General features: G+C 39.8%; 40 protein-coding genes and 6 pseudogenes. 6 read left to right on the top strand and 40 right to left on the bottom strand.

Going from position 1 to position 49,185, the window contains the following annotated elements; genetic code table 11:
* The 13 genes and pseudogenes from PCY12_RS06690 to PCY12_RS06635 form a co-directional block, all read right to left on the bottom strand.
* On the bottom strand, positions 1-370 hold a 370-nt coding region (locus PCY12_RS06690; RefSeq protein ID WP_301352160.1), incomplete at its 3' end, for a transposase.
* A gap of 416 nt (positions 371-786) precedes the next feature.
* Positions 787-1,437: pseudogene (locus PCY12_RS06685) on the bottom strand (transposase); the annotation flags it as partial.
* A pseudogene (locus PCY12_RS10330) lies at positions 1,437-1,829 on the bottom strand (hypothetical protein); the annotation flags it as partial. The pseudogenes PCY12_RS06685 and PCY12_RS10330, both read right to left, overlap by 1 nt.
* Before the next feature lie 488 nt (positions 1,830-2,317).
* Positions 2,318-3,007 carry a 50S ribosomal protein L1 gene (gene rplA, locus PCY12_RS06680; protein ID WP_001085675.1) on the bottom strand — a complete coding sequence of 230 codons (690 nt, stop codon included), beginning with the start codon at positions 3,005-3,007 and terminating at the stop codon, positions 2,318-2,320.
* A gap of 206 nt (positions 3,008-3,213) precedes the next feature.
* On the bottom strand, positions 3,214-3,639 hold the full coding sequence (gene rplK, locus PCY12_RS06675; RefSeq protein WP_001085807.1) for a 50S ribosomal protein L11: 426 nt from the start codon (positions 3,637-3,639) through the stop codon (positions 3,214-3,216).
* A 122-nt stretch (positions 3,640-3,761) separates the two neighbouring features.
* Entirely contained in the window at positions 3,762-4,478 is a 717-nt protein-coding gene (gene ldcB / locus PCY12_RS06670; protein ID WP_301352158.1) for an LD-carboxypeptidase LdcB/DacB, read from the bottom strand.
* Positions 4,479-4,480: 2 nt separating this feature from the next.
* The gene (locus PCY12_RS06665; protein WP_301352157.1) at positions 4,481-4,951 is read right to left on the bottom strand and encodes an HIT family protein; all 471 of its coding nucleotides are present in this window, start codon (positions 4,949-4,951) and stop codon (positions 4,481-4,483) included.
* Between the two features lies 1 nt (position 4,952).
* Positions 4,953-5,990 carry a M42 family metallopeptidase gene (locus PCY12_RS06660; RefSeq protein WP_301352155.1) on the bottom strand — a complete coding sequence of 346 codons (1,038 nt, stop codon included), beginning with the start codon at positions 5,988-5,990 and terminating at the stop codon, positions 4,953-4,955.
* Positions 5,991-6,087: 97 nt separating this feature from the next.
* Positions 6,088-7,413, bottom strand: coding sequence for a branched-chain amino acid transport system II carrier protein (brnQ, locus tag PCY12_RS06655; RefSeq protein ID WP_033685412.1), 1,326 nt, complete (start codon positions 7,411-7,413; stop codon positions 6,088-6,090).
* Between the two features lie 275 nt (positions 7,414-7,688).
* Positions 7,689-7,976: a rhodanese-like domain-containing protein gene (locus PCY12_RS06650; RefSeq protein ID WP_023943660.1), complete on the bottom strand. Its 288-nt coding sequence runs from the start codon at positions 7,974-7,976 to the stop codon at positions 7,689-7,691.
* Positions 7,973-8,563 carry a uracil-DNA glycosylase family protein gene (locus tag PCY12_RS06645; RefSeq protein ID WP_301352154.1) on the bottom strand — a complete coding sequence of 197 codons (591 nt, stop codon included), beginning with the start codon at positions 8,561-8,563 and terminating at the stop codon, positions 7,973-7,975. The genes PCY12_RS06650 and PCY12_RS06645 overlap by 4 nt, the downstream gene beginning before the upstream one ends.
* A 53-nt stretch (positions 8,564-8,616) precedes the next feature.
* On the bottom strand, positions 8,617-10,017 hold the full coding sequence (pepV, locus tag PCY12_RS06640; RefSeq protein WP_301352153.1) for a dipeptidase PepV: 1,401 nt from the start codon (positions 10,015-10,017) through the stop codon (positions 8,617-8,619).
* Between the two features lie 13 nt (positions 10,018-10,030).
* The gene (locus tag PCY12_RS06635) at positions 10,031-10,636 is read right to left on the bottom strand and encodes a nitroreductase family protein (RefSeq protein ID WP_173253511.1); all 606 of its coding nucleotides are present in this window, start codon (positions 10,634-10,636) and stop codon (positions 10,031-10,033) included.
* Positions 10,637-10,806: 170 nt separating this feature from the next.
* On the opposite strand from PCY12_RS06635, the gene PCY12_RS06630 reads away from it, so the two are divergent.
* Positions 10,807-11,607: an amino acid ABC transporter substrate-binding protein gene (locus tag PCY12_RS06630; protein WP_173253510.1), complete on the top strand. Its 801-nt coding sequence runs from the start codon at positions 10,807-10,809 to the stop codon at positions 11,605-11,607.
* Positions 11,608-11,672: 65 nt separating this feature from the next.
* Here the strand turns inward: PCY12_RS06630 and PCY12_RS06625 are convergent, their stop codons facing one another.
* The 8 genes and pseudogenes from PCY12_RS06625 to recJ form a co-directional block, all read right to left on the bottom strand.
* A complete protein-coding gene (locus PCY12_RS06625; RefSeq protein WP_301352152.1) occupies positions 11,673-12,506 on the bottom strand; it encodes a metallophosphoesterase family protein in 834 nt (277 codons plus the stop codon).
* The gene (gene uvrC / locus PCY12_RS06620; RefSeq protein ID WP_301352149.1) at positions 12,496-14,343 is read right to left on the bottom strand and encodes an excinuclease ABC subunit UvrC; all 1,848 of its coding nucleotides are present in this window, start codon (positions 14,341-14,343) and stop codon (positions 12,496-12,498) included. Before uvrC ends, PCY12_RS06625 begins: the two co-directional genes overlap by 11 nt.
* Before the next feature lie 38 nt (positions 14,344-14,381).
* A pseudogene (locus tag PCY12_RS06615) lies at positions 14,382-15,083 on the bottom strand (M57 family metalloprotease).
* Between the two features lie 78 nt (positions 15,084-15,161).
* Positions 15,162-16,394 (bottom strand): peptidoglycan bridge formation alanyltransferase MurN, encoded by a 1,233-nt coding sequence (gene murN / locus PCY12_RS06610; protein WP_301352147.1) that lies wholly within the window; start codon positions 16,392-16,394, stop codon positions 15,162-15,164.
* A gap of 4 nt (positions 16,395-16,398) precedes the next feature.
* A complete protein-coding gene (locus PCY12_RS06605; RefSeq protein ID WP_301352146.1) occupies positions 16,399-17,625 on the bottom strand; it encodes an aminoacyltransferase in 1,227 nt (408 codons plus the stop codon).
* 326 nt (positions 17,626-17,951) lie between these two features.
* Positions 17,952-18,731, bottom strand: coding sequence for an alpha/beta hydrolase family protein (locus tag PCY12_RS06600; RefSeq protein WP_301352144.1), 780 nt, complete (start codon positions 18,729-18,731; stop codon positions 17,952-17,954).
* 66 nt (positions 18,732-18,797) lie between these two features.
* On the bottom strand, positions 18,798-20,459 hold the full coding sequence (locus PCY12_RS06595) for a ribonuclease J (RefSeq protein ID WP_000065626.1): 1,662 nt from the start codon (positions 20,457-20,459) through the stop codon (positions 18,798-18,800).
* Positions 20,460-20,784: 325 nt separating this feature from the next.
* Positions 20,785-23,007 (bottom strand): single-stranded-DNA-specific exonuclease RecJ, encoded by a 2,223-nt coding sequence (gene recJ, locus PCY12_RS06590; protein WP_301352142.1) that lies wholly within the window; start codon positions 23,005-23,007, stop codon positions 20,785-20,787.
* A 176-nt stretch (positions 23,008-23,183) separates the two neighbouring features.
* Here recJ and PCY12_RS06585 point away from each other — a divergent pair, with 176 nt between their 5' ends.
* The 5 genes from PCY12_RS06585 (at position 23,184) to PCY12_RS06565 (ending at position 27,439) form a co-directional block, all read left to right on the top strand.
* Positions 23,184-23,942 carry an amino acid ABC transporter ATP-binding protein gene (locus tag PCY12_RS06585; RefSeq protein WP_301352140.1) on the top strand — a complete coding sequence of 253 codons (759 nt, stop codon included), beginning with the start codon at positions 23,184-23,186 and terminating at the stop codon, positions 23,940-23,942.
* A 10-nt stretch (positions 23,943-23,952) separates the two neighbouring features.
* A complete protein-coding gene (locus tag PCY12_RS06580) occupies positions 23,953-24,747 on the top strand; it encodes a transporter substrate-binding domain-containing protein (RefSeq protein ID WP_301352139.1) in 795 nt (264 codons plus the stop codon).
* A 12-nt stretch (positions 24,748-24,759) separates the two neighbouring features.
* A complete protein-coding gene (locus PCY12_RS06575) occupies positions 24,760-25,437 on the top strand; it encodes an amino acid ABC transporter permease (protein ID WP_057518587.1) in 678 nt (225 codons plus the stop codon).
* Positions 25,438-25,446: 9 nt separating this feature from the next.
* A complete protein-coding gene (locus PCY12_RS06570; protein ID WP_301352137.1) occupies positions 25,447-26,106 on the top strand; it encodes an amino acid ABC transporter permease in 660 nt (219 codons plus the stop codon).
* A 142-nt stretch (positions 26,107-26,248) separates the two neighbouring features.
* Entirely contained in the window at positions 26,249-27,439 is a 1,191-nt protein-coding gene (locus tag PCY12_RS06565) for an oxidoreductase (protein WP_301352135.1), read from the top strand.
* A 95-nt stretch (positions 27,440-27,534) separates the two neighbouring features.
* Here the strand turns inward: PCY12_RS06565 and PCY12_RS06560 are convergent, their stop codons facing one another.
* The 19 genes and pseudogenes from PCY12_RS06560 to PCY12_RS06470 form a co-directional block, all read right to left on the bottom strand.
* A complete protein-coding gene (locus PCY12_RS06560) occupies positions 27,535-28,665 on the bottom strand; it encodes an ABC transporter ATP-binding protein (protein ID WP_033686510.1) in 1,131 nt (376 codons plus the stop codon).
* 112 nt (positions 28,666-28,777) lie between these two features.
* Complete coding sequence (locus PCY12_RS06555) at positions 28,778-29,647, bottom strand: PucR family transcriptional regulator (protein WP_301352133.1); 870 nt, start codon at positions 29,645-29,647, stop codon at positions 28,778-28,780.
* Positions 29,648-29,650: 3 nt separating this feature from the next.
* Positions 29,651-30,037 (bottom strand): Mini-ribonuclease 3, encoded by a 387-nt coding sequence (locus PCY12_RS06550; protein ID WP_301352131.1) that lies wholly within the window; start codon positions 30,035-30,037, stop codon positions 29,651-29,653.
* Entirely contained in the window at positions 30,030-31,373 is a 1,344-nt protein-coding gene (gene cysS / locus PCY12_RS06545) for a cysteine--tRNA ligase (RefSeq protein ID WP_301352129.1), read from the bottom strand. Before cysS ends, PCY12_RS06550 begins: the two co-directional genes overlap by 8 nt.
* Before the next feature lie 82 nt (positions 31,374-31,455).
* Positions 31,456-32,340 (bottom strand): GNAT family N-acetyltransferase, encoded by an 885-nt coding sequence (locus PCY12_RS06540; RefSeq protein WP_262079314.1) that lies wholly within the window; start codon positions 32,338-32,340, stop codon positions 31,456-31,458.
* 11 nt (positions 32,341-32,351) lie between these two features.
* Complete coding sequence (cysE, locus tag PCY12_RS06535) at positions 32,352-32,969, bottom strand: serine O-acetyltransferase (protein WP_172931214.1); 618 nt, start codon at positions 32,967-32,969, stop codon at positions 32,352-32,354.
* A gap of 15 nt (positions 32,970-32,984) precedes the next feature.
* Positions 32,985-35,198, bottom strand: a complete 2,214-nt coding sequence (gene pnp, locus PCY12_RS06530) for a polyribonucleotide nucleotidyltransferase (RefSeq protein WP_262079319.1) — start codon at positions 35,196-35,198, stop codon at positions 32,985-32,987.
* A gap of 950 nt (positions 35,199-36,148) precedes the next feature.
* On the bottom strand, positions 36,149-37,015 hold the full coding sequence (metF, locus tag PCY12_RS06525; RefSeq protein WP_262079321.1) for a methylenetetrahydrofolate reductase [NAD(P)H]: 867 nt from the start codon (positions 37,013-37,015) through the stop codon (positions 36,149-36,151).
* A 103-nt stretch (positions 37,016-37,118) separates the two neighbouring features.
* Positions 37,119-39,368, bottom strand: coding sequence for a 5-methyltetrahydropteroyltriglutamate--homocysteine S-methyltransferase (metE, locus tag PCY12_RS06520; RefSeq protein ID WP_262079323.1), 2,250 nt, complete (start codon positions 39,366-39,368; stop codon positions 37,119-37,121).
* Between the two features lie 292 nt (positions 39,369-39,660).
* Positions 39,661-39,975: a TIGR02328 family protein gene (locus PCY12_RS06515; protein ID WP_301352127.1), complete on the bottom strand. Its 315-nt coding sequence runs from the start codon at positions 39,973-39,975 to the stop codon at positions 39,661-39,663.
* Complete coding sequence (locus tag PCY12_RS06510; RefSeq protein WP_301352126.1) at positions 39,959-40,363, bottom strand: YbgA family protein; 405 nt, start codon at positions 40,361-40,363, stop codon at positions 39,959-39,961. The genes PCY12_RS06515 and PCY12_RS06510 overlap by 17 nt, the downstream gene beginning before the upstream one ends.
* Before the next feature lie 92 nt (positions 40,364-40,455).
* Positions 40,456-42,057, bottom strand: a complete 1,602-nt coding sequence (locus PCY12_RS06505; protein ID WP_301352125.1) for a type I restriction-modification system subunit M — start codon at positions 42,055-42,057, stop codon at positions 40,456-40,458.
* 53 nt (positions 42,058-42,110) lie between these two features.
* Positions 42,111-42,221, bottom strand: a pseudogene (locus PCY12_RS06500) (restriction endonuclease subunit S); the annotation flags it as partial.
* A gap of 1 nt (position 42,222) precedes the next feature.
* A pseudogene (locus PCY12_RS06495) lies at positions 42,223-42,303 on the bottom strand (type II toxin-antitoxin system RelE/ParE family toxin); the annotation flags it as partial.
* Between the two features lie 72 nt (positions 42,304-42,375).
* A complete protein-coding gene (locus tag PCY12_RS06490) occupies positions 42,376-43,806 on the bottom strand; it encodes a nucleotidyltransferase (RefSeq protein WP_301352124.1) in 1,431 nt (476 codons plus the stop codon).
* A gap of 18 nt (positions 43,807-43,824) precedes the next feature.
* Complete coding sequence (locus tag PCY12_RS06485) at positions 43,825-44,526, bottom strand: hypothetical protein (protein WP_301352123.1); 702 nt, start codon at positions 44,524-44,526, stop codon at positions 43,825-43,827.
* A 20-nt stretch (positions 44,527-44,546) separates the two neighbouring features.
* Positions 44,547-45,800 (bottom strand): restriction endonuclease subunit S, encoded by a 1,254-nt coding sequence (locus PCY12_RS06480; RefSeq protein WP_301352121.1) that lies wholly within the window; start codon positions 45,798-45,800, stop codon positions 44,547-44,549.
* A gap of 26 nt (positions 45,801-45,826) precedes the next feature.
* Positions 45,827-48,559 carry an ATP-dependent RecD-like DNA helicase gene (locus tag PCY12_RS06475; protein WP_301352119.1) on the bottom strand — a complete coding sequence of 911 codons (2,733 nt, stop codon included), beginning with the start codon at positions 48,557-48,559 and terminating at the stop codon, positions 45,827-45,829.
* Between the two features lie 129 nt (positions 48,560-48,688).
* Positions 48,689-49,183: pseudogene (locus tag PCY12_RS06470) on the bottom strand (DUF6261 family protein).
* Between the last annotated feature and the right edge of the window lie 2 nt (positions 49,184-49,185).

Raw genomic sequence — 49,185 nt, 5'->3', positions numbered from 1 at the left:
CAGGGATATAGGAAGGTTCAATTAGTCCGCAACGGCCGAGTTGAGCAATCCATTCGGCATCTTTCATGTCTGTTTTTCGACCAGGCACATTCTTGATATGTTGAGGATTGGCAAGTACCAAGACGAGATTAGAATCTGAAAAGATATTAAAGAGAGGGAGCCAATATTGCCCAGTACTTTCAAAAAAGACATGTGTGACATGGTTTTCCACCAACCAATCTAAGGCATTGTGAAGAGCTACAGTAGTTGTCCCAAATTTCTTCTGAATTTTCTTTGGCTTATTAGTATCTAGTGGACCATCTAGAATACAACAAACAATGGATTTTTGGTGGACATCAATACCACAACACGTTTCAATCATGACTTCCATTATAAAAACCTCCTGTTAACTATTTGAACAATAGAACAAGAGGCTACTAGTAATTTTATTTTCATGCTCAAGGCATATTCGAGTTATCTCATGACTCTTGTTCATCCAGTTTTTTTAACAGGCTAGGAAAAGCCCTATTAGACACCACGGATTTGTATTGTTCATCTTCATTATAAGCTAAACTTCTTTTTCTGTCATGAGTTAGCAGGCTCTGCCTGCTTAGAGTTTTTTTAGCGAAAATAGCGATATCATAAATTTTGAAAACAAAAATCTATTTCAGAAATAAAAGAATCTATTTTAAAATGTAAATTTTCTTTTCATTTTTAGACGTAATTATTCAATGACAACCTCAGTTCCTAAAAAAGGGCAGACCATCCCCCTTGAAATTTCGTCATTTTTTTAAATGGGACAACTATTTAAGCAACCCAACTACTCAAATGCTTTGTTTCTTGTTTTTTTACTTTTGAATAAGCAAATCCTAATGTACATAAACAAGCCATTGAGACATATAAAGTTACTTTTTCTAACCCTCTTATCGTATGATTCTTAAACATAAAGTCTCTATCTAACCGACCATTAATTCTTTCTATGGCACTTCTCTTATTGTAAAGTCTCTCAAATTTATGTGATTGTTGTGATACTTTAGGGAAGATGCGAATATCTTCTGAACGATTAATTCTAAAAATTTGATTATTATATTTTGGATGGAATCCGTAACGCAATGAATCTGTCGATTGATCATAACCTTTGTACACTAATTCAATCATTTCATAATCTTCTGTTCGATAGAAGACTTGCCCATCTTGATTATAATAAAGGGCTGTATCTTTATATTGGCGGCTTTCTTCATCTTTCCACATATGTCTTGGAGGGATAATCGCAATCAATCCTTGTTCTTCGATGAATTTTCAAAATTCAACACTATCATGCCCTTTATCTGCCATCACTGCCTTTGTATCCTTCAATAGTAATTCTGATTCTGTAAGAATTTCTTCAGCGACTTCACGTTCTCCTTTACTTGCTGGAGTCACTTTAAAAGCTATCAGTAGTTCATAATTTACATCTGCTAATAAATGAACTCAGAAACCAAAATAATACTTCGTAGTTTTAGTTCCGTTATTTGAATAATAATTTTTTGCGGTCGTATCAGCCTGCGTTTCTCTTCTGCCATCTGGTTCTTTAGTAGATACTTTATTGGCGTAGCTTTGAATAATTTTCCCATTAACGGATACTTCTTTTCTAAAATCACCATCATCTCTGTCAAGTCTTCTTGATGTTCCTTTAATTTTTTTATAAAACGAGACATCGCAGCAGAACTTGGTACTATACAAACATGACTATTAGTATGATTCATAGAAATATAGTGAGATTTAAGTCCACATAATTGTCTTAATTGGCTATTTCTTCGACATTCTCGTAATAAACTTTCAATCGTTGTATGTTGGAAAACATTTTTTGCAAGAAGTAATCGCTACATACAACTGGATAATCATTTCTACCATTTGCTCGCTCTTCATCTAATTTTTTTAATAACTTTTCTGCTGGTAATACTGATATTATTTGTACTAATTTTTCTAATTCTCCTAAATTTCTTCTTCACTAAAAAGGCTCGTTTGTGTTACAATTTTCATGTGGAAATCCCTCCTTGAATATTTTTTTAAAACAACTATATTATACAGGAATTTCCACTATTTTTTAGCCGTAAAATTACAAAATAAACAAAATCGACACCAAAAAATCCTTATTTCATGGGACTTCATGGTGGCGATTTTTATTTTAGCACTATCCCTAAAGTATTGGTTTCATTGGGTTGCTTGGGCACGAAAATAATTCGTATTTCATTTGCTACTCACCCTATAAGCCAAATAAGATGACCATTTTATAGAGACTATAACTTACATACAAAAACGAGCACTTTCGTACTCGTCCTCTTTTATAAACTACTGATTAAAGTGAGTTTACGTCAACTTTGATACCAACACCTTGAGTAGTTGTGATAGTCAAGTTTGTTACGTAAGTTCCTTTAGCTGTAGCTGGTTTTGCTTTTTGGATTGTTTCGTTGAAAGCTTTGAAGTTTTCAACCAATTTTTCAGCTTCAAATGATACTTTACCGATGATAGCTTGAACGTTACCTGCACGGTCAGCACGGTAAGTGATTTTACCACCTTTAGACTCTTCAACTGCTTTAGCAACATCCATTGTCACAGTACCAGTTTTAGGGTTTGGCATCAAGTTACGTGGTCCAAGGACACGTCCAAGACGTCCAACAAGAGCCATCATATCAGGTGTAGCGATAACTACGTCGAAGTCCAACCAACCATCGTTGATTTTAGCAACAAGGTCATCTTCACCAACAAAGTCTGCACCAGCAGCTTTTGCTTCTTCAGCTTTTGCACCACGTGCGAAAACAAGAACGCGTGAAGTTTTACCAGTACCGTTTGGCAATACCATTGCTCCACGGATTTGTTGGTCAGCTTTTTTAACGTCGATGTTCAAGTTGTAAGCAACTTCTACAGTTGCATCAAATTTTGCAAAGTTAGTTTCTTTTGCAAGTGCTACAGCTTCTTCTACGCTGTATGCTTTTGTGCTGTCGATTTTCTCAAGAGCAGCACGAAGTTGTTTGCTTTTTTTAGCCATTTTCTATTCTCCTTGTAAGTGGTTCAATCGATTTTCATCTCCCACGTCACTCCTCGAAATGATGAAGTCTTGCGGGTTATCAGTCTATTAGATTCTTTTCCTACGTCGTTAAGTTCCCTTGCTGTACCCAAGTACAAGCATCAGTCACTTGCCTAGTATGAAAAGCAACTAATAGACTGCTGTGAGATTTTCTACTGTGTTATTGATTAGTCAACAACAGTGAATCCCATAGAACGAGCAGTACCTTCGATCATACGCATTGCAGACTCTACGTTTGCTGCGTTCAAATCTGGCATCTTAGTTTCTGCAATTTCTTGTACTTGTGCACGAGTAACTGTAGCAACTTTAGTTTTGTTAGGTGTACCTGATCCTTTTTCAACACCTGCAGCTTTTTTCAAAAGAACAGCAGCTGGTGGTGTTTTAGTGATGAAAGTAAATGATTTATCTTCGTAAACTGAGATAACAACTGGAATGATCATACCAGCTTGGTCAGCTGTACGAGCGTTGAACTCTTTTGTGAATCCCATGATGTTGATACCAGCTTGACCAAGAGCAGGTCCAACCGGTGGAGCTGGTGTAGCTTTACCAGCAGGGATTTGCAATTTTACAAGTTTTTCGACTTTTTTAGCCATTTTTAAATCCTCCTTTGTGGTTTTGGCGGTAATTAGAGATTTTTACCTCCCACAAGTATGTTTTTCACATACCCATCTATTATACACTATTTATCTGGAATTGCAAGAGAAAAGTTTATTTTTTAATCGACGTAATCTCCACCTTCAAAGCCGAAATACTCTTCCAAACTGAGGCCACTAGCTGCAATCTCTTTAGCCTCTTTTCCGACATAACGAAGGTGCCATTCCTCAGCCATATAGCCTGTTTCCTTTTCCTTACCTTTGAGATAACGAACAACAAAACCATAATCAGCCGCATGGTCCAAGAGCCATTGGGCCGCTTTTTCTTCTGTCACCAAATCACCATTTGTCCCAATCACATCAAAAGCCAAGCCTGTCTGGTGCTCGCTATAGCCAGGACGGGCAGAATAACGGTCGGCAGCTTCTTTCCCATCTTGATTGACATAATCTTGATAGAGCTTAGTCTGAGTTTCATAACTTCTAAAGCCACTGTAATGGTCGCTAATGGGGAAACCTGCCTCTTGCATTGCTTTGATGAGTTTGAGCAACTCAGCCTTGGCTGTTGGATTTTCCCCTGGATTGTAGTCTTTTGACAATGGGTAGTGTTTATTGGCTACGATGATTTCATCGTATTTCCCTTGGATGCTGTAGTAGTCTCCTTTATTAACCACTTCTGCTTTTTTCTGAGCAGCTCCTTGAGACTTACTTCCGACTGTTCCATCAGCTTTAGCTGTTTGTTCTGTCTTAGCTGCTCCATCTTCATTTTTTGATTTTTCTTGTGAACAAGCTGCTAGACTCAAGGCTAGCAAGGCTGTCAAGACAAGGTATCTTTTTTTCATTTCTACTCCTTTATTTCTAATAGTTTATCTACTTCTGACGATAAACGTTTGACTAATCTTTTAATCTCATCCGTTTTTACTTGGTATATTTCTGCTGTCATTTCTTCAAAGGGGACCCACCAGACTGGTCCACGTCCATTGAGACCGTGACCATTCATATCACCTGTCCGTCGTGGAAACAGATGCCAGTGGAGATGGGCATCGCCATTTCCTAGCAGTTCGATATTCATTTTCTCAGCAGTAAAGGCCTTGGCAACTGCCTCTTGGACTAGACTCATTTCTTCGAGAAAACGGATTCTAGTTTCCTTTTTCAAATGGTGCAATTCGGTAACGTGTTCCTTGGCTAGAAAGAGACTATAGCCTGTAAAATACTGGTGGTCTCCAATCACAAGATAGCCTGTTTCCAACTCTTTGACAAAGTAGGGATTTTCTCCCTTCTTGATGAGGTCAATTCTCTGACAAATTAGGCACATATTAGTCTACCAATGCGCTCTTGAGATAGGCATCGACCATACGCTCAGTCGCCACTACTGAGTCAATATGGGTACGCTCATAAGAATGGCTAGACTCGATACCAGCACCTAGAAGAGCATGTTTAACCTCTGCCCCTGCAGACATGGCTGCTGAAGCATCCGAACCATAAAATGGATAGATATCCAACTTAAATGGAATATCTTGCTCTTTCGCCAATCCAACCAAGTGTTGGCGGAAATCATAGTGATAAGGACCTGATGCATCCTTGACACAAATAGACACTGTATATTCGTCTGTTTGCTGGTCGTCACCCATAGCTCCCATATCCACAGCCAGATATTCTACTACCTGAGCAGGAATATTGGAGTTAGCCCCATGCCCCACTTCTTCAAAGACTGAAAAAGCAAAATGAGTTGTTACTGGTAATTCAATCTTCTCTTCCTTATAAATGCGAAGCAGGTTAAGCAAAATCGCTGCACTGACCTTATCGTCCAAATGACGAGACTTGATAAAACCTGTCTCTGTCACGACGGTTCGTGGATCAAAGCTGATAAAATCACCGACCTCAATACCAAGAGCACGAGTTTCTTTTTCACTGGTTACTTTGGCGTCCAAACGCACTTCCATATTGTCCTGGGTACGTTCTACAATTCCTGCATCCTTGTAGACATGGCAAGAAGTTTGGTGGATGAGGATGGTGCCTGATAGCTTTTGACCTGTGCTAGCCACATGAACGGTACAGTTTTCACCTTCAATCATGTTCCAAGGAAAACCACCGATACGATCCAATTTGAGACGGCCGGCTGGTTTGACAGCACGGACAATAGCACCCAGCGTATCTACATGGGCAGTCACATAGCGATGCTCTTCATTATTTTGACCTTTGATGGTCACATTGACACCGCCCTTAGCTGTGCGAACCGGCTGGTAACCAAAACCTTCTAAAGTTTTGACTAAATAGTCCGCAATGTCCCGAGTGAAACCTGTTGGAGACGCAATAGCTGTCAGTTCTTTGATATATTCTACTGTTTGATTCATTTCTTCACCTCTTTTGCTACCTATTATAACACATTTATCATCGGATAAAAAAAGAAAATCACTCCTGTAGACTTAGCTACAAGAGTGATTTTAATGATTATTCCATTTCAAAAACATCGCTTTCTTGCTTGTTTGGTAGAACCAATGAGAGCAAGATTCCGACAACGGCTGGTACTAACCATGGAAGTGATGCCTTGGCAAAAGGAAGAGCGTTGACAAGGTTTGCAAGAAACTCAACTTTAAATGAGCTTCCTAGTACGCTTGCAATAGCAATAGCTGTAACAACAGCAATTGTCAACTGCATACCTGGTTTTGAAAGGGCAACAAATTTGTTGACAATGACAATCATAACGATGGCAATCGTGATTGGGTACAAAATAACCAGTACTGGAATGGAGTACTTGATAATCGCATCAAGACCTAAATTGGCAATAGCAAATCCAATCAAGGTAAAGGCTGTCGCATAAACTTTATAGCTGATTTGTGGGAAACGTTCATTAAAGAACTCAGCTGTTGACACAATCAAACCAACCGTTGTTGTGAAGCAGGTTACGGTAACCATAGCTGCAAGGAAGAGTTGGGCTGTTGAGCCAAAGATTTCTTGAGTGGCTTGTGACAAGATGTAAACACCTGGTGTTCCACCCTTCATCGCTTCAGCTGGTACTGGGAAATGATTTCCAAGGAAACCTAAACCGATGTAAAGAGCGCTGAAGGCAAGGGCAACAACGATACCAACCACCCAAATAGTTGAAATGTATTCTTTCTTACTTGAAAACCCAAGTTGTTTCAAGGTTTGAACTGCGATTACACTGAAGGCAACTGAGGCAAGAGCATCCAAGGTATTGTAACCTTCTAGGAAACCTGTACCAAAGGCAGAAGCTTGATAAGCAGCTGAAGCAGCTTGAGGACTTGTCCCACCATATTTGAAAGCTCCTAGAACAACCAAGATAACAATCAAAATCGCAAAGACAGGCGTTAAAATACGTCCAATGCGGTCTAAGATTTTTGATGGATTAAGCGAAATCAAATAGGCTGCCGCAAAATACAGAACCGTAAAGACAATCAATCCAAGACCTTTATTTGCATCCGACAAAAGGGGGCTAATCCCTACTTCGTAAGCTGTTGTAGCAGTACGTGGAATAGCAAAGAATGGACCGATTGACAAGTAAAGAACTGAGAGGTAAAGAGTCGCAAACCAAGGCGCTATCTTTGTTGAAATCTCGTAGATATATCCTTTAGGATTTAGCGTTCCAATAATAAGAGTCAAGACGGCGATACCGACGCCTGAAAAGACAAAACCTGCGATGGCAGGAAGAAAATGTTCTCCAGATAGAGCACCTAGAGAAGGCGGAAAAATCAAGTTCCCCGCACCAAAAAATATTCCAAACAGGAGTAAACCTGTTAGGGCACCTTTTTTAGCCATGAAAATCTCCTTCATATTTATAAAATACTGACCTAGTATATCATGAATAGGAGTATGAAAAAAGCTTCACGAAGTAAATATTGAATGTTTTCAAGATTCTTAAAAATGAGAATTGTCTAAAAATAAAATCCCCTACCCAGTCCACGACAAGTAGGAGAAAATTCTAATGTTTATACTCTTCGAAAATCTCTTCAAACCACGTCAGCTTCACCTTGCCGTACTCAAGTACAGCCTGCGGCTAGCTTCCTAGTTTGCTCTTTGATTTTCATTGAGTATTAAAGTTCTTCAAAGGCCATCATGCCACCTTGAACATTGATAACTTCATAACCTTGTTCTGATAGGAATTGGCAAGCACGCGCCGATCTCATTCCAGATTTACAAATAACATAATGTAACTGATCCTTGTCCAATTGATCATAAGTGTCAGCTAATTGACTCAGAGGAAGATTCTGAGCACCTTCTAAATGAAGAGCTTCAAACTCATCCACTTCTCTCACGTCCACTAGAGAAAGTTGGTCGTTTTGGTAAAGCTGGTAAAATGCGTCAAAGGTTATTTCTTTCATTCTTTTTCTCCTAAAATAGTTTTAATTCTTTTTTTCAAGTCTGGCACCACTTCTGACTCAAACCAAGGATTTTTGGCCATCCAGATTTGATTTCGCGGCGAGGGGTGAACTAAAGGAAAATACTCTGGCAAGTAGTTCTGGTAATGTTTTACCCTTTCTGTCACCTTGCCACTGACTTTCTCCTGTAAATAGTAGGCTTGGGCATATTGACCGATCAAGAGGGTCAACTGGATATCGGGTAATTCTTGCAAGAGCTGTGGATGCCATTTTTCAGCAAAGCCTGTTCTCGGTGGCAGGTCACCTGACTTGCCATGTCCTGGAAAGTAGAAATCCATAGGCAAGACAGCAAAATAGCCTGAATTGTAAAAGGTATCTTCATCCACACCGAGCCAGTCCCGCAAACGATCACCACTTTTGTCCTTCCAGTAAAGGCCTGCTTCTTGGGTTTTAAGACCAGGCGCCTGACCGATGATATTGATGCGAGCAGTTTTTGGCGCTGCAAAAAGAGGCTCAATTCCGCGTTCTGTATAGATAGCATTCTGTGGATCCGCCATAATAGCTTTCTTGATTCTTTCGATTTGAGACATCTACTTTCCCTCCAAAAAGAAGTCTAAGCATAAGATCTCAGACTTCTATCGTTTTATTTGATCAATTCGTAAATAGCTTCGGCATAGATTGCTGCTGCTCGGAAGAGATCGTCCAAGGCGATAAATTCATTGGCTTGGTGCATGGTATCAATTGAGTCTGGGAACATGGCACCGTAGGCAACTCCGCGTTCGAGCAAACGACCAAAGGTTCCACCACCGATAACTTGCTCGTGACCTTTAAGTCCAGTTTGTTTTTCATAGACATTCAACAAGGTTTGCACAAGTGGATCTTCCATTGGCACATAGTGAGGGGTATGACCGTGTTCAGAAAGGCTAACAGAAGCAACTGGCAAGTTTTCAAGGATTGACTTGATTTGTTCTGGACTTGTTCCTTTTGGATAGCGGATGTTAAGGGCAATCGTATTATCAGCGCTTGTTTCGTCAAAGCGGAAGACGCCTGCATTCATAGAAAGAGCACCCATCTTTTCATCCACATGAGCAATCTTAAGATTTTCACCCTCATGATCGTTCAAGAGAATTTCACCAGCGATGTCGAGGTAGTCTTTGGCTGGACCAGCAAAATCAAACTGGCTAAGGAAGAGGGCTAGGTAAGTCGCGCCATTGACACCTGAAGCAGGCATAGCACCGTGGGCTGATTTCCCAATGATCGTCACCTTGTATTGACCAGCTTCTTCGTGAATTTCTCCTCTGAGCTTGTGTTCTGCAACAAAGGCATCTAGTTTCGCTTGCAAGTCAGTCAGGTGGCCTGAAACGACTGCTGTTGCTGATTCAGGTACCATATTTTCACGCAAACCACCTGTAAAGCTATGAAGACGAGCAGCACCTGCATTTTCTCCTGCAAAGTGGAGGTATTCAGTAATGTTTCCTTTTTCACCATTGATGATAGGGAACTCAGCATCAGGAGAGAAACCAAAGTCTGGTTTGGCAAGACCTACGTGCTCAAAGTAGTAGTCCATGTCTGCCCAACCTGATTCTTCATCTGTTCCAACGATGAAACGGACTTTCTTAGAAGTTGGAAGACCCAATTCTTTGATGATTTTTAAACCATAGTAACAAGCTGTTGTAGGCCCCTTGTCATCTGAAGCCCCACGCGCATAAAGGCGACCGTCTTTGATAGTCGGTGTGTAAGGGTCTGTGTCCCAACCGCTACCAGCAGGCACCACATCCATATGGGCAAAGATTCCGAGAACTTCTTCGCCATCACCAAACTCAAAATGTCCTGCATAGTTATCAACATTTTTAGTTGGATAGCCATCACGGTCTGCGATTTCAAGGAATTTTTCCAAGGCTTTTACTGGACCAGGTCCAAATGGATGTTCAGCATCAACCTTGCTGTCATCACGTTCTGAGTTGATTTCCAAAAGGCTAAACAAGTCAGCCAAGAGGTCTTCTTTGCGTTTTTCTACTTCTGCTGTAAAATCAATTGCTGTCATTTTTTTCTTCTTTCTATCTTTTCTCGATGATTTCATCTACTGGCAAGCGGTAGCTTGGTTCCAATTTCTCGTCTGTATAACCTACCGTAATCAAAAGTTCTGGACGGAAACGGTCTTCAATGTCCAAAACTTCATTAACTTTTGATTTGTCAAATCCAAGGATAAGATTTGATCCGATTCCTTGGTCTGTAAGAGCCAGAACCAAGTTCATAGCAACCAAACCTGCATTGAGGGCTAGGTAGTCACTGACCTGTTGTTCATTGTAACGGGCAAATTCCGCAGGCAAGTTCTTCATGAAATATTGAAGTTGTTCTTCTGAGAAATTCTTTGCGCCACCGACACGGGCAATCTTGCGGGCACGTTTAGCCAAATCTGTATCTGTAAACAAGGCAATGGTTACAGGCGCTGATGATACCTGTTCAAAGTTGGAACCATAAGCCAACTTTGCTAGTTCGGTATTTTTCTCACGAACCACCACAAATTTCCATGGCTGGCTGTTGTGGGCACTGGGTGCCAAGGTTGCAATTTCGATAGCCGTACGCACATCTTTTGGATCAACTGGCTTATCAGTGAAATGCTTAGTCGCATGACGTTTTTTATTTAATTCAAGAAATTTCATAATCGATTTCCTTTTCTAATTCTACTGCTTCCATTCTACCATAATTTGAAAGAGCTTGCAGGGATTTTTCATGATTAAGATTTTTTATTACAGCCATAAAAGATATATATTGGTGCATCAAGACAGTTTCTGATAAACTAGCAAGTACTTTACATTTGAATGGAGACATTATGAAAAAATTTAGCCTTTTACTAGCTATCCTACCATTTTTGGTTGCCTGTGGGAATCAAGCCACACCCAAAGCAACCAACTCTCAAAAGACAATCGTCGTTGCTACAGCTGGCGATGTGCCACCATTTGACTACGAAGACAAGGGCAATCTGACAGGATTCGATATTGAAGTCCTAAAGGCAGTGGATGAAAAACTCAGCGACTACGAGATTCAATTCCAAAGAACTGCTTGGGAAAGTATCTTCCCAGGACTTGATTCTGGTCACTATCAGGCTGCAGCCAATAACTTGAGTTACACAAAAGAGCGCGCTGAAAAATATCTCTACTCACTTCCAATTTCAAACAATCCCCTCGTCCTCGTCAGCAACAAGAAAAATCCTTTGACTTCACTTGACCAAATTGCTGGTAAAACAACACAGGAGGATACTGGAACTTCAAACGCTCAATTCATCAATAACTGGAATCAGAAACACACTGACAATCCTGCTACCATCAATTTTTCTGGCGAGGATATTGGTAAACGAATCCTAGACCTCTCTAACGGCGAATTTGATTTCCTCGTTTTTGACAAGGTATCCGTTCAAAAGATTATCAAGGACCGTGGCTTAGACCTTTCTGTGGTTGACTTGCCTTCTGCTGATAGCCCCAGCAACTATATCATTTTCTCAAGCGACCAGAAAGAGTTTAAAGAGCAATTTGATAAAGCACTCAAAGAACTCTATCAAGATGGAACACTTGAAAAACTCAGCAATACCTATCTAGGTGGCTCTTATCTTCCAGATCAATCTCGATTACAATAAGATATATTAAAAACGATTGGACCAGCCAATCGTTTTTAGTTTGCATTGGTTATTTTAGGAAACTTTTACAAAAAATCAAAAAATTTCTTCACATCCTCTACATACCCATGCTTTTCTATTAAGTTTGCTAATAATTTCAGATTGTGCCCCTGATAGTTATCTTCACGACGTAGTTCTTCATACATTTCGATAAAGGGAAGCCCTTTGGATTTGGCCAATTCTAACTCCGCTTCATAATCATAAGCGACTTTACGAAATAGGATATTTACCAATTCCCCATCTTCAACTTCTATCACGGCATACTGGGCACGGTGATTTTTTAACGCCTCCCAATTAAAATAGGGCATGCCAATCGACCCTGGATTGATGATTTGTTGCCCTTGACTGCCATAACGAAGCAACTGCTTGTGAACATGACCATAGACTGCCACGTCCGTTTCAGCATCTAGCAGTTGGTCAAATTTATCTGTATCATTCTCAACTAGCAAGTCACCACCATAGTTCTTATTTGGCAAATTATGAGAGATAGAAAAGCGCAATCCGTCAATTTCTTTCTTTTCCAGCAAAGGCAAGCTTCGTAGCCAGACAATCGTTGCAGGATCCATTTGCTCCATCAAAAACTGGGTCATGCGCATTGACTGGATTTCTTTCGGATGTTCCAAACCATATTCGCCATCCAAGGCCTCAAGGACACGATCATCCCAATTGCCTCGAACACTGGTTGTGATAGGAAGGTCCTTTAGCAGGGCGACTAAGTCATTTGCGCCTGGACCAGGAAGAAAAATATCTCCCAGAAGCCAGTATTCACTGACTCCTTGATTTTTAGCATCTGCAATCACTGCTTCTAGCGCCGTCGCATTGCCATGAATATCTGATAAAATTGCGATTTTATGGTTCATGATGGTCTCCTTCTGTTTGGTATTCTACACTTTCTTCCGCTACTTGAGCCAACTCCACTTCTTCCTGCGGGTTCAACTTCCTCCGAACAGCTTCTGCTACTGTTCTTGGTACTCCAACTTCGACAATTTCATCCACACTGGCTTCCTTGATTTTGGTCAGAGACTTGAAATACTTCATGAGATTCTGCTTGCGTTTAGGTCCCAGACCATCAATCCCATCCAATTGAGATGAGAAAGAATTTTTGGAGCGCAGTTGGCGATGGAAAGTGATAGCAAAGCGGTGCACCTCATCTTGAATACGTTGGAGGAGGAAAAATTCCTGAGAATTACGAGACAAGTCCACCACCTCAAGCGGATCTCCAAAGAGCAATTCATGGGTTTGGTGCTTGTCGTTCTTTTGAAGCCCAGCAATTGGAATATCCAAGCCTAGTTCCTCTTGGATGACTTGCTTGGCGATGTTGACCTGACCTTGTCCCCCATCAATGACAATCAAATCTGGAGGAGTCAAACCGTCACGCTGTACTCGACCATAGCGTCTGCGAATGACCTCTCGCATACTAGCATAGTCGTCTGGCCCAACGACAGTCTTGATTTTATACTTACGATAATCCTTCTTACTCGGTTTGCCGTTGACAAAAACCACCATAGCTGAAACAGGGCTAGTTCCCATGATGTTGGAGTTATCAAAGGATTCGATGCGAACTGGGGTTGGAATTTGAAGCAAGCGTCCTAGATTTTCAATAGCCCCCTGTGTTTTTTCGACAGATTTCTCTAGCAGGTTGAATTTCTGCTCTAGGCTGACTCGAGCATTCTTTATAGCCAGATTGACCAGTTGCTTTTTCTCTCCACGCTGGGGTTTGAGAATCTTGGTATCTACCAAGGCCTTAACGGCTTCTTCATCAATATCCTGCGGAATCAGCACCTCATTGGGAACTAGATGAGATTTTTCTTGATAGAATTGTCCCACATAGGTCAAGAAATCCTCATCCGGATCATTATAATAAGGGAAAAGATTGACATCGCGCTCAATAAGCTTGCCCTGACGAACAAAGAAAACCTGAACACACATCCATCCCTTGTCCACATAGTAGCCAAAGACATCCCGATTTTGAAGATCCTTAGCCATGACCCGTTGCTTGGTTCGAAGCGTTCCAATAGCCTGAATGAGGTCACGATATTCCGCTGCACGTTCAAATTCCATAGTCTGGGCTGCCGCTGCCATTTTTCCCTTAAGATCATCAATGATTTTGTCATCCTGCCCTTTCAGAAAATCAGAAACCTCCTGAGCCATAGACTTGAAATAGTCCTCATCCTTCTTACAGATGGTGTGGGCCATACATTGACCGATATGGTAGTAAAAACAGACCTTAGACGGTGGATTGGTACACTTGCGAAAAGGGAAAATCCGATCCAGTAGCCGCTTGATTTCATTGGCTGCCCCTACATCTGGATAAGGTCCAAAGTAGAGACCGCCGTCCTTTTTGACCTGACGGGTGATAATCAAACGAGGATAGCGTTCATTGGTGATTTTGATGAAAGGATAAGACTTATCATCCTTGAGCATGATATTGTACTTGGGCTTATTTTCCTTGATCAGGTTGATTTCTAGGAGAAGCGCCTCAATATTGGACTCCGTAACGATAAACTCAAAATCCATAATTTCGGACACCAATGCCTCTGTCTTGGTATCGTGACTCCCACGGAAATAGGACCGCACGCGGTTACGCAGATTTTTAGCCTTTCCTACATAGATAATGGTGCCATTTTTATCCTTATGAATGTAGCAACCAGGGCTGGTCGGCAAGAGCTCTAGTTTTGATTTAATCAAGTTGTTCATAGTTCCATTATAGCAAAAAAGTAGGGAAAGGTAGTTCCCTACTCACTAGTCTCATATATTTTTCGGAGGTTTGCAACATCCTCTTCCTGGATACCATAAAAAGAACCTGCAGGTTGCATCACAGACTTCTCATCTGTATGATCCAAGCCAATCGCATGACCCAACTCATGTTCTGCAGTATGGACAATGCGCTCATAGGAATAGCCATAGTTAGGATTGGACAGATAATAGTGATTCAACCGTACCGTGACAGACAAGAATTCCCCTGTTAAGAGATTGGTCTGACTTTCTGCCTCTCCTGCCACAGGAGTACCTCCGTCATTCATCTCCGTAGCCAAGATATCTGCCTTGCTGGACTCAGTCACGATTTCAAAATGAAAAGCGCCAGTTTGATTCCAATTCTGAATTGCTTCTACATAAGCCTCTTGAAAGCGTGAATCCATCTGGGGATCCAAGTAAATACGAGCAGAAGCCTGCGGCCACCTTCCTTCAGAGTGTTGATGACTATCTGTCTGGCTTAACTTAGGCAGTTGCCCTGTTTTCTCCCATTGGTCAATACTTTATTGACCAATTTTTACTGACCACTCTACTTGCTTCAGCGCTCCTTGAAAATTTCCGTTCAGATACCAGAGAAGTCCGAAAGCAAAAGTGCATAAAAGCAAAACAATCCAAACCAGGCGCCAAAACAAACGCCACACAAAAGAAAAGAAAGCCCCTATCAAACGAAAAAGCCAGCGCATATCCTTCCACCTTTCTAGCAAATAAAAATTATTTTACTAAAAGAAGCTGAAAGAAAGCTAAATACTGACTTTTTCATCTTAACGTCCTACTATTTTTTTGAGTAACTGGATAGCTTTGTATTTTAAAGGCGATGGATGATAACGGAAAGTTCCTGCTTTACGTACAATATAGCCATTAAAATTTTGTTTAAAACGCAAAACACCATCACTACCATCAAAAATCCCTTGAATGCCTAGGAAGTTGTATTTAGGTATTCCACGTTCTATACTTTCCAACATAACATATTTTTGAAGCAGTGCAGGGGCATAGAACTTATTAAATTCAGTGTAGGAACCACTAAAGAGATAAGTCGTTTCCTGAGGCATATAAACAAATAAACTCCCGGCTAAAACAATATCTTCTTCTCCATATTTTTCAATCAAGTCTCGCGCTTCTGCTTTTCGAACTTCAAACGTTTCAAATTGACTAGAATATTCTCTCAGTTGATTTTGTTTTTTCTCAGAATGAGGATTTTTACTCAAATCAAGTCGCAACTTGTCCAATATTTCTTCTAGTTTACTTTGTTCATCCTGCAATTTACTCATATAGTCCGAAAAATTTAAACTTGCTATGAGAAACTCCGCTTGTTCTCCAAAAGCATCATAAAAATGCTCATAATATTCTAAACTTTTATCACTATATTCTCTACGTTCAGAGGTTTCTTTTGTGATACTCTTAAAAATCGATAGTTCTTCACGTTTTAACTTTTTCAACCGAATACCAAAGGTTTCAGCCTTTTTCACCAAGGGTTTACCTTTTTTGCTAAAACTTTTAAGCAAACTCTTTTCAGTTAATTCAGTCAAATCTTTATAGTATAACCAATCTGGTTCTCCACCTGGGTAACCTCTTGTCAATCCATCAAATTGATAACCTAAACCAGTTAAACCTTGAATGATATTTTTTTTCTCAGCATCTATTGGATTACCTTGGCTATCAAAAGTTTGATAAGTTTCATAGGGTTTTACAAGCAACTCTAATACACCATTTTGCTTGGCATATTCTTTTAACTCTTCATAAAAAACTGGAAGAGCATCTTGTTGGGTATAAATCGGCCCCGAATTGAGCTCCATATGCAGACCACCCAGCATGGGCAAGCTATAAACCAGAGCTGCAACTTGAATTTCTCCTTCTTGTTTCAAAGCAAGGTAAACAATTCGAGCCCCTCTTTTTTCTAACAAGTCCCCCATCTGAACCGATTGCATAAAGGAACGAGAAGAAACCTGATCAGAATAAGCCTGAAACTCTTCTTTCGTGAGTGTAGTTAGTGCCATATACTTACTTTCTATGTTTTTTTCTTAATGTTTTACGGAGTTGATAAAAATAATTAGCCAAATGATACAAAAAGCTTACTGGTAAAGTGAACTCTCCAATGTACTCTTGGACAACAGGACTAAAGTTCGATTTAAAATCACTTAAGCCATCATCTAAGGTACCTTCAATCCCCCCCATATTAGCCCATATTTTACCATCGTTAAAAGCATCATCAAACACTTTTGGATAAAGAATATATTGAGGGTAGAATTTTTTAAACCTATCATCCATTCCAGCATAAAGCATTTCAAGTGTCTCACCAAACGAAACAGAGAGAACACCCGCTATAACTATTTCTTCTGGATATTGTTGAACAAGTTCTTGAAATTCTATGATGTATTTTTCAATAGATTTTGCCTGTTGTTGTAATTTAGTCAGACGTTTCTTTTGATATTCATCTGTTTCAGACAAATCTTTTTTTATCTGTTGCAACTGTTCCCTATACTCCATTAGATGTTCTGGAACATTAATCTTTGCTAAATGTAAATACGCATCTTCTCCATAGATTTCCATTAACTTTTGGAAATATTCCTGATTGCGGAGGGAAACATTCTTACGACGTTCCGTTAAAGCTACAATCGTTTCAAAATTTGAAATATCTGATAAACTACCACGATATGTACTAACACCTCTCTTAACAGCATCTCTCATCAGCCTCTTAGTATGCTTTGGAAAATCTGAAGCTCCCTCTTCTTTTAGTATTCTATTAGCTTGATAACGTGGCTGTATCGTTTCAGACATAGCTATAGTTCTACCAGACCATTGACAATTAGCATCTTTTAAGTTTTGAATAGCTTCTACAGATAGTTTATTCTCAGAAAATTCTGCAGAAGATTGGTCAATAGGATATTGTTTTAAAATCAGAGCTGGATCAAATTTTATAAAAACTGACCGTCTACGAAATCCAAATTGTTTTAAGCTTCTCATCACAAATGTTACCAAGTCTTTATCTTGATAATCCATAATTGGTCCTCTTGGAATGTACATCATAGTGTATCCAAGTAGCAATTTTTTTATGAGAATACTTGCAACAGCTACCAATTCTCCATTTTTATAAAAGCCTAAACGCTCATTTTCCCAATTATCTTTTATTTTTGCCCAGGAACTACTCTGCAGAAGATTAATTTGTGGATGATGACTAACAAAATCATCATGCTCTTTTACTGAAATTCCTATCTTAAAACTAAACATCTGTCATCCTTTCTTACAATGACTACTGGCACTCTAAATCAATCTACTATTGCTCAATCATCAACTAAATAAACAGATTCTTATCAAAAATTATTTGTCTTATTAAAATACCATCTTCACATGAGCATCTGGCTACTATTTTACCACTTCCATTTGAAAAGTCCAGTGAAAACCAAACTCGATTTTTCAAATTAGCTAATAATATATAATAATTAATAAAAAATTAAAGAACCAACGAAATCAGTAACATGTATCTAAAACACGGCGACAATGACATTGTATAAAGAGGGCTTCAAAGACCATCAAACACTTTTCTTGGTTCTAAATCAACTCAATCTCTCTTCTAATTTGAAATCGATTGGTAGGGTTGCTAAAAATCTTTCCAATTGTTTTTCCCAGTAGTACCACTCGTGAGTTCCAGCGCTATGGCTATAGGTCACATCAAAGCCCAGCTTTTTGAGGTTTTTCACTGCGAGATTATTGGCTTCATACAAGAAATCCTGTTCACCACACCAAGCCCAAAGCTTGGTCTTTTTGTCCGATTCTTTAGCTAGACTTTCAAGAGAATAGGGGCTAGCTGTCCAATCCTTAATCTCCCCAAACACACCTCTCCAATAAGCTGGTGTTCCCAGATTTTGGCTTTCAGGAGAAAACTCTTGAAAACTAAGGGCGCCTGAAAAACTAGCTGCGTGAGAAAAACGATTGGTCGCAAGAGCCAGTTTAAAGCAGCCATAGCCTCCCATAGAAAGGCCAGCGATAAAGGTCTTTTCACGCTTACTGGTCATGTTAGGGAAGAAGCGTTTCAAAACCTGTGGCAATTCCTCTGCTAGAGCGGTGTAATAGTCAAAACCATATTGGGTATCGGTGTACCAACCATTGCTGGTATTGGGCATGACGACGATGAGATTAGTCCCCCGAAGCAAGCGTTCTACATTGGTCCGCTTGAGCCAGCTATTATGGTTGCCAGACATCCCATGCAAAAGGTACAAGACGGGAATATCTTTACACTCTGGTTCTTCCACTCGATTAGCGTCAGGATAGAGAACATTCACCCCCCACTCCATATCTAAAACTTGTGAGTAATACTCGATTTTCATTACTGCCATAATTTTTCCTCTATTTTTCTATAAGAAAAAGCCGAAACTCGACTTTCTCTCTGTTTATTTCAACGATTATTTCGCTTCCATCACCACTGGTAAAATAGCTGGACGACGCTTAGTTTGATCAAAGAGATACTTGGTCAAATTATCACGAACCTTGCCTTTAAGATCTGCCCAGTCAAAGTCATCTCCTTGAAGATAGTCTTCTACCGTTTGGTTAATCAATTCTGAACTTTCACGGAGAATATCGCGACTCTTCTTGAGATAAACAAATCCACGCGTGTGAACACGAGCCTTGGCCACAATTTTCTTCTCACGACGATTAACGGTAATTGCTACGATGAAAATACCGTCCTCTGATAAGACCTTACGGTCACGAAGAACCACATTTCCAACATCACCAATGGCATTCCCGTCAATCAAGACATCCCCTGCTGAAACCGCTCCAGCTGGGACAAAGTCCCCATTCTCATAAGCCATGCTGGTTCCCTTTTTAGGAATGAAAATGCGTTCTGGCAGCATCCCGACCGCCATAGCAGCCTTAGCATGAGCATCCAACTCGCGGTATTCCCCTTGAATTGGGAAGAGATACTTGGGTTGCAAGAGGTTAATCATCAACTGCAAATCACGCGCATTTCCGTGCCCTGATACATGTAAACTTTGGGTAATCAATTTGACAACCCCTCCTGCCTGATAAATCATATTTTCCACACGCGCAACGAAGGCTTCTTTAGCAATAGACGGAGCCGTAGCAATATAGACCAGGTCCCCATCCTTGATTTCTACATAACGATGGCGACCAATCGACATCTTACGAAGTCCATTGATAGGTTCACCCATACGACCTGTCTCAAGAATAATCAACTCATGGTCTTCAAAGCGAGACATATCTTTCGGCTTAATCAAGAGAATTTCGTTGGCTAAAGACAACTTCTTGAGACGAATCGCTGTGCGGACGATATTTTCAATATCAAATCCTGTCAAGACGATACGTCGACCTGTTTTATCCGCAGCGTCAAAAATCTGCTGGATACGAGAAAGGTTACTGGAAACAGCTGCAACGATGATACGACCTTCCCAGTCAGCAATGGTTTGGGTAATTTCATCTCTAACTTCACTTTCACTAGCCACCTGAATATTGCTGTCCGCATTGGCCGAATCACTGAGGAGAGCCAGGACGCCGTCACGACCGATTTCTGCCAAACGAGCGAAGTCTGTCGCATAGGATTCACTAGCTGTCTGGTCAAATTTGAAGTCACCTGTATAAACGATGCTCCCTTCAGCTGTCTTCAAGACAATTCCCAGGCTCTCTGGAACGGAGTAAGTCGTAGGGAAGAAGGAAACCACTGTCCCACCAAAATCAATCTCCGTATCTTCATCAATAACATGAAAATCATTAAATTTCTTGACTGCGTCATTTCCTTTGACAAAGAGTTTTGCCAACTCAATGGTCAACTCAGAGCCAAATACAGGTACCTTGGCTTCAGCCAAGAGATAAGGCAGAGCACCAATAGCATCTGCATGTCCGTGAGTTAAAAATACCCCAGCAATTCGATCTTTATTTTCAAAAAGGTAGTCCATCTTTGGAATCACCACATCGACCCCTAATTGTTCATTTTCGGGATATTTTAACCCTGCATTCAAAACAAAAATGGACTCTCCAATTTCAGCAATGTACATATTTTTCCCATTTTCACGTACACCACCAAGTGTTGTTAAACTAATATTACTCATTTTTCCTCCAAAATCTTAGTTTATCTTGATTATAGGGTTGCTTACCCTTTTATTCTAAAAGCACTATTACTTTTATACTCTTCGAAAATCAGATTCAAACCACGTCAGCTTCGCCTTGGATTATATATGTGACTGACTTCGTCAGTCTTATCTACAACCTCAAAGCAATGCTTTGAGCAACCTGCGGCTAGCTTCCTAGTTTGCTCTCTGATTTTCATTGAGTATTAGCCGAATCTTTTCCTACCATTATACCATTTTTTTGATGATTTTCAAAATGAAGATTCGTTTTCAAAAAAGAGCTGGTTGCCCAACTCTTTCCTATCATCTACTCTTTTTCCATTAAAAAGTCATAAATTTCTTGCACGGTACCCAGCGCCATCATTTCTTGGTCTTTGACGGTTTGTTTGAGATTTTGGTAAATTTGACTTTCTCCGATTTCCCGCTTTGGTGCCTCTTTATTCACTGTCATGACACCATCTTTGATCTTCACAAAGCCTAGCTCTTCAAATACTTGAATCATCTTGACCAGCAAGATTTGCTGAATATTAAGATAAGCTGCCAAATCTTTCAGCTTATAGCGAATATCAAACTCTGGAAACTGGTAGATAGTCTTGTACAATTTAGCAAACTGCTCTCTAGTCCCATAGCCTGTCAGATAGTAGGCCTTGTCAATATCATTTTTGAAATAGACAGCAGAGAAATTCTGTTCCTGAAAAATGGTCTTCAGCTGAGTAATATCCTCAGGAACGGTTTTTACGATAACAGCTTCACTATCCGCCAGATTTGGCAATTCTCCAGCAAAATCCAAGACTGGAACTCCTTCTGGCAAGACTGCATTCTTCCCACGAATGTTAAAGAGTTGAACCCCCTCCACACGCGCATCCACCATCATCAACTGGAGGGCGGTTTGACCATTCCATTGATTGACAGACAATTTGACTGCCAACTCTAGATTCTTGGTTTGAGCAAATTCTGTCGCCCATCTGCCTTGACCAAAGGCTACCACTTCAAAACTAGCCTCACCCTTAGAAATTTTCAGTTTGAGATGGGCATTACCTGCTCCCATAGTACGGGCACTTTCGACCTGAAAATCCTTGATATAAAAGACAGGTTTCTGATTGTCCATTCCAAAAGGTGCCAAGCGCTCAAAGTTCTTGACTGTTTCAAGACTCAAAGTCTCCAAATCCAACTCTTCATCTAGGTTTAACTTATTCTTGCCACCAGCATCTGCGCCTTTTTCACGGACATAATCTTCCAAAACCTGAGATAAATCTGAAAGTTTCTCAACTTCCAGCGTCATTCCTGCAGCGCCAGCATGGCCACCAAAGGCGATGAAAAGGTCTCGATGAGGATCCAGAGCCTCAAAAATATCTACTGCTTCCACACTACGAGCACTGCCCTTGGCACGACCGTCCTCTATATTGAGAACGATGACTGTCTGCCCTAGTTCTTCCAACAAACGACCAGCCACGATTCCTAAAACCCCAGGATTCCAGCCTTCCTTGGCCAAGACTTGGACCTTCTTCTCAGGGTCCACCATGGTCTTAGCTTCTTCATAGATAGACTGGACAATTTCCTTGCGCTCTTCGTTTTTCTGATGAATCATGAGAGCAATCTCGTGCGCTTCCTCATCATCAAACCCAGTCAGCAAATCAATGGCAGGATTGGGATCATCCAAGCGGCCCAAGGCATTCAAACGAGGGGCAATCTGGAAACCAACCGTTTCTTCTGTTACTTCGTTGGCGGCAATCCCAGCCATATCCAGCATTTCTTGTAGACCAATGCGCTGAGTATGTCCCAACATTTCCAGACCATACTGAACCAAGATACGGTTCTCATCTGTCAAACTCACCATATCAGCAATGGTTCCGATAGCAACCAAATCAAGCAATTCCACTTGCACTTCTTCTAAAAGGGCGCAAGCTAGCTTGAAGGCCACTCCGCAACCAGCCAAATATTTGAAAGGATAGTCCGCATCCGGATGCTCAGGGTGAACGATGGCATAGGCATCAGGCAGGGTTTCAGGCATGGAATGGTGGTCAGTCACAATGACATCCACTCCCATAGACTGGGCCAATTCAATGGCTTCGTGACCAGCAACCCCATTATCCACCGTCACAATCAAGGAAATTCCTTCTTGCTCGATAAAGTATTTATAGACACTAGCATTAGGGCCATAGCCATCGGTAAAACGATTGGGCAGATAAACCCGGCACTTAGCGCCAAGCTGTTCCAAACTTTCCTTAACAATCGAAGCCGAAGTCATGCCATCCGCATCATAATCACCGTAAACGAGGATATTTTCCCCTTCTTCAATGGCCTGACGAATCCGTTCCACTGCCTTATCCATATCATGGAGTAGATAAGGGTCGTGCAAGTCCTCCAAGGAAGGTTCTAAAAACTTCTTCAGACTTTCTTGGTCCTGAATTCCTCTTTCAAATAATAACCGAGCCACATCAGGACCCAGTCCAGCCTTCTTGGCTATTTTTGTAAAATCCGCATCTTCTACCTGCGGGGCAAACTGCCATTCATAAGTAGGTGTTATCAAAAAGACATCCACTCTTTCTAAGAATTCTATTGCTTCATTATAACATGATTTAGACGTTTTCTCTATCCAGATTGCTTTTTTATAAAATTTTAGTGAATTTTTTCAGATATGATTTGACAAGACAAATCTTTTGGTGTAGAATCATGTTATAAAATCTAACACAAAGGAGATTCCTTATGGCTTTAGTAGAATTTGAACACGTCGAAAAATATTACGGAGACTACCACGCACTCCGCGACATCAATCTCCGTTTTGAAAAAGGACAAGTCGTTGTCCTACTCGGACCATCTGGTTCTGGGAAATCCACTCTTATCCGCACCATCAATGGTTTGGAGGCTGTTGACAAAGGAAGCCTTCTAGTAAATGGTCACCAAGTTGCTGGTGCCAACCAGAAAGATTTGGTACCTCTACGTAAGGAAGTCGGCATGGTTTTCCAGCATTTTAACCTCTACCCTCACAAAACAGTGTTAGAAAACGTAACACTTGCACCCATAAAAGTTCTAGGAATTGATAAAAAAGAAGCTGAAAAAACAGCTCAAAAATATCTGGAATTTGTAAATATGTGGGACAAGAAAGATTCATATCCAGCCATGCTATCTGGTGGACAAAAGCAACGGATTGCCATTGCACGTGGACTCGCTATGCATCCAGAGCTCCTTCTCTTTGATGAGCCAACATCTGCTCTTGACCCTGAAACCATCGGAGACGTTCTGGCTGTTATGCAAAAATTGGCCCACGAGGGTATGAATATGATTGTCGTTACCCATGAAATGGGCTTTGCCCGTGAAGTTGCGGACCGCATCATCTTTATGGCTGACGGAGAAGTTTTGGTGGATACGACAGATGTTGATGACTTTTTCGACAATCCAAGCGAACCTCGTGCCCAACAATCCCTCAGCAAAATCATCAACCACGAAAGTGACAAAGTAAAATAAGGAGGCGCCTATGAAAAAGAAATTCTTTTTATCAGCATTATTGATTAGCCTTTTCGGCCTTGCTGCTACAAAACCAGTTCAGGCTGATACCAGTGTCGCAGATATTCAAAAGAGGGGCGAGCTGGTTGTCGGTGTCAAACAAGATGTTCCCAATTTTGGCTACAAGGATCCCAAGACAGGGACCTATTCTGGTATCGAAACTGACCTGGCCAAGATGGTCGCTGATGAGCTCAAGGTCAAGGTTCGCTATGTGCCTGTTACTGCGCAAACTCGTGGACCGCTCCTAGATAATGAACAGGTTGACATGGACATTGCAACCTTCACCATCACAGACGAACGCAAAAAACTCTACAACTTTACCAGCCCTTACTACACAGACGCATCTGGATTTTTGGTCAATAAGTCTGCCAAAATCAAAAAGATTGAGGACCTAAACGGCAAAACCATCGGAGTTGCCCAAGGTTCCATCACCCAACGCCTGATTACTGAACTGGGTAAAAAGAAAGGTCTGAAGTTTAAATTCGTCGAACTTGGTTCCTACCCAGAATTGATTACTTCCCTGCACGCTCACCGTATTGATGCCTTTTCCGTTGACCGTTCTATCCTATCTGGCTACATCAGCAAACGCACAGTACTACTAGATGATAGTTTCAAGCCATCTGACTACGGTATCGTTACCAAGAAATCAAATACCGAGCTCAACGACTATCTCGATAACTTGGTTACTAAATGGAGCAAGGATGGCCGTTTACAAAAACTCTATGACCGTTACAAGCTCAAACCATCTAGCCATTCCGCAGAATAAGGAGGACACCCCATGACAGATTTATCATCTTGGACAGCCTATTTTCAGGATTTTGGACAATTTTTCAATGGATTCCTCTTCACCCTTGCCCTAGCAATTGGATCCTTTATCCTCGCTATGATCTTGGGCATCTTCTTTGGAGCCATGTCAACCAGCAAACGTCCAATTTTGCGCATTTTAGCTCGCATATTTGTGGAATTTTACCAAAACACTCCCCTCTTGGTGCAGTTTGTTATTGTTTTTTATGGCCTACCTCTTATCAGTGACCATATCATCATGATTCCTATTTATTGGACAGCTGTTCTCTGTGTAGGACTCTATCACGGTGCCTATATTGCTGAGGTTATTCGCTCAGGTATTCAGTCTATTCCTAGCGGTCAGATGGAAGCCGCCTTGTCGCAAGGTTTTACCTATATCAGTGCCATGCGCTTGATTATCTTGCCTCAGGCCTTTCGTATCATTCTCCCTCCTTTGACCAACCAAATTGTTAACCTCATTAAGAACACCTCGACAGTCGCTATCATATCTGGAGTGGACTTGATGTTTGTGACCAAGTCTTGGTCAGCACTTAACGGAAACTATATCCCAGCCTTTCTAGGTGCTGCCCTTCTCTACTTTTCTCTATGCTTCCCTGTTGCCCAGTTTGGTCGCAAGATGGAGCAAGCCAACAAAAAAGCCTATTCACTTTAGGAGGTTACTATGGAATCCATTTTAGAAGTTTTGACCCCAGATAACCTAGTCTTTATCTTTAAAGGATTTGGCTTGACCCTCTACATTTCTCTAATTGCCATCGTCCTCTCTACCCTTATCGGTACGGTGCTAGCTGTCATGAGAAATGGAAAAAATCCTGTCTTGCGTATCATCTCCAGCATTTACATCGAGTTTGTGCGCAACGTTCCCAACCTCCTCTGGATTTTCACTATCTTTTTAGTTTTCAAGATGAAATCCACTCCAGCAGGTATTACTGCCTTTACCCTCTTTACATCAGCAGCCCTAGCTGAGATTATCCGAGGTGGCCTCAATGCTGTGGATAAGGGACAGTATGAAGCAGGAATGTCACAAGGATTTACAGCAACCCAAATCCTCTACCATATTATTCTTCCACAAGCCATCCGCAAAATGCTGCCAGCCATCATTTCTCAGTTTGTAACCGTGATTAAGGATACCAGTCTTCTCTACTCTGTTATCGCCCTACAAGAGCTCTTTGGAGCCAGCCAAATTCTCATGGGCCGTTATTTTGAACCAGAGCAAGTGTTTAGTCTTTATATCCTGATTGCCCTCATCTACTTCAGCTTTAACCTAGCTATTTCTAGCCTATCTCATATGCTAGCAAAACATTGGCAACAAGCCGCAGAATAAACAGCCACTCTCCAGTTCATTGGAGAGTTTTTTGATGAGAACAGAGATTTACACACCTAGATTTGACACCATACTTTTTCTATGATAAAATGTAACAAATTTATTTACAACAAATCAAAATATTAATGAAATGGAATTTTCTATGAAATCAATCAAAGGACTACTCTTTATCATAGCTAGTTTTCTCTTGACTATTTTGACTTGGATGAACACTTCTCCCCAATTCATGATTCCAGGACTAGCTTTAACAAGCCTATCTCTGACTTTTATCCTAGCCACTCGTCTCCCACTACTAGAAAACTGGTTTCACGGCTTGGAGAAGGTCTATACTATCCACAAATTCACAGCCTTTCTCTCCATCATCCTACTCATCTTTCATAACTTTAGTATGGGCGGTTTGTGGGGCTCTCGCTTAGCTGCTCAGTTTGGCAACCTTGCCATCTATATCTTTGTCAGTATCATCCTTGTCGCCTATTTAGGCAAATACATCCAATACGAAGCTTGGAGATGGATTCACCGCCTGGTTTACCTAGCTTATATTTTCGGACTCTTTCACGTCTACATGATGATGGGCAATCGCCTCCTCACATTTAATCTTCTAAGTTTTCTTGTTGGTATCTATGCCCTTTTAGGCTTACTAGCTGGTTTTTACATCATCTTCCTTTATCAAAAGATTTCCTTTCCCTATCTAGGGAAAATTACCAATCTCAAACGCTTAAATCACGATACTAGAGAAATTCAAATCCATCTTAGCAGACCTTTCAACTATCAATCAGGACAATTTGCCTTTCTAAAGATTTTCCAAGAAGGCTTTGAAAGTGCTCCGCATCCCTTTTCTATCTCAGGAGGTCATGGCCAAACTCTTTACTTTACTGTCAAAAATTCAGGCGACCATACCAAGAATATCTATGATAATCTTCAAGTCGGCAGCAAAGTAAGCGTAGACAGAGCTTACGGACACATGATTATAGAAGAAGGACGAGAAAATCAGGTTTGGATTGCTGGAGGCATTGGAATAACCCCCTTCATCTCTTACATCCGTGAACATCCTATTTTAGATAAACAGGTTCACTTCTACTATAGCTTCCGTGGAGATGAAAATGCAGTCTACCTAGATTTGCTCCGTGACTATGCTCAGAAAAACCCTAATTTTGAACTCCATCTAGTAGACAGTAGGAAAGACGGCTATCTTAATTTTGATCAAGAAAAAGTGCCCAAACATGCAAGCGTCTATATGTGTGGTCCTCTTTCTATGATGAAGTCACTTGCCAAACAGATTAAGAAACAAAATCCAAAAACAGAGCTTATTTACGAAGGATTCAAGTTCAAATAATTACTCATACTCTCCTGAAATTTCCCAGGAGAGTTTTCTACTCAACCGCAAAAAACACTGCTAGATTTCTAGCAGTGTTTTGACATTTCATTTGCTTAGTAGACTGTTTTTTCAGTTTCTACATCGAAGAAGTGTGCTTTGTTCAAGTCAAATCCAAGTTCAACTGTTGCACCTGTTTGCAAGTAGTCACGAGCATCAACTTTGGCAACAAATTCATCTTTACCAACTTGGCAGTAAAGATGAGATTCTGAACCAAGCAACTCTGATACAGAGATAGTAGCTTTCACAACTGATTCTGGGAATGTTTCAAGGAAAGCAGGTTCTGCATTCACGTCTTCTGGACGAATACCGAAAATCAATTCTTTACCTTCGTAGCCTTTTTCACGAAGAACTTTCAATGCTCCTTCTGGAACTTTCAAACGGAAACCGTCTGAAATAATTTCACTTCCAACCAATTTCACATTGATGAAGTTCATAGCTGGGCTTCCGATGAATCCTGCTACGAATTTATTAACTGGGTTTTTGTAAACTTCTTGAGGAGTACCGATTTGTTCTACACGTCCGATAGTACCTGTACCAGCAGGGTTCTTAGTTGCTGACATGATAACGATACGATCTGCAAGTGTCATCGCTTCTGTTTGGTCGTGAGTTACGTAGATAGTTGTAGCTCCGATACGACGGTGGATTTTAGCGATTTCAGCACGCATAGATACACGAAGTTTTGCATCCAAGTTTGACAAAGGTTCGTCCATCAAGAATACTTTTGCATCACGGACGATTGCACGACCCATGGCAACACGTTGACGTTGACCACCTGAAAGGTCAGCTGGTTTACGATCCAAGAATTCTTTCAAACCAAGGATTGCTGCTGCTTCTTGCACACGTTTGTCGATGTCTTCCTTGCTGTATTTACGCAATTTCAAACCGAAAGCCATGTTGTCATAAACAGTCATGTGTGGGTAAAGAGCGTAGTTTTGGAATACCATGGCGATGTCACGGTCTTTTGGAGCTACGTCGTTGACAACCACGCCATCGATAGATGCAGTACCTTCTGTGATGTCTTCAAGACCAGCAATCATACGAAGAGTTGTTGATTTACCACATCCTGAAGGACCTACGAAAACGATAAATTCTTTGTCTTTAATGTCCAAGTTGAAGTCTTCAACTGAGTAGTGTTCGCTATTTGGATATTTTTTGTAAATGTTTTTAAGATTCAATTCTACCATGAGGTGAACTCCTTTTGTCTTTTGATAGTTTTATTATAGATGAAAACGCTTTATATTTCTATGGCAAGGTGACCAAAAAAATAAAAAAGTTCTGTGCAACTTGCACAAAACTTTATAAAATATCTGGTAAAATCAATTGATAACACAAGGTCAGGTCAGTCAATTCCTTCAACTGAAGCCCTGTCAATTCTTCCCATTTATCAATCTTATATTGGAGAGAATTGCGGTGCAGATAGAGTTGCTGGGCTGTTTTTGTTAGGACAGCACTATTTTCCCAAAGAGAGAGAATGATTTCCTGAATCTGATCCTGATCCAAAATCATCTGGTGCAAGCATTCCTTGATTGCTCTCAAGTCCACAAGTCTTTCTCCCATACTCCAAAGATAGAGCTGAGAAAAAGTATGAACACCTTGGTGACCCTGACGCCACCAAGTCTTAAACAAATCCCGCTCCGCTTTAATCAAGTCTGATAGGGCTTGATGCCCCGTCTGAGACCAAACCTGACCCAACATGATAGATAGACGCAGTCCAAAGTCATACTCAACCGCTTCAATCGTATCACTTAAAATAGCTCGTACAGAGGTGTATTTATCTTGTTGAAGTATGAAAACATAATCCTGAGCTCCGACCTGCAGCACTGTCTGACAGTTAGGAAAAAGGGTCCGCATCATATCCAGCCAAGAAGCTAGATTTTCCTGCTGAAAATAGGAAAGATGACAATAAACCAACTGAATCTTTTTAAAAGTTTTCGGCGCCTGTCCCTTACCCTCAATCAGATAGGAATACCAAGGATTGAGCGAACGAGCCTGCTCCTGCTGGGTCAAGAGGGCAACCAACTGCTTTTCACGCTCACTGAGCCCAGCTTCCTCCAGCAAAAGCCACTGCTGAGAAGCTAAAGGGAGAGTGAGATAGCCTTCTTTCTCTACTGGTTGGTCTGAAATCTGAGCCTCAGGAAACCAGTCTTGTAGTTCTTTTGCCATCATGTCCTAGCCCTCCACTTTTTGGATACACCACGAAATCAAGCTCTCAAGACGTTCTAGATTATCAGTCATATGGAGATAGCCCATGACCGCTTCAAAACCTGTGGACATGCGATAAGTCACCACATCAGCATTTTTGGCCTTGGTGTGGCTATTGGTATTTCGACCTCGCTTGTAGACCTCTTCTTCTTTTTCTGTTAAGACCTGCTCATCCAACATAAGAGAAATCAGGCGAGCCTGAGCTTTGGCTGACACATACTTGGTCGCTTCTTGATGGAGTTTATTGGGTTTGGTCATACCTTTTAGAATGAGGTGACGGCGAATATACATGGAATACACCGCGTCCCCCTCAAAAGCTAACGCAATCCCGTTAATGAGATTGACATCAATCACGTGTCCACCTCACTCCATCTTTGGTGTCAAGGAGCTTAATCCCTTGAGCAGCCAATTGGTCACGGATCTGGTCCGCTGTCGCAAAGTCACGATTAGCACGCGCTTCTTGGCGTTTTTGAATCAAGGCTTCAATCTCTGCATCCAAAACTTCCTCAACAAAGACAATTCCAAAGACCTCTAACATAGTCGCCAGAGCTTCCTTAACACTTGCATCATAGTTACCTGAGTTAATCCATTTGGCCATTTCAAAGACCACTGTGATACCGTTAGCAGCGTTAAAATCTTCATCCATAGCTGCTACAAACTTGTCTTTAAAAGCTTGTAACTCTTTGACATCCACTTTTCCTGTAAATGGTTGCTCATAAGTGTTTTTCAAATACTTGAGATTGGTCTCAGCGTCTCGCACTGCCTTTTCCGTAAAGTTGATAGGCTTGCGATAATGTTGAGTCGCAAAGAAGAATCGAAGTACCTGTCCGTCAAGAGTTTTAAGGGCATCGTGTACGGTAATAAAGTTGCCCAAGGATTTGGACATCTTGACATTATCGATGTTGACAAAGCCATTGTGCATCCAGTAATTGGCAAAGGTCTTGCCTGTTTTGGCTTCTGACTGGGCAATTTCATTGGTGTGGTGTGGAAACTCTAGGTCGGCTCCACCACCGTGAATATCAATGGTATCACCTAAAATCTCTGTCGACATGACCGAACACTCGATATGCCAGCCCGGACGACCAGATCCCCAAGGACTATCCCAAGAAATCTCGCCTGATTTGGCAGCTTTCCATAGGGCAAAGTCTACAGGATTTTCCTTACGAGCTGTTTCTTCATCGGTACGACCTGAAGCACCCAGCTCCAAATCTTCCAAGGTTTTATTAGCCAATTTGGCATAGTTGTGAGATTTTTCCACACGGAAATAGACATCTCCTTGGCTCTCATAAGCAAAACCTTTTTCAATCAAGTCTCCCACAAAGCGGATAATGTCAGCCATAAACTCCACCACACGCGGATGGCGAGTCGCAGGTTTCACGCCCAAGGCCGTCACATCCTCACGAAAGGCAGCAATGTACTTGTCCGCAACCTCCTGAGGCGTGATACCTTCCTCCTTGGCACGGTTGATAATCTTATCATCCACATCCGTAAAATTGGAAATATAGGCAACCTCATAACCACGATACTCAAAATAGCGACGAATGGTATCAAAAGCCACCGTCGAACGGGCATTCCCCACGTGGATATAGTTGTACACGGTTGGCCCACAAACATATATCTTTACTTTGCCGTCCTCAATCGGGACAAATTCTCGCAAATCACGAGACATGGTGTCGTAGATTTTAATCATAAAATAATAGTCAGGAAAGCCAAAATCCGAGAACAGTTAGTTTCATCACTAAGAGTTCAATTGAATTTCAGTCCGAATCTCTCTACACTTCGGAATCCCTTGCTCCTTTCTCATTCAGATAAACCACCTGAGTCTGTTTGACAAAGCCAATTTTTTCATACAAATGTTTGGCACCTACATTGCTATCCTCTACTGCAATTTGGAACTCCTTATCATTTTGCTCAATCAGTTGGTTGACAAGGAATTTTGCTAAGTAGCTTCCATAGCCTTTCCCACGTTCAGGTTCAGATATTGCTAAACCGTAGAAGTAATTCGTATTAGTCGATAAATCTACCGTGCACGTTCCAATAACCTGACCGTCTTTTAATAAAATATATAAGCGACTTTCTGGATCCTTCAGAGCTTCAGCGACATATCTATCCACAATCTCTCTAGACTCATGTTCCTCTGAGAATGCCTGAAATTTTAACTGACTAATTTGATCCTGATACGAACTATCTGCTAACAAAACTTCAAGATTGGAAATATTTGCTAACGGATAAGGTTTTCTATCCTTACCTAACCAAGTTTCTGTCTCTTCATCCTCGACCAATCCCCAGTTGCTGATAAAATCAGGATGGCGGTCTAGAAAAACACGCTCTGTCTGAAAAGTAACTGAATGAATCGGAAAAGAAGCTGTTTCTCTCTCAAAACTAGTAAACAATGCACGCGCAACCCCCTGACGGCGATGAACTGGATGAACCAGTATCGTCACTTCCACATCTTGGTCATCTGCATAGACAGTTAATAAACCAACAAGTTCGCCTTTTTCATAATAAAGGAAAAAGGCGGGCATGTTTGGGGCAAAATTAAGCATGTTAGAGAGATAGGGATCACGATAGGTACCGTCGTAGTTTTGACAACAGTTAATTAGTTTTTTCGCCTCAGATAGCTCCTCTTGGCTTAACTTGTTTCTTACTTGAATCATATAGGTATCCTCTACAACCCAGACGATCTGTGACTAGCTTCTTTAGCCTGCTCGAGTTTATTGACGTAATACTCTCGTTTTTCTTCAACCTCATGAATGACCGGCTCGTCTTTCTTACCATGAAGGCGGACAATCTTGGCAGGAATACCAACAACCGTCACATCACTAGGTACATCTGCCACGACAACTGCTGCTGCACCGACCTTAGCATTTTCACCAATTTCCACTGGTCCGATAACCTGGGCATGAGCTGATATGAGAGCTCCCTTTCGAACGGTCGGATGGCGTTTGCCACAGTCTTTCCCTGTTCCACCAAGAGTTACTCCGTGGTAAAGGAGAACACCCTTTTCAACAATCGCTGTTTCTCCAATCACCAAGCCTGAACCGTGGTCGATAAAGACACCTGAATCAATCTGGGCACCTGGATGAATCTCAATCTGAGTCCAAAAGCGCCAAAACTGACTGTGCATACGAGCCAGGAGTTTGAAGCCATGCTTCCAGAGAAAATGTGAAAGACGGTGGGCCGCCAAGGCCTTGACACCTGGATAAGTCAGCAAAACCTCCAAAGTGGTGCGGGCCGCTGGATCATTTTCTTTTACGATATCAATGGTTTCGCGCCACCATCCCATACATTTCTCCTTTTCTTATTCTGAATCTTTTGGTGTTTCTGTAAATTCTTTCTTAGGTTTGTGGTCCTTGTGATGACGTGGGCGATGAGGACGCTCAGACTTCTCACCTTTTTCGTCACGTTCAGGTTTTGGAGGACGAGGAAGAAGGGCTTTCATAGAAGCATCCACACGTCCTTTTTCATCAATCTTGATAACCTTAACATCAACTTCATCCCCGATTGCTACCAAGTCTTCGACATTATTGGTACGCGTCCAAGCCATCTCAGATATATGAACAAGAGCATCTGTCTTGTCAAAGAGGTTAACAAAGGCACCAAATTTCTCGATACGAACAACCTTAGCACGGTAAACTTCATCCACCTTAGCTTCACGAACCAAACCAGCAATAATCTCTTTAGCACGATTGATAGCACCTTGGTCGCTCGAGTAGATAGATACATTTCCTTCTTCGTCAATATCAATCTTAACGCCTGTTTCAGCGATAATCTTGTCGATGGTTTCTCCACCCTTACCGATGACAATCTTAATCTTGTCCACATCAATCTTGATCGTATCAATTTTCGGAGCAGTTGGAGCCAATTCTGGACGAACTTCTGGAATGGTTGCTTCAATCACATCAAGAATTTCAAAACGGGCTTTCTTGGCTTGGGCAAGAGCCTCAGTCAAGATTTCTGCAGTGATCCCTTGGATCTTGATATCCATTTGAAGGGCTGTAATCCCGTCACGAGTACCTGCAACCTTGAAGTCCATGTCTCCAAAGTGGTCTTCCAAACCTTGGATATCTGTCAAGACTGTGTAGTTATTTCCATCTGAGATAAGTCCCATAGCAATACCAGCTACTGGCGCCTTGATTGGCACCCCACCAGCCATAAGGGCAAGAGTTCCCGCACAGATAGAAGCCTGAGATGAAGAACCGTTTGATTCCAAGACTTCTGCTACCAAACGGATAGCGTATGGGAATTCCTCCAAACTTGGCAAGACTTGAGCAAGGGCACGCTCACCGAGAGCACCGTGACCAATTTCACGACGACCAGGCGCACCATAACGACCTGTTTCCCCTACAGAATATTGAGGGAAGTTATAGTGGTGCATAAAGCGTTTCTTGTACTCTGGATCCAAACCATCAATGATTTGAGTTTCTCCCATCGGAGCCAAGGTCAAGACAGAAAGGGCTTGCGTTTGTCCACGAGTGAAGAGACCTGAACCGTGCACACGAGGAAGGAAGTCAACAACCGCATCCAAAGGACGGATTTCATCGACCTTACGACCATCAGGACGCACCTTGTCTTCTGTGATCAAACGGCGCACTTCAGCGTGTTCCATTTGTTCCAAGATTTCAGCCACATCGCGCATGATACGGTCAAATTCTTCGTGGTCTGCATATTTTTCTTCGTAAACGGCAGTTACTTGGTCCTTAACTGCTTGAGTTGCAGCTTCACGAGCCAATTTTTCTTCTACTTGAACTGCTTTTTGAAGGTCGCTGTTGTAGGCTGCGATGATTTCAGCCTGCAAGTCAGCGTCCACATGAAGCAATTCCACTTCTGCTTTTTCCTTACCGACAGCAGCAACGATTTCTTCTTGGAAGGCAATCAATTCTTTGACCGCTTCGTGCCCTTTAAGGAGCGCTTCCAGCATGATTTCTTCTGATAATTCTTTAGCACCAGACTCTACCATGTTGATAGCGTGTTTAGTCCCAGCTACTGTCAATTCAAGAAGAGATTGCTCTGCCTGTTCTTGACTAGGGTTGATGATGATTTGACCATCTACATAGCCCACCTGTACCCCAGCGATTGGTCCGTCAAATGGAATATCTGAGATAGAAAGCGCCAAGGATGAACCAAACATAGCAGCCATTGGTGCAGATGCATTTTCATCGTAAGAAAGCACAGTGTTAATCACTTGCACTTCGTTACGGAAACCTTCCGCAAACATAGGACGGATTGGACGGTCAATCAAACGCGCTGTCAAAGTCGCATCTGTTGAAGGACGTCCTTCACGTTTCATAAAGCCACCAGGAAACTTCCCAGCCGCATACATTTTTTCTTCGTAGTTGACTTGAAGAGGGAAGAAATCTCCAGTTGCCATTTTCTTAGACATCACGGCAGCAGTCAAGACAGTTGACTCACCGTAACGCACGACAACTGCGCCATTTGCTTGCTTAGCAACCTGACCAGTCTCTACAATTAACTCACGACCCGCAAAAGTCGTTTGAAACACATGTTTTGTCATTTTAATCCCCTTTGGATTGATAAAATTATACGCCTTGCCTACAAAAATCAAGATACTAAGCCGTCAAGCAACTCAAAGGAAAATAGGAAATCGAACGACGGAGCGACTGCTCCTAGGCAGATTTATCTTTTTCCAAAGAGTTGTAGGCGTGTTCAATTCTCAAGATACCAAGGACGTCAAAAGCAAAGTAAAAATAGGAAACTGACGAAGTCTTCGATGAAGACAAGACAGTTTATCTTTTTTACACAGCTTTTCGGCCGGGTTCAATTACTCAAGATACTAAGCCGTTAAGCAACTCAAAGGAAAATAGGAAATCGAACGACGGAGCGAATGCTCCTAGGTAGATTTATCTTTTTCCACAGAGTTGTAGGCGTGTTCAGTTACACAAGATATTTTGGACGGTTCGGCTTGCCGAACATTTCTGTAGAAAAATAGGAAGGTGACGCCGCACTCGATGAGTGCTAGGAAGCTTATCTTTTTTCCTAAGAAATGAGGCCAAAATTCAATTAAGTATCTTTTTGATATTTCCCTGAAATAGTGCGGACGGGAGGTAAAATTATCCAGTGGATGATTTTAGAAATCCAATGGAATTTCAATGGTAATTTTTAATTACTTCGCCTTTTCATTTCTATGCTCAGGCTAAAATAGTTTCCCGAACTATTTTACTCTCAAAAATCCCGTCTTAGATAATAATATTGTTATCATCTAAGATACCACGATAGCGTGAAATATCTTTTAAATACTCACTCTGTTCGTGTTTTTTGAGACACACATTATTAGATTTTGTTTAAAAAATAATCAACTTTAAACAAACTTCTACAACCTAAATACCCTCATCTTTGTATCAAGTACGTACAGAGTCTATTTTATCATATTTTTCTTAAAAAGTGCGGTCTTTACCATGAAAAAGGAACCATTCCCCTCACTTGAGAAGAATGGTTTGCTTTTTATTATCCTAGAGACTGATGATTAAACAAGGCATGAGTTGCTTGGTGGATGTATTTTGCTGTTTCTGCATTGTTCATGGTGTAGAGATGAACACCTGCAACATCCTGAGTTACCAAGTCCACGATTTGGTCCACTGCATAGGCAAGTCCTGCTGCTCTGAGCGACTCAGGGTCATGCTCATACTTGTCTAAAATGGCTTTGAATTTGCGTGGAAGATGGATATTCTCACAAGTCTTCAAGAGGCGGAGAGCCTGACTTCGATTCAGAATTGGCATAATCCCTGCATGAATTGGAACATCAATCCCAGCCAAGATACACTTGTCTTGGAAATCATAGAAGCGCTCATTGTCAAAGAAAAGCTGAGTTACAAGGCTCGAACAACCTGCATCCACTTTCTTCTTAAGATTTTGAATATCTGAAATCTGATTTGGTGAATCTGGATGTCCTTCTGGATAGCAAGCGCCAACAATATCAAAGTGAGGGGCTTGCTCCTTGATGAACTCAATCAAGTCAGTTGCGTAGCGGAAATCCTTTTGTGGTTCCACATCTGGAATAATATCCCCACGAAGAGCCAAGATTTTCTGCACTCCAACCTTGTCCAAGTCTGCAATAGTTTCAGCAACCTTGTCCTTAGTCAAATAGATAGCTGGCAAGTGGGCAATAGTCGGAATCGCCAAGTCATTTTGGATAAAGTCAGCCAAACAAACCGTCGTTTCCTTGATATTAAATTTATTATTGCTGGCAGTTACACTGATAAAGTGAGGAGCCAACTCCTGCATATCTTGAAGAGCAGAAATAATGTTATCATTACCCACGGCTGGGTTGGGAGGGAACACTTCAAATGAGAGTGACGGTGTTTGGCGTGACATAGTCATTATCCTTTTCTAGTTGATTTTTTTCGTTAGCTGGATTCCTAGAATCCAAGTGAAACAGGCAGATTGACCAAACAGCGCTTCTTGAGAAATCCTTATCTTACAATTTCTCACGCGCAGCTTTCGCTGCTTCAACAAGGCGGATCAAGCTTTCTTTTGTTTCTGGAATACCACGTGTTTTCAAACCACAGTCTGGGTTGATCCAAACTTTCTTGCTTGGCACTTTAGCAAGGATGGCTTCGATTGTATTGTCGATTTCGCCTTCATTTGGCACACGAGGAGAGTGGATATCATAAACCCCAGGTCCTACTTCTGTTTGGAAGTTTTTCGCTTTGAGTTCGTCCAAGATTTCAAGGTTTGAACGGCTAGCCTCAAAGGAAATAACGTCTGCATCCATGTTATCGATAGCTGGGATGATATCTGTAAATTCTGAGTAACACATGTGAGTGTGGATTTGTGTGTCTGGCGCTACTGTTGAGTGTACCAAGCGGAAGGCAGGAATAGCCCAGTCAAGATAGTCTTCGTACCAGTCGCTACGGCGAAGTGGCAATTTTTCACGAAGAGCAGCCTCGTCGATTTGGATGATTTTCACACCAGCAGCTTCAAGGTCAAGCACTTCATCCTTGATAGCAAGGGCGATTTGAAGAGTAGAATCCTTGATAGAGATGTCTTCACGTGGGAATGACCAGTTGAGGATGGTAACAGGTCCAGTCAACATACCCTTAACAGGTTTGTTTGTACGGCTTTGTGCATAGCTAGACCATTTAACAGTGATAGGGTTGAGACGAGTGACATCACCCCAGATGATTGGTGGTTTAACCCCACGCATACCGTATGATTGTACCCAACCATTTTTAGAGAAGAGGTAACCTGACAAGTTTTGACCGAAGTACTCAACCATGTCATTACGCTCAAATTCACCATGAACAAGGACATCAAAGTCAATATCTTCTTGCCACTTGATCCATTCGTCAATCGTTTCAGCAAGGAAAGCGTCGTACTCTTCTTGAGACAATTCACCTTTACGGTAAGCCAAACGTTTGGCACGAACTTCCTTGGTTTGAGGGAATGAACCGATAGTTGTTGTTGGAAGAGCTGGAAGCTTAAGAGTTTCTTCTTGGATGGCTTCACGTTCTGCAAAGGCTGGCAAACGAGTGTAGTCTGCGTCTGTCAAATCAGCGATACGCGCACGGAGTTCAGCATTTTCACCCACACGTTCAGTCGCAAAGAGTTCTTTGTTAGCTGCAAGTGCTTCTTCACCTTGACCATTGCGGATAGCATCCAAATCACGGATCTCATCTAATTTTTCAACCGCAAAGGCAAAGTGGTTCAAGATTGCTGATTCAAATTCTTCATTAGCAGTTGTAAATGGCACATGAAGAAGTGAGCATGAACTTGTCAAGACAATGTTTTCAGCTGGAATTTGTTCAAGAACAGCCAAACTCTTTTCGTAGTTGTTACGCCAGATGTTTTTACCATTGACAATACCTGCATAAAGAGTCTTATCAGCTGGGAAACCACCTTTAACGAGTTCAAGAGTTTTCTTACCTTCAACGAAGTCAAGACCGATAGCATCTACTGGCAAGTTTACAAGGTCAGCGTAGACGTCACGAACGTCACCGAAGTAAGTTTGAAGCAAGACTTCAAGACCTTTTTTGTCAGCCAAGAGTTTGTTGTAGAGGTTCAAGAAGAGAGCTTTTTCTTCAGCTGTCAAATCTTTGACAAGAGCAGCTTCATCCAATTGGATACGAGTCGCACCAAGTTCTGCCAATTTAGCAAAAACTTCTTGGTAAGCAGCCACTAAGCTATCTACGAAGTCTTCTGCTTTCACACCTTCTTCAAAGTCTGACAATTGAAGGAAAGTGAATGGACCTACAAGGACAGGACGAGTGTTCAATCCAAGTTCTTTTGCTTCTTGGAATTCATCGAAAATCTTGTGACCTGCCAATTTTACTTGAGTGTCTTTTTCAAATTTAGGAACGATGTAGTGGTAGTTGGTGTTGAACCATTTCTTCATTGGAAGGGCGCGAACATCTCCTTTTTCTCCTTGGTAACCACGTCCCAAAGCGAAGTAGCGCTCAAGGTCAGACAAGTCCAAGTTTTGAACTGAAGCAGGTACCACGTTGAAAAGGAAAGCTGCATCTAGGAAGTTGTCATAGTGAGAAAAGTCATTTGATGGAATTTCAGTGATTCCTTTTTCTTTGACGATGTTCCAGTGTTTAGCACGCAAGTCTTTTGCGGCTGCCAAGAGTTCTTCTTCTGAGATTTCTTTTCTAAAGTATTTTTCAGTTGTAAATTTTAATTCGCGGAATTCGCCCAAACGAGGGAAACCGATGATTGTAGTTGACATGATGTGTCCTCCAAAATTTGTTGTTGAAACTATCTTAACAGAAAAGAAAGCGTCTGTATAATTGTAAAAAATTAGGCTTTGATATAGTTTGAAACTATATCTCCGTTTTAGACAAAAGAAAAAGACTTGAGACAAATGCCTCAAATCCTTTGTGTAGCTTGTTTTATAGCTGTATTTTAGTTAGACTGGTAAAACGTGTTATTAGTAATTCTTATAAGCGACTATGACTTGTTATTAGAAAAGACTATAGGTCTATCCCTTTCTCTCGTAGATTAGCTAGACACTCCCCATACTAGGTCGCGTCATGTTCGCTGTATATAGGACTAGTCAACTTTTCCTCTACTAAATCTTGATAAGGAGGGCAGGTCTTGCCACGGTAGTTCTTATCCAGCCACTCTGGACTGACATTGTAGCCACGGTCATCCATTTCCTCCATGATCAAGCGATTATAGGCATAGAGATGATAGGGCGACTGAGTAAAGACATAATCCACCGTCGCATGCTTTCTGCCCCAGCCATTGCCACGCAAGGCACAACACTCTCGATGTTGCCCCAAGAGTTGCGGACGGGGAAGTTGTGAAATCAAAGCCTCATGCCAAAGTCTCATGGGAGTCTCCTTTCAATAAAGTCGAATGTTGCAAGTAGCTATTTGGATAGTTTTCAAGCAAGTCTCGAGTCTTAGTGATCAAGCCTTCCTTAGAACCCTGACCAAAGCGGTAGCGATCAAGTAAGAGCATATAGTCCTTGCGCTCAGCATCTGTTGCTTTCTTTTTGAAATAGCCCCAAATATGCTGAAAGGCATTGCAAACCTGACCCCTGTGTTCTGAAATCTGGCAGGCACTGTCAATCATCTCCTGAACCTGACTCATCTCTGCCTCTTCATTCTTCAAGTATTGGCGAATCTCATTGTATATATTGCTGGAATGGCTCAACACGAGGTATTTGTTTCTAGCCCAGAGTTGTTGGCACCGGGATTTTTGATTAGTTTGTTCCATATTTCTCCTAACTTTCTACTAGTTCCCAGGAAATATGGAAACAAAGTTGTATCTTAAAAATGAGCGGAATATGAGCGAATCAATTACTCCCATCACCCTTCAAACTCTTTCAAAAACTTTTTGAGTTCAGCATCGGCTTCTGGTGTGGTTCCATGGAGTTGACCGAGCATTTCGAGTAGGGAAGCGGTTTGGGTTTGGATTGCTTCATTTGTCGTGTTAATCTTGCTGACGATATCTGTCAGTGGCTCAACTTCTTCTTCCTCAAAGGTATCTACATAGCGAGGGATATTGAGGTTGTAGTCATTTTCGACAATTTCTTCATAGCTCGCTAGATGGGCAAACTTGTTAATCTCCTCACGAGATTTGTAGGCTTCCAGAATCTTCTCGATATGAGCATCCGTCATGATATTCTGGTTTTTCCCTTTATCAAACTCCTTAGAAGCATCGATAAAGTAGACATTACGATTGGTACGGTTCTTTTTGAGAATGATGACCGTAGTCGGAATGCTGGTATTAAAGAAGATATTGGCAGGTAGACCGATAACCGTGTCAATGGCCCCTTCTTCTAACAAGGCCTTACGAATGGTCCCTTCCGCATTTCCACGGAAAAGAACCCCGTGAGGAAGGACGATAGCCATAACTCCATTATCCTGCTTGAGATGGTAGTAACCATGCAAAAGAAAGGCAAAATCAGCCTTGGACTGGGGCGCTAGTTTCCCAAAAGGAGAGAAACGAGGGTCCGCCATAAAGCCTGAACTTGCTGACCACTTGGCAGAGTATGGTGGGTTCATGAGAACACCGTCAAAGTTGGTTGGTTCTTGAGTCGGCCAGTCTTCGTCTAGCGTATCGGCATTGTGGAGAAATTGATTTTCAACAGGAACACCGTGTAGAATCATGTTCATCCGAGCCAAGTTATAGGTCGAAATATTGAGTTCCTGACCAAAGTAGACCACTGTCTGCGGTTTATGAGAGTATTTCTTGGCATTGAGCAAGAGGGAGCCAGATCCCATAGTCGCATCATATATGGTAAAGCCTAGCTGGTCCTCACGACCCAAAAAGGCAATCTGTGTCATAAGCTTGGCAACAGGCTGAGGTGTATAGAACTCACCAGCCTTCTTACCCGAGTCAGTCGCAAACTGACCAATCAGATACTCATAAGCATCCCCCAGCATATCACCAGCATGACCAGCCACATCTAGCACAGCCAACTCTTTCATGACCGCCGCCACCGTTTGGTTTTGCTTTTGCGGAGTCGCCCCTAGCTTTTTGGAATAGAGGTCAATATCTTCAAAGAGATTTTCATAGAGTTCATCACTCTGCTCGATATCACGAAAACCTTGAGCCAAATCTTCCAGCTGGAAAGTTCCCTCATTGACACGTGCTACAAGAGCCGTAAAGGTCAACTCAGGCTTGATACTGTAGTTGAGTTCGTCCTTCATGACTACAAGAAGATTCTCGTGGGTGTCCGCATCCTCATAGTAGTTACGATAGACCTCAAGAGCAGCCTCTAGACTCTCACTCCCCTCCTCCATGGTCTCCGCCACGAAAAAGAGCATCTTATCTGACAGGTACTTATAAAAGACCATACCCAAAAGATAGGACTTGTAGTCATTGGCATCCATCTTAGAGCGGAGAACATCCGCTGAGTTCCACAGAGCTTGATAGAGCGACTGGGAAGTTTGTGTTGTTTCCATAATGTTTCTTTCTAAGTTTTGAAATATAATTGTTAAAAGTTATCACTAATCACCTATATAAACATATCTTGCAAGAGTTTCTTTTTCAAAGTCTCAAGCTGAGAAATTTTTTCTTGGTAAGAGCTGATGATCTTATCGAGGTTGGAGAAGTAGGCGCCGATGGCACTATTCTTCATCTCTTAGCCCTCTTTCCTTCAAATCTTGAAACTCCCGCTTGGCTTTCTCGATCTCTCTTCTAGGTGTCTTTTATGATGTCTATTCAAATAATTCTATTTATAGATAATACATTTTTTCATACCTTCTATATTATATAAGTAATTAGTTAATTAAACCACTTAAAAAAGTGTTAGTAATATTTACCTCAAAAGGGATAGTTTTACCGTAACAAATATTATTACTAACAATATAAGCTTCAACGTAATGTCTACCGAAATACGAGGTCTTCTCTTTTAAAATTCTTTTTCCTTTAAAATAATTTCCTCTAAGGCAATTAGCATTTGTCGCTTCCATTCCGGTATTAGTAACCTTCCAATAGATATCGTATGTTGGCGGAAAATTACCTTTTAATTCAAAATCAATATCTCCATTTTTCGATATTACATCTCCACTTTTAATACGTTTCCTAATATTATCTTGTCTAAAAGAAGCACTGATACTTATTGGTAAAATTAATGATTCTGACCATTCACTTTTTTCATAATACGATAGTTCTTTCAAATCTATTCCAATATTAAAATTTTTATTATCTATACTTCGTCTAATATAAAACATTTTCATCGAATCTGAAAATTCAATATTTGTACTAAAATCTGAGTAAAGTTGTTCTAACCAATATAGAAACTTTTTGAAATAACGTTCATCCTCACTCCATTTTGTAGATAAATTTTCTTTTTCATTTACAGGATTAAGTACACATTTACGATTGGTGCTGTCATTATCTATTCCCTCAATCAAATGTAAAATTACATTTTCTAATAATTCTTCAAATGTTTCACTTTTAGAAACAACCTTTTGATAAGATTTAGCAGCTAGCGTTGTAATAATAATTGAGGAAGGTTTGTACTCCAATTCATTCTCAAAACATACTTCTGCATGCCTTTTTAATAATTGAACAATCCTTTGTAAAGGTGTTTTAATTGTATATTCAGGAAATTCCTCGAAAATTTGATTTAATCTTTTATACTCTTCTTTATAATGCTCAAAATTAGACTGAGCCCGGAACCATTTATAATAACCTTTTGGATTACTTATTTCCCAACTATTAGATAAATTATTAAAATCATGATGCCTCTTATCAGTGATTGCTATATCATCAGTTTGAGAATCGCCATACGGAACGCTAGGTAAAATATCAACATGAAAATTCACATCATCGCTGTATTCAATCGTCCAGCACCTATTACCATTATAAGGTTCCTTCTTCATACTATGTTTTTGCATGTAACTCTTTATACATTTCCCTAACAAATTTTTTAAATCCTCTTGAGACTGTTCAAGCATATGTTTTCCAGTAAAATTACACACTATATCAACATCATAGTTTCCATCATTAGTAAGTGGCTTTATAGCAGTACCAAGTTTTATAGATCCTTGTAAAAAAATATCTGGTCTATAATTAGATAATTCTGAATCGGAAATATAATCTACTATGGAATAATATCTATTTGTTGCTTTTTCGTAATTTGCATCAGAAATATCAATACTTTCGATCAATTCTTCAAGTTCAGGAATAGGTCTTAGTTTTTTCAATTTAATACCTCAAATATCTTATAAAATATATTTTGAATGTGCACCGATTTTTTTAGAAAATTCATTAATCTGTACGCACTCTTTTTCAATATCTCGAAAATCTATTAACTTGATCGTATCATGCTTACTTTGATAATCGGATATTAGATTCTCATATTCTTTTGGTAAATATATTTCGTAAATATCGAATATTAGAATTTCTTCTTTTTGATAATTTGTTGAAAATCTAATTCTAGGTTCTATTTGTTTAATATACTCAATTCTTATATTCCTTAAAGCTTCATTAGGAAGAATATTATCTGTTATTATTTCTTCTAAAAATTCTCTATACACTGATATTTCACGATTTTTTCTAGAATTAAACCAATCTAAAATCTTTAATACATACTTACCTTTAGAAAAAAAGCGTAAATCCCCTTCCTCATAAAATCCCACTTCATTCTCAAATCTAATTTCAAATTTAGTCTCTAACTCTTTGAATGAATCATAAACTTTATAAACACCTCCAACAGGTTGATATTGATCTATATGCTCCCCTTTTATCAAAAGATACTTATTAGCAATTTTTATTCTATATAAATAAGCAATACTAAATCTAATATCCTTGTTCCAGTAACGAAGCACATCTAAATACATTTTAATTCTTTTTCTGTTTGCAAATGCAAATCCGATTATTACCCATATAACATTTGTTAATAATCCAATAAAAATATCAAACAACAGAAAATCCTCCATAAAATCTATAAAAACATATATTGTAAAAGTTTCTTCTTCAGTGTTTCTAACTGAGAAATTTTTTCCTGGTGAGCAGAGATGAGGTTATCAAGGTTTAAGAAATAAGAGACGATGGCTTGTTGTTCTTTTTTATCAGGGTATAAAAATTCATATTTCATTAAGTTTGATGGACTTATTCCAAAAACTTTCATACCTGTACCAACTTTATAACCATATTTTCTAAACGTTTGAGTTTTAAACATGTAATATAAGAAAATAGAATCAAAAATTGAGTAAGGTCGAACAGCTATTGTATGAAGCCCTGCAACTATTTTTTCTGATAAAGTTATAGCTATAACTGCAACTTCTGCAATTCCTTTATAATCCTCTGAAGCATCAGCAAAAATTAGATCTCCTTGCTGTAGAAATTCATTCATTTTTGTATCCGATTTAATGTATGGAATTGAATTTCCATCATCTATCATAGAAACTTTTCCTAGATGAATATCACCATAATGTATGTACTTTAGACCTGTATCTTGATTTGTCTCAACATCTCTTGACAAAGAGTAGGATTTTACCCGATCTGTAGATTTTTCTAAGGTAGTTTTCTCCCACTCACCTTCAAATCCATCCAAACGAATCTCAGGTACAGTCTGTCCAGCTTTGGGAAACATCTTTGAGAGCATGGCCACCTTGAGGGATTGGTAGTTGGTGAGATTATCCTTGTAGCTCGCTAGAAGGTCGTCGAGGGTGCAGAAAAGGGATCCGATGGCGGATTGTTCTTCTAAAGATGGAAAAGATATTATAAATTTTTCTACATCATTTTTTGTAATGTTAGGATCTTTTCTACTACTCGCTGCAACATTTCTCCAGCTTTCCTTTTTAAAATTTAAAAAATTTAGTAGAAAATTTGGATTAATTTCATTGACTGGCATCAAAGCAGCTAGGGCTTGATTAATCGTAGCAGGATAAGCTAGTAACCCTGTTCTTCCAATTTGATTAAATCCACCGTACATTGCTATCAATACAGAATTTTCAGGTAAAAGTTTTAATTTTGTTGCTCCATAAACTGAGATTTTTTCTTCATTAGAGCATATTAGAGAATTATTTAAATCTGTTGTTTTTATCCATGGAATTTCTCCATTTTGATAATTTCTACTATCAGATCGTGACGGAGTGTTCCCGGAATAAACTTCGTATAATTCTCCTAATTTAGATTTAGTCCAAGTATTTTCAAATTCATGAAATCTAATTCTAGGAATGACTTTCTTCCCCATAGTTCTTAATAAACCTCATTTCTATACTACAACTTCATTTTTAATAAATTATAATCTTTATTTATGTCTTTTTTCTTTAAATTTGAAATCACAAAATTCTCTGTTTCAGGACTCCAATACAATTTAAGATATTTTTTTGTTCGTGTCATAGCAGTATATAGAATATTATGATTAATTTGTTCATCTACTTCATTAGTGATAACAATTTTTACAGATTCATACTCCAAACCTTGAGCCTTATGAATTGAAATTGCATACGATACTTGAAAAGGAACTGTCGCCGAATTATCTTCTATATCCTCATCTGCACTACTATATCTATCTACACTAAACCTAATAACAGAATTATTATTGTTGCCACTTTCCAAAAGTTCTATCTCACTATCAGAAACATCTAATCCATTTAAAACCACTCCTAACAATTCTATTGTAAAAATAATTTTATCACTATTTTCGATAACTTGTATATCTCTAATAATTCCCTTTAAATTGTTATACAAAACTCCATTAAATCTACTTGACTCACTAAAGACTATAGGATCATTAATTTTATAAAATTTAGAATTCCATTTGATACTTTGATGAGGATTTGATGCTTGTAACAATCTATTTATATTATTAATGCCATAGATTCCATCATAATTTAAACTTAGAATAATTTCATCTTCATGAACTTTTTCAAATATACTGGCATCCAATTGAAAATTCAAGTCTTTTCGAGATAAATGCTCCATAATGTCAGGCTCAATATTTCTTACTTTATCCCAAACCTCAATCAGACCATCATCCCGTGTTCTATATGGAGTGTCTAATTCTATTATAGCCTCCGTTTTTATAATTTTTTTAGCAAGTTCGAACCAATTTCCAAACTGAATAGCCTCAATTTGGAAAATATCACCCACTAAAACTAGAAATTTACACGAGATTTTTTTTAGCAATTCTGCCATATCGGAGTTACTCACCATACTACACTCATCAACAAATAATATGTCACATTTTATTTCTGTTTTATATTTGATTTTCTGAATCGTTGAAAATTCACAATTCGATGAACTGATTCTTCTTCTTAAATTTTCAACTGCTGTATGTGTCACAGATAAAAATAATTTATCTGCTGAATTAAAAAATTGTGCAATATGATTTATAAAGTATGTTTTTCCTGTTCCGGCAGAACCATATATTAAAGCAACTGCAGAATCAGAAAATAGTGAGGTTAGTTTCTCTTTTTTAAAAGGGTCATCAATACTATGTTCGCTTGTTTCTAACCATCTCTCAACTGATTGAGTATGATTTTTATTATTATCTCTTGAAAAGTCTATTAATTTTTTCAAAACTTCAAGTGAATCAGTTTCATATTGTGAAATAAAGACTTGTCCATTTTCAATTTTTAATTTTCTTCCTTCATGTTTACTTATTATTTTTTCATTATACTGCCAAGCTAAAGCCTCAACTCTTTCAGAGTATTCTTCTGACAATTCAGTTATTGATGTGTATATTTTCCCATGAATCTCAGTATTATTTTTTATTAGTCTCGCTAGAAATTCGCTATCTTTCCCACTATCATCAATACAAGCTAATAAATCATATATTTTAGGATTATGATTTATTAAAGAAGAGCAAAACGGCATCTCATCAAAAGGAATACACCCCCATTTTAATCGAAGACCAGATAATTTTATATTTCCTCCTTCACATTTATTATATGGATGATTATCATAAAAATACTGTTCTTTTAAAATCTCATTATTCATATGAAACAGTAAGTATCTTAGTATATTAGAGCCCGAATTGTTTGCCTGAATTATCATTCTAGCATTATCTAAAATATCAAAGATATAAGATACCTGTGATTTTTGGTTGACATAAGCTTTAGTTTTTTGATATAACTCCTGATTTAATTCTATAATATCAATTAAATTTATTTGATTTTTCTTTAGAAACGCCATTAAAATTCTATATTCCATGTGTGAAGACTTCACTTCATCTCCCCCAATTTTTAGGATACGGCTTAATGAATGAAATTCACACGGACGAATAGCAACATCCCAATCAGCAATTACTGATATAGTTAGGGTAGAACCATATATATTTATTTTTTCATTTCTTATATATAGCTTCGTTGCATAATTTGACATAATTTCTTTATTAGTATACGCTGTTATTCTCTCTGATTTTTTACCAGCACCATATGTACTGGTATATGTTACTTCATAATAGATATTTTGATTCACAAAAAATGGTTTGATTTTTTGTATGTAATATCTTTCACTCTCTGTTATTGGATATTCTGGATTATCAATTACATCAGCAATTTTTGCATAATATTCTTCAGACATTGTATCCATATAGAGGGGAAATTTTTCTAGATTTTCTAAAACTTCAAATTTGTAATTAGTTAGTAAAAATTTTTTTATTTTCAGCATATATTCATAATATTTAAGTAACAATCTCTCTGAATTATTTTCGTCTAGAGTATAATGTGAAGCCGATTTTTGGAGAAATTTATGAATTTTTCTTAAAAAGACATAGTTTGACTTTTCATTAATATATTTTATACTCAGTTCTATGTTATGATAATTCCATTCCAAATCAACATCATTATCATGGTTATATATTTTAACAGCAATATGTTCTACAAAATTTCTCAAAGTATTCATAATATTTTGAGAAGAAAATCCTCTTTCTCTCATCATATTCATCTGTTCTATATTTTTACAAATATTTTTATTTATATCTACAATATGTTTATCAATCTTCATAGTTTTTTTACTCCTGCTAAATTATATATTTTTAATCTACCTAATATAAATTTTAATAATTTCAAGTTTATATAATAAATAGTAATTTCCTTTTGCATATTATTATACCACGGAACCATAAAAATCCCCTTAGAAATCCGCTTCTAAGGGGTTGTCTTTATCCTGATGATTGGTCTGGTTCTGCTGGTTTGTTTTTTTATCTTTCTTGCTACTAGTGATGAGACGACGCTTGCTATATCGGATGATATTGAGTTCCTTGAGGAGTTGAGTCAGGTGTTTCTTTTCAGGGTAGGCTTCTGCACTAGCTGCGGTATAGCGCATAAAGAGCTCGTAGCTGGTTGAAAGTTCTGTACGGAGCTGTCTGGTCTTGCCAACTTCCTTGGTAGACTTAGAAGCACGCGCCTTACTTTCCACTTGGTCATATTTGATCACCGCCGCCAGTTAAGCTTGAAAATCATCAAGCTTGGTCTTGAAGGGTTCCAAATGTTTGGCATACATAGATTCATCCTTGTTTGCCTTAGAAAAAGTGGTCAAACTTTGATGAGTATCCATCATCAGGCTTTCAAACTCACGATTGGTAAAGTTACTATAACTAAGTGGACGAATAGCGTATGTTTTTGTCATGA

Origin of the sequence: Streptococcus sp. SPS1, from assembly GCF_030439915.1 — a bacterium.
In the GTDB taxonomy this organism is placed as follows: domain Bacteria; phylum Bacillota; class Bacilli; order Lactobacillales; family Streptococcaceae; genus Streptococcus.
Note: the sequence above shows the minus strand (reverse complement) of the source record. Positions and strands in the feature narration are given on the sequence as shown.

Bases quoted from the DNA above. Each gene is read 5' to 3' on its own strand.
- PCY12_RS06580 (WP_301352139.1), top strand. From the start codon at position 23,953: ATGAAAAAGAAATTCTTTTTATCAGCATTATTGATTAGCCTTTTCGGC.
- metE (WP_262079323.1), bottom strand. From the start codon at position 39,368: ATGTCAACTACAATCATCGGTTTCCCTCGTTTGGGCGAATTCCGCGAA.
- murN (WP_301352147.1), bottom strand. From the start codon at position 16,394: ATGGCACTAACTACACTCACGAAAGAAGAGTTTCAGGCTTATTCTGAT.
- cysS (WP_301352129.1), bottom strand. From the start codon at position 31,373: ATGATTAAAATCTACGACACCATGTCTCGTGATTTGCGAGAATTTGTC.
- PCY12_RS06505 (WP_301352125.1), bottom strand. From the start codon at position 42,057: ATGGAAACAACACAAACTTCCCAGTCGCTCTATCAAGCTCTGTGGAAC.
- PCY12_RS06625 (WP_301352152.1), bottom strand. From the start codon at position 12,506: ATGAACCATAAAATCGCAATTTTATCAGATATTCATGGCAATGCGACG.
- uvrC (WP_301352149.1), bottom strand. From the start codon at position 14,343: ATGAACAACTTGATTAAATCAAAACTAGAGCTCTTGCCGACCAGCCCT.
- pepV (WP_301352153.1), bottom strand. From the start codon at position 10,017: ATGACAGCAATTGATTTTACAGCAGAAGTAGAAAAACGCAAAGAAGAC.
- PCY12_RS06605 (WP_301352146.1), bottom strand. From the start codon at position 17,625: ATGTTTAGTTTTAAGATAGGAATTTCAGTAAAAGAGCATGATGATTTT.
- PCY12_RS06575 (WP_057518587.1), top strand. From the start codon at position 24,760: ATGACAGATTTATCATCTTGGACAGCCTATTTTCAGGATTTTGGACAA.
- PCY12_RS06645 (WP_301352154.1), bottom strand. From the start codon at position 8,563: ATGTCTCAAATCGAAAGAATCAAGAAAGCTATTATGGCGGATCCACAG.
- PCY12_RS06635 (WP_173253511.1), bottom strand. From the start codon at position 10,636: ATGAAATTTCTTGAATTAAATAAAAAACGTCATGCGACTAAGCATTTC.
- PCY12_RS06560 (WP_033686510.1), bottom strand. From the start codon at position 28,665: ATGGTAGAATTGAATCTTAAAAACATTTACAAAAAATATCCAAATAGC.
- PCY12_RS06510 (WP_301352126.1), bottom strand. From the start codon at position 40,363: ATGGAACAAACTAATCAAAAATCCCGGTGCCAACAACTCTGGGCTAGA.
- metF (WP_262079321.1), bottom strand. From the start codon at position 37,015: ATGTCACGCCAAACACCGTCACTCTCATTTGAAGTGTTCCCTCCCAAC.
- PCY12_RS06565 (WP_301352135.1), top strand. From the start codon at position 26,249: ATGAAATCAATCAAAGGACTACTCTTTATCATAGCTAGTTTTCTCTTG.
- ldcB (WP_301352158.1), bottom strand. From the start codon at position 4,478: ATGAAAAAAAGATACCTTGTCTTGACAGCCTTGCTAGCCTTGAGTCTA.
- PCY12_RS06600 (WP_301352144.1), bottom strand. From the start codon at position 18,731: ATGGCAGTAATGAAAATCGAGTATTACTCACAAGTTTTAGATATGGAG.
- brnQ (WP_033685412.1), bottom strand. From the start codon at position 7,413: ATGGCTAAAAAAGGTGCCCTAACAGGTTTACTCCTGTTTGGAATATTT.
- PCY12_RS06555 (WP_301352133.1), bottom strand. From the start codon at position 29,647: ATGATGGCAAAAGAACTACAAGACTGGTTTCCTGAGGCTCAGATTTCA.
- rplA (WP_001085675.1), bottom strand. From the start codon at position 3,007: ATGGCTAAAAAAAGCAAACAACTTCGTGCTGCTCTTGAGAAAATCGAC.
- PCY12_RS06630 (WP_173253510.1), top strand. From the start codon at position 10,807: ATGAAAAAATTTAGCCTTTTACTAGCTATCCTACCATTTTTGGTTGCC.
- PCY12_RS06540 (WP_262079314.1), bottom strand. From the start codon at position 32,340: ATGATTCAAGTAAGAAACAAGTTAAGCCAAGAGGAGCTATCTGAGGCG.
- PCY12_RS06595 (WP_000065626.1), bottom strand. From the start codon at position 20,459: ATGAGTAATATTAGTTTAACAACACTTGGTGGTGTACGTGAAAATGGG.
- PCY12_RS06480 (WP_301352121.1), bottom strand. From the start codon at position 45,800: ATGGGGAAGAAAGTCATTCCTAGAATTAGATTTCATGAATTTGAAAAT.
- PCY12_RS06585 (WP_301352140.1), top strand. From the start codon at position 23,184: ATGGCTTTAGTAGAATTTGAACACGTCGAAAAATATTACGGAGACTAC.
- PCY12_RS06665 (WP_301352157.1), bottom strand. From the start codon at position 4,951: ATGTGCCTAATTTGTCAGAGAATTGACCTCATCAAGAAGGGAGAAAAT.
- PCY12_RS06650 (WP_023943660.1), bottom strand. From the start codon at position 7,976: ATGAAAGAAATAACCTTTGACGCATTTTACCAGCTTTACCAAAACGAC.
- PCY12_RS06660 (WP_301352155.1), bottom strand. From the start codon at position 5,990: ATGAATCAAACAGTAGAATATATCAAAGAACTGACAGCTATTGCGTCT.
- PCY12_RS06515 (WP_301352127.1), bottom strand. From the start codon at position 39,975: ATGAGACTTTGGCATGAGGCTTTGATTTCACAACTTCCCCGTCCGCAA.
- rplK (WP_001085807.1), bottom strand. From the start codon at position 3,639: ATGGCTAAAAAAGTCGAAAAACTTGTAAAATTGCAAATCCCTGCTGGT.
- PCY12_RS06570 (WP_301352137.1), top strand. From the start codon at position 25,447: ATGGAATCCATTTTAGAAGTTTTGACCCCAGATAACCTAGTCTTTATC.
- cysE (WP_172931214.1), bottom strand. From the start codon at position 32,969: ATGGGATGGTGGCGCGAAACCATTGATATCGTAAAAGAAAATGATCCA.
- PCY12_RS06475 (WP_301352119.1), bottom strand. From the start codon at position 48,559: ATGAAGATTGATAAACATATTGTAGATATAAATAAAAATATTTGTAAA.
- pnp (WP_262079319.1), bottom strand. From the start codon at position 35,198: ATGACAAAACATGTGTTTCAAACGACTTTTGCGGGTCGTGAGTTAATT.